The sequence below is a fragment of the Bradyrhizobium sp. CSA112 genome, from assembly GCF_029051645.1.
Taxonomy (GTDB): Bacteria; Pseudomonadota; Alphaproteobacteria; order Rhizobiales; family Xanthobacteraceae; genus Bradyrhizobium.
The window spans coordinates 113,864-171,534 of record NZ_JAACFS010000007.1; the positions used below are offsets into that span (position 1 = coordinate 113,864).

Annotated in this window: 50 protein-coding genes and 2 pseudogenes (2 of these 52 running past the window's edge); 36 read left to right on the top strand and 16 right to left on the bottom strand. The window is 62.9% G+C overall.

Annotated elements, in window-relative coordinates; genetic code table 11:
* On the top strand, nt 1-230 hold the 3' portion of the coding sequence (locus GWE18_RS16140; protein ID WP_275186681.1) for an acyl-CoA dehydrogenase family protein. The gene continues 916 nt to the left of window position 1, outside the view; only the last 230 of its 1,146 coding nucleotides appear in the window; its start codon lies beyond the left edge, outside the window; its stop codon occupies nt 228-230.
* A gap of 82 nt (nt 231-312) precedes the next feature.
* On the top strand, nt 313-1,158 hold the full coding sequence (locus GWE18_RS16145; protein ID WP_275186682.1) for a PhnD/SsuA/transferrin family substrate-binding protein: 846 nt from the start codon (nt 313-315) through the stop codon (nt 1,156-1,158).
* Between the two features lie 47 nt (nt 1,159-1,205).
* On the opposite strand, the gene GWE18_RS16150 is transcribed toward GWE18_RS16145, so the two are convergent.
* Nucleotides 1,206-2,132, bottom strand: coding sequence for a radical SAM protein (locus GWE18_RS16150; RefSeq protein WP_275186683.1), 927 nt, complete (start codon nt 2,130-2,132; stop codon nt 1,206-1,208).
* Nucleotides 2,133-2,921: 789 nt separating this feature from the next.
* Between GWE18_RS16150 and GWE18_RS16155 the strand changes: the two genes are divergently transcribed.
* The 4 genes and pseudogenes from GWE18_RS16155 to GWE18_RS16170 form a co-directional block, all read left to right on the top strand.
* The gene (locus GWE18_RS16155) at nt 2,922-3,182 is read left to right on the top strand and encodes a DUF1127 domain-containing protein (RefSeq protein WP_275186684.1); all 261 of its coding nucleotides are present in this window, start codon (nt 2,922-2,924) and stop codon (nt 3,180-3,182) included.
* Between the two features lie 146 nt (nt 3,183-3,328).
* The gene (locus tag GWE18_RS16160; protein WP_275186685.1) at nt 3,329-4,453 is read left to right on the top strand and encodes a methyltransferase; all 1,125 of its coding nucleotides are present in this window, start codon (nt 3,329-3,331) and stop codon (nt 4,451-4,453) included.
* Nucleotides 4,454-4,623: 170 nt separating this feature from the next.
* Entirely contained in the window at nt 4,624-5,802 is a 1,179-nt protein-coding gene (gene pobA / locus GWE18_RS16165; protein ID WP_275186686.1) for a 4-hydroxybenzoate 3-monooxygenase, read from the top strand.
* 91 nt (nt 5,803-5,893) lie between these two features.
* A pseudogene (locus GWE18_RS16170) lies at nt 5,894-6,019 on the top strand (cytochrome c); the annotation flags it as partial.
* Nucleotides 6,020-6,639: 620 nt separating this feature from the next.
* Here the strand turns inward: GWE18_RS16170 and GWE18_RS16175 are convergent.
* The 4 genes from GWE18_RS16175 to GWE18_RS16190 form a co-directional block, all read right to left on the bottom strand.
* On the bottom strand, nt 6,640-7,080 hold the full coding sequence (locus tag GWE18_RS16175; protein WP_342804270.1) for a DUF6647 family protein: 441 nt from the start codon (nt 7,078-7,080) through the stop codon (nt 6,640-6,642).
* A gap of 249 nt (nt 7,081-7,329) precedes the next feature.
* On the bottom strand, nt 7,330-7,656 hold the full coding sequence (locus tag GWE18_RS16180; protein WP_275186688.1) for a hypothetical protein: 327 nt from the start codon (nt 7,654-7,656) through the stop codon (nt 7,330-7,332).
* 167 nt (nt 7,657-7,823) lie between these two features.
* The gene (locus GWE18_RS16185; protein WP_275186689.1) at nt 7,824-7,979 is read right to left on the bottom strand and encodes a hypothetical protein; all 156 of its coding nucleotides are present in this window, start codon (nt 7,977-7,979) and stop codon (nt 7,824-7,826) included.
* Between the two features lie 232 nt (nt 7,980-8,211).
* Nucleotides 8,212-9,357: a helix-turn-helix transcriptional regulator gene (locus GWE18_RS16190; RefSeq protein WP_275186690.1), complete on the bottom strand. Its 1,146-nt coding sequence runs from the start codon at nt 9,355-9,357 to the stop codon at nt 8,212-8,214.
* Nucleotides 9,358-9,584: 227 nt separating this feature from the next.
* On the opposite strand from GWE18_RS16190, the gene GWE18_RS16195 reads away from it, so the two are divergent.
* From GWE18_RS16195 to GWE18_RS16215, 5 genes are all read left to right on the top strand, one after another.
* Nucleotides 9,585-13,637 (top strand): BTAD domain-containing putative transcriptional regulator, encoded by a 4,053-nt coding sequence (locus tag GWE18_RS16195; protein WP_275186691.1) that lies wholly within the window; start codon nt 9,585-9,587, stop codon nt 13,635-13,637.
* Nucleotides 13,638-13,742: 105 nt separating this feature from the next.
* Entirely contained in the window at nt 13,743-13,877 is a 135-nt protein-coding gene (locus tag GWE18_RS16200) for a hypothetical protein (protein WP_275186692.1), read from the top strand.
* A gap of 38 nt (nt 13,878-13,915) precedes the next feature.
* Nucleotides 13,916-14,251: a hypothetical protein gene (locus GWE18_RS16205; RefSeq protein WP_275186693.1), complete on the top strand. Its 336-nt coding sequence runs from the start codon at nt 13,916-13,918 to the stop codon at nt 14,249-14,251.
* 34 nt (nt 14,252-14,285) lie between these two features.
* On the top strand, nt 14,286-14,861 hold the full coding sequence (locus tag GWE18_RS16210; RefSeq protein WP_275186694.1) for a TRAP transporter small permease subunit: 576 nt from the start codon (nt 14,286-14,288) through the stop codon (nt 14,859-14,861).
* Nucleotides 14,862-14,863: 2 nt separating this feature from the next.
* Entirely contained in the window at nt 14,864-16,399 is a 1,536-nt protein-coding gene (locus GWE18_RS16215; protein ID WP_275186695.1) for a TRAP transporter large permease subunit, read from the top strand.
* A gap of 47 nt (nt 16,400-16,446) precedes the next feature.
* On the opposite strand, the gene GWE18_RS16220 is transcribed toward GWE18_RS16215, so the two are convergent.
* The 5 genes from GWE18_RS16220 to nagA all read right to left on the bottom strand — a co-directional run bounded on the left by GWE18_RS16220 (nt 16,447) and on the right by nagA (nt 25,113).
* Nucleotides 16,447-17,562: a TRAP transporter substrate-binding protein gene (locus GWE18_RS16220; RefSeq protein ID WP_275186696.1), complete on the bottom strand. Its 1,116-nt coding sequence runs from the start codon at nt 17,560-17,562 to the stop codon at nt 16,447-16,449.
* A 490-nt stretch (nt 17,563-18,052) separates the two neighbouring features.
* On the bottom strand, nt 18,053-21,196 hold the full coding sequence (locus GWE18_RS16225; protein WP_275186697.1) for a multidrug efflux RND transporter permease subunit: 3,144 nt from the start codon (nt 21,194-21,196) through the stop codon (nt 18,053-18,055).
* A 4-nt stretch (nt 21,197-21,200) separates the two neighbouring features.
* Entirely contained in the window at nt 21,201-22,286 is a 1,086-nt protein-coding gene (locus tag GWE18_RS16230) for an efflux RND transporter periplasmic adaptor subunit (protein ID WP_275186698.1), read from the bottom strand.
* A 442-nt stretch (nt 22,287-22,728) separates the two neighbouring features.
* The gene (locus GWE18_RS16235) at nt 22,729-23,931 is read right to left on the bottom strand and encodes an aspartate kinase (RefSeq protein ID WP_275186699.1); all 1,203 of its coding nucleotides are present in this window, start codon (nt 23,929-23,931) and stop codon (nt 22,729-22,731) included.
* Nucleotides 23,932-25,113: an N-acetylglucosamine-6-phosphate deacetylase gene (nagA, locus tag GWE18_RS16240; RefSeq protein ID WP_275186700.1), complete on the bottom strand. Its 1,182-nt coding sequence runs from the start codon at nt 25,111-25,113 to the stop codon at nt 23,932-23,934. It abuts the gene before it with no gap.
* A 117-nt stretch (nt 25,114-25,230) separates the two neighbouring features.
* On the opposite strand from nagA, the gene GWE18_RS16245 reads away from it, so the two are divergent.
* From GWE18_RS16245 to GWE18_RS16255, 3 genes are read left to right on the top strand one after another with little or no spacing between them, the layout of a single operon-like run.
* A complete protein-coding gene (locus GWE18_RS16245) occupies nt 25,231-26,154 on the top strand; it encodes a BadF/BadG/BcrA/BcrD ATPase family protein (RefSeq protein ID WP_275186701.1) in 924 nt (307 codons plus the stop codon).
* 19 nt (nt 26,155-26,173) lie between these two features.
* Complete coding sequence (locus GWE18_RS16250) at nt 26,174-27,118, top strand: N-acetylmuramic acid 6-phosphate etherase (protein ID WP_275186702.1); 945 nt, start codon at nt 26,174-26,176, stop codon at nt 27,116-27,118.
* 11 nt (nt 27,119-27,129) lie between these two features.
* Nucleotides 27,130-28,128, top strand: a complete 999-nt coding sequence (locus GWE18_RS16255; protein ID WP_275186703.1) for an SIS domain-containing protein — start codon at nt 27,130-27,132, stop codon at nt 28,126-28,128.
* Between the two features lie 59 nt (nt 28,129-28,187).
* Here GWE18_RS16255 and GWE18_RS16260 read toward each other — a convergent pair whose 3' ends face one another.
* The 4 genes and pseudogenes from GWE18_RS16260 to GWE18_RS16275 form a co-directional block, all read right to left on the bottom strand.
* Nucleotides 28,188-29,063, bottom strand: coding sequence for an alpha/beta hydrolase (locus GWE18_RS16260; RefSeq protein WP_275186799.1), 876 nt, complete (start codon nt 29,061-29,063; stop codon nt 28,188-28,190).
* A 69-nt stretch (nt 29,064-29,132) separates the two neighbouring features.
* Nucleotides 29,133-29,279: pseudogene (locus GWE18_RS16265) on the bottom strand (cupin domain-containing protein); the annotation flags it as partial.
* 41 nt (nt 29,280-29,320) lie between these two features.
* Nucleotides 29,321-29,872 carry a DUF417 family protein gene (locus tag GWE18_RS16270; protein WP_275186704.1) on the bottom strand — a complete coding sequence of 184 codons (552 nt, stop codon included), beginning with the start codon at nt 29,870-29,872 and terminating at the stop codon, nt 29,321-29,323.
* Between the two features lie 132 nt (nt 29,873-30,004).
* On the bottom strand, nt 30,005-30,820 hold the full coding sequence (locus GWE18_RS16275; protein WP_275186705.1) for an SDR family oxidoreductase: 816 nt from the start codon (nt 30,818-30,820) through the stop codon (nt 30,005-30,007).
* Between the two features lie 116 nt (nt 30,821-30,936).
* On the opposite strand from GWE18_RS16275, the gene GWE18_RS16280 reads away from it, so the two are divergent.
* From GWE18_RS16280 to GWE18_RS16295, 4 genes are all read left to right on the top strand, one after another.
* The gene (locus tag GWE18_RS16280) at nt 30,937-31,875 is read left to right on the top strand and encodes a LysR family transcriptional regulator (RefSeq protein WP_275186706.1); all 939 of its coding nucleotides are present in this window, start codon (nt 30,937-30,939) and stop codon (nt 31,873-31,875) included.
* A 385-nt stretch (nt 31,876-32,260) separates the two neighbouring features.
* A complete protein-coding gene (locus tag GWE18_RS16285; RefSeq protein WP_275186707.1) occupies nt 32,261-32,806 on the top strand; it encodes a TRAP transporter small permease in 546 nt (181 codons plus the stop codon).
* A 1-nt stretch (nt 32,807) separates the two neighbouring features.
* A complete protein-coding gene (locus GWE18_RS16290; protein ID WP_275186708.1) occupies nt 32,808-34,115 on the top strand; it encodes a TRAP transporter large permease subunit in 1,308 nt (435 codons plus the stop codon).
* A gap of 14 nt (nt 34,116-34,129) precedes the next feature.
* Nucleotides 34,130-35,104, top strand: a complete 975-nt coding sequence (locus GWE18_RS16295) for a TRAP transporter substrate-binding protein (protein ID WP_275186709.1) — start codon at nt 34,130-34,132, stop codon at nt 35,102-35,104.
* A gap of 108 nt (nt 35,105-35,212) precedes the next feature.
* Here GWE18_RS16295 and GWE18_RS16300 read toward each other — a convergent pair whose 3' ends face one another.
* Nucleotides 35,213-35,836 carry a TetR/AcrR family transcriptional regulator gene (locus GWE18_RS16300; RefSeq protein ID WP_275186710.1) on the bottom strand — a complete coding sequence of 208 codons (624 nt, stop codon included), beginning with the start codon at nt 35,834-35,836 and terminating at the stop codon, nt 35,213-35,215.
* 267 nt (nt 35,837-36,103) lie between these two features.
* Here GWE18_RS16300 and GWE18_RS16305 point away from each other — a divergent pair, with 267 nt between their 5' ends.
* The gene (locus tag GWE18_RS16305) at nt 36,104-37,105 is read left to right on the top strand and encodes an alpha/beta hydrolase (RefSeq protein ID WP_275186711.1); all 1,002 of its coding nucleotides are present in this window, start codon (nt 36,104-36,106) and stop codon (nt 37,103-37,105) included.
* Nucleotides 37,105-38,550 carry an MATE family efflux transporter gene (locus tag GWE18_RS16310; protein ID WP_275186712.1) on the top strand — a complete coding sequence of 482 codons (1,446 nt, stop codon included), beginning with the start codon at nt 37,105-37,107 and terminating at the stop codon, nt 38,548-38,550. The genes GWE18_RS16305 and GWE18_RS16310 overlap by 1 nt, the downstream gene beginning before the upstream one ends.
* 67 nt (nt 38,551-38,617) lie before the next feature.
* Here the strand turns inward: GWE18_RS16310 and GWE18_RS16315 are convergent, their stop codons facing one another.
* The gene (locus GWE18_RS16315; RefSeq protein WP_275186713.1) at nt 38,618-39,520 is read right to left on the bottom strand and encodes a DUF2066 domain-containing protein; all 903 of its coding nucleotides are present in this window, start codon (nt 39,518-39,520) and stop codon (nt 38,618-38,620) included.
* A gap of 248 nt (nt 39,521-39,768) precedes the next feature.
* Here GWE18_RS16315 and GWE18_RS16320 point away from each other — a divergent pair, with 248 nt between their 5' ends.
* The 16 genes from GWE18_RS16320 to GWE18_RS16395 all read left to right on the top strand — a co-directional run.
* Nucleotides 39,769-41,019 carry an ABC transporter substrate-binding protein gene (locus GWE18_RS16320; protein ID WP_275186714.1) on the top strand — a complete coding sequence of 417 codons (1,251 nt, stop codon included), beginning with the start codon at nt 39,769-39,771 and terminating at the stop codon, nt 41,017-41,019.
* Between the two features lie 127 nt (nt 41,020-41,146).
* The gene (locus GWE18_RS16325) at nt 41,147-41,971 is read left to right on the top strand and encodes an AraC family transcriptional regulator (RefSeq protein ID WP_275186715.1); all 825 of its coding nucleotides are present in this window, start codon (nt 41,147-41,149) and stop codon (nt 41,969-41,971) included.
* Between the two features lie 130 nt (nt 41,972-42,101).
* Entirely contained in the window at nt 42,102-43,112 is a 1,011-nt protein-coding gene (locus GWE18_RS16330) for a branched-chain amino acid ABC transporter permease (protein WP_275186716.1), read from the top strand.
* A gap of 1 nt (nt 43,113) precedes the next feature.
* Nucleotides 43,114-44,196 (top strand): branched-chain amino acid ABC transporter permease, encoded by a 1,083-nt coding sequence (locus tag GWE18_RS16335; RefSeq protein ID WP_275186717.1) that lies wholly within the window; start codon nt 43,114-43,116, stop codon nt 44,194-44,196.
* Nucleotides 44,189-44,971, top strand: coding sequence for an ABC transporter ATP-binding protein (locus GWE18_RS16340; protein WP_275186718.1), 783 nt, complete (start codon nt 44,189-44,191; stop codon nt 44,969-44,971). The genes GWE18_RS16335 and GWE18_RS16340 overlap by 8 nt, the downstream gene beginning before the upstream one ends.
* Nucleotides 44,964-47,201, top strand: coding sequence for an ABC transporter permease (locus GWE18_RS16345; protein ID WP_275186719.1), 2,238 nt, complete (start codon nt 44,964-44,966; stop codon nt 47,199-47,201). Before GWE18_RS16340 ends, GWE18_RS16345 begins: the two co-directional genes overlap by 8 nt.
* A gap of 2 nt (nt 47,202-47,203) precedes the next feature.
* Entirely contained in the window at nt 47,204-48,037 is an 834-nt protein-coding gene (locus tag GWE18_RS16350; RefSeq protein ID WP_275186720.1) for a phosphoenolpyruvate hydrolase family protein, read from the top strand.
* Nucleotides 48,038-48,061: 24 nt separating this feature from the next.
* Nucleotides 48,062-50,959, top strand: coding sequence for a flotillin family protein (locus tag GWE18_RS16355; protein ID WP_275186721.1), 2,898 nt, complete (start codon nt 48,062-48,064; stop codon nt 50,957-50,959).
* 9 nt (nt 50,960-50,968) lie between these two features.
* Nucleotides 50,969-51,406 (top strand): SRPBCC family protein, encoded by a 438-nt coding sequence (locus GWE18_RS16360; RefSeq protein WP_275186722.1) that lies wholly within the window; start codon nt 50,969-50,971, stop codon nt 51,404-51,406.
* A gap of 1 nt (nt 51,407) precedes the next feature.
* Complete coding sequence (locus GWE18_RS16365; RefSeq protein WP_275186723.1) at nt 51,408-51,851, top strand: SRPBCC family protein; 444 nt, start codon at nt 51,408-51,410, stop codon at nt 51,849-51,851.
* Nucleotides 51,852-51,867: 16 nt separating this feature from the next.
* The gene (locus GWE18_RS16370) at nt 51,868-52,686 is read left to right on the top strand and encodes an FAD binding domain-containing protein (RefSeq protein WP_275186724.1); all 819 of its coding nucleotides are present in this window, start codon (nt 51,868-51,870) and stop codon (nt 52,684-52,686) included.
* A gap of 7 nt (nt 52,687-52,693) precedes the next feature.
* Nucleotides 52,694-53,173 (top strand): (2Fe-2S)-binding protein, encoded by a 480-nt coding sequence (locus GWE18_RS16375; protein ID WP_275186725.1) that lies wholly within the window; start codon nt 52,694-52,696, stop codon nt 53,171-53,173.
* A gap of 11 nt (nt 53,174-53,184) precedes the next feature.
* Nucleotides 53,185-54,774 carry a xanthine dehydrogenase family protein molybdopterin-binding subunit gene (locus tag GWE18_RS16380; protein WP_275186726.1) on the top strand — a complete coding sequence of 530 codons (1,590 nt, stop codon included), beginning with the start codon at nt 53,185-53,187 and terminating at the stop codon, nt 54,772-54,774.
* Between the two features lie 2 nt (nt 54,775-54,776).
* A complete protein-coding gene (locus GWE18_RS16385) occupies nt 54,777-55,799 on the top strand; it encodes a molybdopterin cofactor-binding domain-containing protein (protein ID WP_275186727.1) in 1,023 nt (340 codons plus the stop codon).
* 9 nt (nt 55,800-55,808) lie between these two features.
* Complete coding sequence (locus GWE18_RS16390) at nt 55,809-56,690, top strand: MoxR family ATPase (protein ID WP_275186728.1); 882 nt, start codon at nt 55,809-55,811, stop codon at nt 56,688-56,690.
* A protein-coding gene (locus GWE18_RS16395) for a VWA domain-containing protein (RefSeq protein WP_275186729.1) crosses the window boundary here: on the top strand, nt 56,687-57,671 show its 5' portion. Its footprint extends 134 nt past the window's final position; 985 of the gene's 1,119 nt are visible here — the first part of the coding sequence; the start codon lies at nt 56,687-56,689; the stop codon falls past the right edge of the window. The genes GWE18_RS16390 and GWE18_RS16395 overlap by 4 nt, the downstream gene beginning before the upstream one ends.

The following is a 57,671-nucleotide window of genomic DNA, read 5'->3' on the forward strand; positions in this document are numbered from 1 at the left end:
CCCGAGACACCACTATGCTGCGCGTGCTGGAGAGCAAGGCGGCGGCGGGTGATGTTGCCATCGCCGTCACCTCGGCGGCGATGCGGGCGTGCGGAGGCGCTGCGTTTTCCAAGCATCTGGCCATCGAGCGATTGTTCCGCGATGCACATGCAGGCGCCGTGATGGCGCCGACGGGCGATGTGCTGCGCGATTTCATCGGCAAAGCCGTTTTGGGAATACCGCTGTTCTGAGCGCGAGAACTCTGCGCGGCTTGGCGGCGCTTGGATGGCGACAGACGCATTTCAATCTGGGCTTGAGAAGCGGGGTGCAATCATGAGCCAGACGATCTGGGTAGGTGCCGTTGCATATGATGCGAAGGTGGTCGGTATCTGGGAGGGCATGCGGCGCTACTTCCATGAAGAAGCGCATCTGCCCGTCGAGGTGGTGCTGTTTCAGAGCTACGAGGCGCAGGTCGCTGCCCTCCTGGCCTCGCCGGGCGAACGGCTGCCGCGCATCGACATCGGATGGAATACCAACCTCGCCTATATCCAGGCCGATGCCTGGAGCGACCATTGCTGCCGACCGATCGCGATGCGCGATACGGATGTGGGCTGGATGACCAAGATCGTCGCGGTAACCGGGGGGCCGGTCGCTACGCTTGCCGATCTCAAGAGCCGCACCCTCGCTCTCGGCAGCCGCGACAGCGGCCATGCGGCAATCCTCCCGGTTTATTTTCTGCACCGCGAGGGACTGGTTGAGGGGAAGGACTACCAAACGCTGCGCTTCAACACCGACCTTGGCAAGCACGGTGATACGGGTACAAGCGAGTCCGATGTCGTTCGCGCGGTTCTCGACGGCCGCGCCGATGCCGGCGCAATCGGCAGCCCATTCTGGAACGCGGTGCGTACCGAACGTCTGGTGCCGCAAGGTGCGCTGACCGAGATCTGGACCTCGCAGCCCTATAACCACTGCATGTTCACTGCTCGGTCCGATCTGGACCCCGCGTTGGAGCAGCAGTTTGCCAAAGCATTATTTGGGATGAGCTACGATAACCCGGCCCATCGTCCGGTGCTCGAAGCGGAAGGGTTGCGCCAATGGATAGCACCGCAGCTTGATGCGTATGCGCAGTTGCGGGAAGCGTCGACGCAGCAAGGTTTCCTGACGCGGCCTGTGGCCTAGCAGCCGAGCCAAAGCCCCGATCCGGCGTTGAGCGCGCAGCGCCTTTGTCAGGCGCAATTGAAAATCATCGCCAACCTGCGCTGATGCTCGGATTCACGATCGAAGGCGCGGCGCACGGCTGCGAACGATTCGGCGAGCGGAAAGATTTCACGGCTGACCAGCAGGTCGTTATCCTCGGCTCCAACGGGATGCCAAAACACGCCCTCCGCCGTAATCGTCATCTCGGGAACCAGATCCGCCCTTGCCAAAGCGATGCCCTGCGTGGCGGAGCCTCGCAGCGCAATCCGCCTGATCACCCGGTTCTCCTCGCTAATATGATGAGCGTCAAGGAAGCTGCGGAACTCATCGGCCTCTGCGTCAGTCGACACTGTAGCCGCCAAACGCACGCGGAATCCTTCAGCGCGGGCCCGTTCGATTCCCTTCCAGGCGCGTGCCCATGTCCCCTTTCCACGATGGCTGTCGTGGCGCTCCGGCGTGGGACTATCGAGGCTAATCTGGAAGGTTACGCGCTCGCGCGGCAACGAGCGCAGCGTTGCAAGCCGGCTCCCGGCAAACAGCATGCCGTTGGTAAGAACTGTCGTCGGCGCCGCCGCAGCGCACGCGGCAAGGATCTCGCCAATATTCGGCAGCATGAATGGCTCGCCGCCGGTCACAAAGATTTCACCTACGCCGAGTTCCGCTGCCTCGGTAGCGATCTGTCGCACCCGCTCGATACCGAGAGCCCGCCGCGGAGCCTTGGGTGACGAGCGTACGCAACAATAGTCGCAGCTCAGGTTGCAGTCGAAGTTGGTGTAAAGCCACAGCCGAGAGCCGACAAGCCGATCTTCTCCGACGTTCTCGGGAGCCTCTCCGTACCGGAGCACCCAACGGGTGCGACCATTTTCGACTGCTGTGTCGACCAAACTGTTGCGGGTGAAACGACACCATGCCTCGAGCTCGGGGCCGATGCTTGGATCGCCGCTGATCACGGCCACCAGATCGCCTTTACGGCTTCGGCGGAGCGCAGCTATCAAATCCGGCAAGAGGCCCGACGCAAACGTCTTGGTGCCGGCGTCGAGCTCAAGGTTCGCATTCGGTCTCATGAAGAAACCCATGGTCCTAGAGACGTTCCGCGCGGACCGCACCAGTTTCGCACCAGAAACGATCTGACCAGAACGCAACGAACAGGATCAATCTCCGCCGAAAATGCGGGAAAATCAACGATCGCGTGCGATATCCCGTCGCTCATAACGGTCTGGCTGCAGGTTCGGGTCCTGCCGGGCCACCAGTAAATCAACGGCTTAGTTGTGTTACTTCATTACTCCGTTGAGCCACCGCACGAGAAACGCCCTGCTTCGTCGCTCATTGCCGTAGTCCGGTGTCCCGCACTCTCTCTTTGATCGTAGACTTGGCGGCAATGTCGCACAAAGCGGCGTGACCAACGTCGCCAGAGGCGCCGACACGCACCCGAATTGGACTGATTGATTATCCGCAAATTGGACCTTCCGTCATACCGCTTCGCCTTCTAGTGTCGGACCGTTGAAAAGGTCGACGGGACGATGCAGGGCGGGTGCGTTCCATCTCGCATCCGCACGCACTTTCCAAATCGCAGATCAATCATCACCGCAATTCGCAAGCGGACTTCCGCCGGCCTGCAAAATCGCGAACTCACAACTTGGAGACACGAGCGCGTGAGTTGTGAAGCAATTCACGGCCGCGGGTCGCTGCTCGACCTAATCAAGCCGCCGCAAGCAGACCTATCGAAATCGAACAGGAGGTTTCACATGAAGCATCCGATGATTTTTGCAATCGCAGGCGTCAATTCGCTCACGAGTCGGAAAGCAGCCGCGGCGTCCAGCCATTACGACGGCGCCGAGACATGTCGACCTGGATGGGGAACACGGTTCTTTAGCTGGTGCGTCCAGTGTTCGGAGCGGTCACGGCAGCGGCAAGCCCTGGCGGAGCTCGATGACCACCATCTCAAGGACATCGGCAAGACGCGGCCAGAGGCCATGGCCGAAGCAACCAAGCCGTTCTGGAAATGACGCCATTCATCGCGGACTTGCTGCCGCCGATGTCCATCCCTCGAGCGGAAATTCGCGTCTATCACTCGTCGAGAGTGCGACTACGTGGATTTGTGCCGAAGACCACCGCGCGGCTTAAGAGCTGCGAATTAACCGAGGAGAGCACTATGCCCAACCATCAGCGCGCCGCTGCGCACAGGACAACGCTTGCCCGCCAGCCCGGTTCGATCTCGGGCGAGACAAGGCTGCGCGCGGCCGATCAACCGATCGTCACCACGCAGGAGCCTCCTTCCGCCGTCCCGCTAATGGCACTTTCGACCGGCTTCTGGGCTTTCAAGACCCTGGCCGCAGCACACGAGGAGGGCCTGTTCAGTCACCTTGCAGGCGGCGCCGGCACCACGGTTGCGGAGCTGGCGGAAGCGCTCGGTCTGCACCCACGCCCGGCCGAGATGCTGTTGACCGGCTGCGCTGCACTCGGGCTTCTGGAGAAAACGGACGGCCGTTATCGCAATACGCCCTTAAGCGAAGCCTATCTCGTGCGAGGGAAGCCGTATTACTTCGGTGGCTTCGTGCAGATGGCCGACAAGCGGCTCTACGCGGGCTGGGGCAAGCTTACCGAAGCGCTGCGCACGAACCGGCCAACCACGTGGGACCCGGCAGTGCAATCCTCGATTTTCGACGGCGAGGATCCGACGATGCTGGCACTCTTCTGGGAGGCGATGCATTCGGTCTCCACGATGACCGCGCGCAAGCTCGGCGAAGCCGTGGATCTCAGTCATTTCCGCCGCCTTCTGGACATTGGCGGCGGTTCGGGCGCGTACGACATCGAGCTTTGCAAACTGTATGGGGAGCTGCGCGCGACCGTATTTGATCTGCCGCATGTGGCCGCGATCGCCGCGGGAAAAATTACCGAGGCCGGCTTGACCGACCGCATCGAGACCGCCGGCGGCAACTTCTTCGAACAGCTTCCCGAGGATCACGACGTGCATCTCCTGTCGATGATCCTGCACGATTGGGATGAGGCGAAGAACCGCGCCCTGCTGCGCCGGTCCTTCGAGGCTTTGCCGAGCGGCGGCGCAGTCGTCATCAGCGAGCTTCTCGTCAATGACGAAAAGACCGGGCCGGCGCCGGCCGCGCTGATGAGCCTCAACATGCTGATCGAGACGGAAGGACGAAACTACACGCCGGCCGAATATTCGGCGTGGCTCGAGGAAGCCGGCTTCCGGCACATCGAGACGGTCTGGTTCGACGCACCCGCCGCGAACGGCGCCGTGATCGGCCGCAAGCCGTAGGGCGTAAAGATGTTCGTTTGCTCCCAAGTCCTCGTCGCTTCTGCCCAAGAGTTCCCACGCGGCCTCCACCTATCGTTCGAACCGCGGAGTTGGGCACGTGGCATCAGCCCTGTCTCCGCGCCCCTTTCGGCGTCAGCCGATTGTGAACTCAAGGGAGGCCTCATGCGGCGATGACGCGAACGCAGGTTGCCATCATCGGCGGCGGTCCCGCCGGTCTACTGCTCTCCCACATGCTCGCCCGCAACGGCGTCGACAGCATCGTGCTGGAGCGGCAGAGCCGCGGCCATGTGCTCGAGCGCATCCGCGCCGGAGTGCTGGAAGCGGGAACGATCGAACTCTTGCGCGAGGTCGGCCTCGGCGCGCGCATGGATCGGGAGGGACGTGTCCATGACGGCTCGGGCATCGCGTGGGAAGGCAAGCCGCACTTCTTCATCGACACCCGCAAGTTCACCGGCCGACCGATGATGTGCTATGGCCAGACCGCGATCACCGAGGATCTCTATGCCGCGCGCGACGCGGCTGGCGGGGTCGTGATCGATGACGCGGCAAACGTCGCGCTGCACGAGCTGACGTCGGACCGCCCGCACGTGACCTACGAAAAGGACGGGCAGACCCGCCGGATCGATTGCGACTATGTCGCTGGCTGCGACGGCCACCATGGCGTGAGCCGGCAATCGATCCCGGCGTCGGCGCTGCGCACGTTCGAGCGCGGCTATCCGTTTGGCTGGCTCGGCATCATGTCGGAGACGCCGCCCTATCCGGAGATCTGCTATTGCTATCATTCGCGCGGCTTCGCGCTCGCCTCGCAGCGCAGCCCGATGCTGAGCCGCTACTACATCCAGTGCGATCTCGACGCCCGCATCGAGGACTGGCCGGACGACCGCTTCTGGGAGGAATTGAAGGCGCGCTGCCCGAAGGACATGGCCGACAGCATCGTGACCGGTCCCTCGATCGAGAAATCGATCGCGCCGCTACGGAGCTTTGTCGCCGAGCCGATGCGCTATGGTCGCCTGTTTCTGGCGGGCGACGCAGCGCACATTGTCCCTCCCACAGGAGCGAAAGGTCTCAACCTCGCGGTCTCCGACGTGTTCTACCTCTCGCGCGCGTTGACCGAGGCCTTGAAGGCCGGCCGCACCCACTATCTCGACGGCTATTCCGATATGGCGCTGCGCCGGGTGTGGAGCGCCGAGCGCATGTCGTGGTGGCTGACCACGTTGATCCACCAGTTCCCTAATGAAGCGCCGTTCGACCGGCGCATGCGCGAGAACCAGTTCGATTACCTTCTTGTGTCGGAGCGTGCGCAGGCATCGCTCGCCGAGCAGTATGTCGGCCTGCCATTTGAGAGCTGATGCCGCGAGCGCTACGCTTCGCTGCCGCAATCGCTCGCAGCGCCTTATCGGCAGCGAGGCCCGCACGAACTCTGGAATCGAAGGACACGGCTTTCTCCAAAGTTTGAACCCGGTCAGCAACCAGATTCCCGGTCCGTTCAAACCCGGGGAGAAGGTTTCGACCTTCATGTTCCGGATTGTGCCACCGGGCGAAACCGCCGCGGCCGCGGCCAAGTAGTCTGGGTCTGATCCAAACAATACTCCGCATTTGTTTAGCGTAAGCGGACGTCGCGGGTTCGTGCGCCAATTTCTGAGAATGACGCCGCACCGGTTTCGCACCAGAAACAACCTCATCAGAACGCAACGAACGCGATCGAGATCGAACAAAAACGCGGCAAAATCAACGAAGCTGATCGATATTCTGCCGCTCATAACGGTCTGGTTGCAGGTTCGAGTCCTGCCGGGCCCACCAGCCTTCGCTCGCTGCGCCAGCTTCGGCTCGGCAAGCCCTTTCGTAGCGAAGGCTGCCACGCCAAAGCCCTTCGGGCGAAGGCGGGCCGCACTGCCACCGCCTCCAACTAAAATATCGAAAACAACCCCATGCAAAGTAACATGGTGGCCGCCGGCATGGATGCTTTGAGCGAACTCCGCGAAAACATTTTGACACGTCGGGCAAATCAGGGGCACTATTAGATCATTGCGCCATTTGTAAAACGCCCCTGGCTCTGCCCGACAAAGGGCCTGTTCGGCGCGATTGCAGGCAAAATCCGGACAATCGAAGTTGCACCGGCTCGCGCGCGGTCGATCACTCAATTCACCCTGCCGAAATCGTTGAGAACCAGCTCTTGTCGTAAGTAACTATGATCCGTCACGACAAGTGCTCACCAAGTAGATGGCGAGCTCGTTTGTCTTGATCAGATCATAAGGATCGTCCACCCCTTGTTCGCGCAGCCATTTGATTTGTAGGTCGTAGGCCTGGCGCTCAAGCGCGGCGAGACAAGGCAACTCTATCTTGTTGAACCGCTGCACATGATGCACCAATTCATGCAACAGGGCGCTCTTCTGCCTGAGATCATTGGGTCGCCACTCCTGCGGTAGGTAAATTGAGCCCTCGTTGCGATTGTAGAGCGCCTGCAACTCCAACCCGCTATTTTCGGGCGAGCCATGTCGCATTGCCACTTCCGCCGGTGTCACGAAGTGGATCGGCGGATGATCGGGAGCCGACAAACCGGTCTGGGCAACGATCCATGCGATGTAGATCGCGATCAGGCTATCCAAGGAAACGACCTCCTGCAGCAAGACCGCAGCGCGGCCTGCTGGTGACAGGCATTTCCCGAGTTTCGGAATCCTGGCTAGATTGGCGCGGAGCGGATTGCTCGGAAGGCGCGATCAAGTGTTCGTATTGACGCAGGATTCGACCCGCCTGAAGGCGCCGTGAGCTGTGCAGCGCCGACGTGATAAAAGCGAAGAAGCTTCGCCTTTCCTTTTCGACGTGAAACGAAGCGAGAGGCGGCAGTACGGCCGAAGGGTGCGAAGTGTTTTTCATTATTAGGACACCACGGTAGATTGATGATTTAATGCGTTGTCAGCACAATATCTGGAACCAACGGCCTCGACGGCTGACCGCGCGATGGCGGAAGTTGCAGGGGCATAATCCAGGATTGGCAGGCGCTTCAGCGTGATCGGTTGCCAGAAAAAGCGGCACGCTTCAGCATGCGCTTCAAGCACGTCGATGCCGACATCGCGTAGAAAATCAGATCTGTCCCTGATATCCTCGCGCAGCTTTGACCGGAAGCAGGCGCGCTCCCACCATGTCAAAGGCAGGCCCGCAATGGCATGATCGGCGTGACCAAGTTTATTTCTGTAAGTTTGCAAGAAAACCTCCTGAGGCAGCCGCGATGATTTTTTTTGAAAAGAAGGCGCTTAAAGATTCACTGCTCAATATCGATTGCCGTTCCGGGTGTAAGTATTAAGAAGAAAAGCAACGCCCGCGTCTCGGAGGCGCTAGATCGTGCGATCAATCGCCACTGGAAATACGAACGTCATATCGTCTCTCGATGTATCTCGGCGACGTCGATGCTCGCGCTTTTGGTTGAGCGTACGTCCGCCGCAGCCATCGGCGCGGAAAAGAAGGTGAGCTTCACCCCGACCCCGACCAGGATAAGTGTGGCGACCGCGACAACGGGATGTGCGCGCATGACGGTTCCTTCGGTTGCACGTGCCTAGGATTGGCGATGCTTGATGTTATGCAATCCACCGCAGCCGCCGCATCATCGGAACCAATGAGGCTGGTACTGCTGTTGTGTGCTGCCTTCCGATCGTCTGCCCGGGCCCGTCGGCCCCAGGCCAGATCGCAATTGCGCCGGTCCCGTCGCCCATAGGACGCGGTGCCGACCAAGAGACAGGCCGCCTCAGGAATTAATGAACCGGCTACTGTGGGGCCCGAACCTGAGGCGTCGAGTTCTGCAACAGGCGCAGGAGATCGGCCTGCCGGGTCGTGTCGGTCTTGGAGAAGATGTGCTGCAGGTGGGTGCGCGCGGTCGGCTCGCTGATGCCGAGCATGTCGGCTGCCTCCTTGGCGCCCAACCCCTGAGTAAGCGCCAGCAGCACGCGGAGTTCGCCGCCGGTCAGCCTGTAAAGCCTGGCAAAAGCCTCACCCGGCATCAGCGGCGCCTCAGCAGGATCCTTTGTGAACACAGCTACCGATGCTGCAAACGGCGCGATAATGCCGCTGCGCTGACCGCGATCGACCGGAAGGAGGGTTGCGACATAGCCGGCGCCATCGATATCAGGGATCGCAAGGGAATGCTCGCTTGTATCCAAGTCGATATCGTCGCGCGACGCCTTGTCAATGGCCTTCGACAGCGCAGCGCGCGTGGCGGGATCGGTGGGAGAAATCCGGTTGTTCACGATGCGAATGGAGTTGCCGGTTTTGACCTGCCTCTCGGCAGCGGCATTCATATAGACGACGCGGCCATCGCGTGACGTGAGGAAAACACCTGTGACAAGCGCATCAAGCGTCTTTTCCAACATCTCCGACCTCAGCGCCCTGATATCGAGCGCATCCGAGATGGCGAGGGCACGGCAGACGTGCGGGGAAAGAAGCTTGAGCAGGCCGATTTCGAGCTGTTGGTAATGCGGCGCCTTCTCGCTCCGTGAGGCATGCATGGAGGCCATGCGACCGCCAGTCCGCAACGCCGGGAACCAGATTATGTCCAGTAGTCCGAACGGCTCTAGCACTTCTCGAGCAAAACGGCTTCCCAACAATTCGAGGCGCATCATAGAGAGAGCACTAACGTCACCGATCTTCGAGACGATATCCGCTGCTGCCATTGGACTTTGTGCATAGTGGCTTCCCAGCTTTTCAAGGAATTCCGGCTGGTATCCGAACACGAATAACTGATCATTTTGCACGTGCCGCATATCGTGAACGCATATTCCGCCGGCTGTGCTTTCACACAGATCGGCAATTTCCCGGCAAGTGTCTGGCCACTGATGTGGATCGAGCGCGCAGTCGTAGATCGCGCCGATTGTGTCGGATAGCTGCTGGGCGGAGACACCGTCCAAACCGATCACGTAGAGCCATCCCTGGCAGCGCCACTCGATAGTGCGCCGAGGGATGCAATGATCCCGACGGAGCGCATGGTGGTCCTCCGATTCTTGCGAGCCGGGATGCCCGGTACCTCGCCAATTGAGCCCTGTCGCCGTCGTCGCCGGCGTCAGTTCGGCGTGACAGCGGCGTTAATCTTGCTCGGAGGGCCAAGAAAAGCGTAGAAAAACTGCGTCCTAGGAGGAGCTTCATCGTGCAAATTCCGCGTGCGCCAGTGGACGACGGGCTTTTTCCAAGATTTGGTCTTTCGCTGCTGGGAGGCTTTGAGCTGACCGGACCGGATGGCGTGGTCGACCTGCCGAGCAAGAAGCTCGCAGGCTTGTTGGCCTATCTGGCCTGCAACGCGCCCAGGCCGCAGTCGCGTGAGAAGCTGTCGGCCCTGTTGTGGGGCTCCCGCTTCGACGCGCAGGCCAGGCAGAACCTGCGCCAGGCTTTGTTCCGGCTGCGCAAAGTGCTCGGCGAGGACGCTCTGGAGAGCGATGGTGAGGTCGTATCGCTCAATGCGGCGGCCGTCCGATGCGACGTCAGCCAGTTCGAGGCCCTGGTCCGTGACGGTAGCCGGGATGCGTTGAGCGCGGCAGCCGATCTCTACCGGGGTCGGCTGATCGACGACGTTAGCGTAGGCGAGGAGGGCTGGAACGAATGGCTGACTGGTGAACGCGAGAGATTGCTGGATCTTGCCCTTGGCGTCATCATGGGGCTCGGCGAACAAGATCTGGCCGCCGGCCGTGCCGAACAGGCGCTGAAGGCCGGCCAGCGCGTCATCGCGCTCAACAACATGCGCGAGGACGCCCACCGGTTGATGGTACGGGCGCTGGCTGCTACGGGACGCAAGGCCGAGGCTCTCAAGCACTACCAGGACCTCGTTGCGCTGCTCAGGCGCGAACTGAACACGGAGCCCGATGCTGCGACAAGATCGCTCGCCGCCGAGCTTCGCGCCGCGGAGCCGCCGGGCAGGTCGTCCGCTGAAACGGAGATCGCCAAGCCCACGCTGCCGCAACCCGACCGGTCATCGATTGTGGCGTTGCCCTTTGGCAATATGAGGAGAGACCACGAGAACGCCGACAATCCCGCAGCGGACGGCGATGGAGCATCGTCTGCGGTGGCAGTCGGCTCCGGAAGCCCCGAGCGGCGACAGCTGACGATCATGGTTTGCAATATGGTCGGGTCGATGCCGCTTTCGGCGCGCCTCGACCCTGAAGACATGCACGATCTCATCGCCGCCTTCCACAAATCGGTCGCCGATGTTGTTTCGCGCTTCGATGGATTTGTCGCCCAGTACCTGGGCGATGGCGTGCTCGTCTATTTTGGCTACCCCGCTGCTGGCGAGCATGACGCCGAGCAAGCCATGCGTGCGGGCCTTGCCATCCTTGACGCGATCGGCACGTTAAAAGCGTCTCCATGCGTGACTGTTCAGGTGAGCGTTGGCATCGCCACCGGGCTCGTTGTCATCGGCGAGCGGTTAGCGACCGGCGACACACAGCAGTGCGCTGCGATCGGCGAGGCGCCGAACTTGGCAGCGCAGCTGCAGGCCGCGGCAGCGCCCGGCGAGGTCGTGATCGCCGCCAGCACGCATCGGCTGGCGGGGCGGATGTTCGACTGCCGCGCGCTTGCTGCCATCGACGTGAAGGGGCTGCCACAACCGGTGGAGGCGTGGCAGGTGCGCGGCGAGACGGCCGGCGTTAGCCGCTTCGAGGTGCGGCGCGCGGGCGCGCTGACCCCGCTCGTTGGCCGGCAGGAAGAGATTGAGCTGCTGCTGCGCCGTTGGGATCTAGCCAAGCTCGGCGAGGGTCGGGTCGTGCTGCTCACGGGCGAGCCCGGCATCGGCAAGTCGCGTATCGCTGAAAGCCTGCTGGCCGGGTGCGAGGGCGAGCCGCATGCTCGCATTCGATATTTCTGCTCGCCCTACCATGTGCAGAGCCCGCTCTACCCGTTCATCGCACAGCTCGAGCGGGCCGCGGGCTTCGAACCGGGGAGCAGCGCCAGTGTGAAACTCGACAAATTGGAGGCCTTGCTCAAGCCGACGACGAAAAATGTACTACGCGACGTGGTGCTCGTTGCCGAGCTGTTGGGGGTGCCGGCGGACTGGCGCTACCCGGCGTTGGCGATCAGCCCGCAGCAGAAGCGGGAGCTGACTCTCACCGCGCTTCTCGATCAGCTCGACGGCGCAGCGGCGCAGAGCGCCGTCCTCATCGTGGTCGAGGACGCCCACTGGATTGATCCGACATCCCAGGATTTGCTCGATCGAATGGTTGCCCGCGCCGCCAACCTGCCGGTGCTGCTGGTCGTCACGGTCCGGCCGGAGCTCCAGCCAACGTGGGTCGGCCAGTCGCATGTGACGATGCTGCCCTTGAGCCGCCTCGGCCGTCGCGACAGCGCCGGCATTGTTGGCGGTGTCACCAAGGGCAAGGCGCTGCCCGACGCGGTCCTCGATCAGGTCCTTGCGCACACGGATGGCGTGCCGCTGTTCATCGAGGAGCTGACCAGCGCGCTGCTCGAGAGCGGGCTGTTGCGTGAGACTGCGGACCGCTACGTGCTCGACGGACCGCTGCTGCGGCTCGCGATCCCGACGACGCTGCGGGCCGCGCTGGTGGCGCGCCTCGATCGCCTCGCCTCGGTCAAGGGTGTGGCGCAGATCGGCGCCGCGATCGGACGAGAGTTCTCCCATGAACTGATTAGCGCGGTGGCATCTTTGAGTCCGGAGGACCTCGACGCGGCGCTCGAGCGGCTGACGGTCTCCGGCCTCATCTCCCGGCGCGGAACGCCGCCGATCGCGACCTACGCCTTCAAGCACGCGCTGGTGCAGGACGCCGCCTACACCACGATGCTCAAGAGTCGGCGGCGGCAGTTGCATGCGAGCATCGCCAATGTGCTGGTCGAGCGGTTCCCGGCGCTGGCCGAAACCCTGCCTGAGATTGTCGCCCACCATTTCACCGAGGCCGGGCTTGCAACGGAGGCGATCGGCCATTGGTTCAAGGCGGGCCAACGCGCCACCGAGCGCTCGGCTGATCAGGAAGCAGTCCGCCATCTTGAGCGAGGATTGGCGCTTCTGAGGACGCTCCCGGAGTCGGAGGACCGCGATCGCCATGAGCTCGATTTCCAGATCACCTTAGGCACACCTTTGGTGGCAGTGAGTGGATACTCAAGTCCTGAGGTCGGGGCTGCGAGCGAGCGCGCAATTCTCCTCTCCGAGAAGCTGGATGATGTCGGACACCTGTTTGCGTCGCTCTATGCCCAGTTCTCTTACTGCAACACGACCGGCAACACTTACAAGGCACTGGAATTCGCAGAACGCTGCCGGACGCTAGCCATCCGCCAAGGCGACCGGGCGATGCAGCTGATGGCACACCGTGGAACCGGGATTGTGTTGTATCAGCTTGGAAAATTTGGACTGGCTCGGAGAGAACTCGAGCAATCTCTTGCGCTATATGATCCCAAGCGTGACCGATCCCTTGCGGCTCGGTACCTCACTGATCCATTCGCGTCTGCATCGGCATTGTTAGCTTCAATCGCATGGATTTCAGGCTTCCCGGATCGTGCAGCAAAAATGCAGGTACAAGCTCTCAGCTACGCTGCCGAACTCAATCACGTCAACACAATTGGTTTCGTTCACTTTTTAGCGGGAGCCGCGCTCGAGCAGCTTTTCGGAAATGTAGCCGCAGTGCTAACTCATACGCAAACCTTGAGTGCTCTTGCGACGGAGCACGGCGTGTTGGCATGGCGGAGCAGCGGGATCATTTTTGAGGGCTGGGCCCTCTCATTGACTAGTGGACCGGAGAGCGGCATTTCCCTGATGCAAAAGGGCATTGCCGATGTCGACGCCAAGAACCTGACATTTCTTGTTCCGCTTTTCACGAGCCTGTTGGCCCAGGTTCGTGGTCGCGCTGGCGACTTCCAGTCAGCCTTGGCTCTGTGCATCGATGCGCGAGAAAGATCACAGCGCTCCGAACAATACATTTGGGAGGCGGAGCTTCACCGGAATGAAGGCGAGGTGCGGCGCGCCGCCGGACATTCATTGACCGATGTGGAAGAATGTTTTGGTAAGGCGCTCGACGTGAGCCGCGCGCAGGGCGCCAGGATGTTTGAGCTCCGCGCCGCCACGAGCCTCGCGCGGCTATGGCACGACCACGGAAGGCATGTTGAAGCCCGTGATCTACTTGCGCCTATCTATGGCTGGTTCACCGAGGGCTTCGACACAGTCGACCTGGAAGATGCCAAAGCGCTGCTTGCTCAATTGAGAGCATAGGTCTGACTGGATCGCCCTGCTTGAGAGGCGTGTCAGGACGAAATGAGACCTTCACGCTACCTCTGCGTGAGGTGGTGTAGCAAGGGCTATGCCGCCAGCATCTGGATGCGCATCAAGCTGGTCAGCCTTGCCAAGGCGCCGCCAGCGATCAACAATGTCACCTTGCCGGCAATGGTGGGCGCGGCTTGGTACATGCTCGGCGCGCTGCTCCAAAAGAACCGGTCGGACGGCGCGCGCTGACGCTTCGTCACAGCGCGGGCGCCGCGGGAGGAGCAGCGATGGTACGATCACCGCAACGCAAGCGTGCGGCACGGCCCAAGCAAACAATCTCCAGGCCAGCACGCAAGGCGCGTGCGGCGAAATCCAATCAGCGGTCGCGCGACGGCGCTGGCAACGGCGTATTTTCCTGCCTCGGCCGCAGCGAAGCAAACTTCTCCCTGTTCACGCTCGTTTCGTTCCTGCCGCGCTCGGCCGAGATCCATCCGGATTGGATCGCGGTGATCCGCGGCGCGCACTTGACGGCGCCGAAGTCGGTGGCGTTCGGGCCGCTGCCGACGACTGCAACCGGCAAGGTGCAGAAGTTCACGTTGAGGGAGCGCACGCAAAGCCTATAAAAATTCACCCCGCAGACCGCCTCTGGATATTGCAATGACCAGTATCTCCACTTTGCCAAGGCGATTGCCGCCGCGGCCTTATCTGGCGGTCATCCGCGCCATCGACAGGTTCACGACATGGACCGGCTATCTGTTCGTGCTCTTCATCATTCCCCTGGTGTTCGCCAACGTCTACGAGGTTTTCGCCCGCTATTTCCTCAGAAGCCCCACCGTCTGGGCGCTCGATGTAACGACCATGTCGTATGCGGCGCTCTTCATGCTGGGATCGACGCTGGCGCTTCTCAAGGGCGCTCACGTGCGCACCGACATGCTGTGGGAAGGGTTTTCGGACCGAACCAAGGGCATGATCGACAGCCTCGCATTCATCCTGTTCTTCCTGCCGGCAATGGCCGTGCTGTTCTACATCTCGATCGATGACTTCCTTTACTCGATCTCGATCGACGAGCGCTCGAGCTCCGGGGCCTGGACGCCGATATTGTGGCCGCTGCGCGGGGTTATCCCGCTCACCGCCTTCATGCTGTCCCTGCAGGGTGTCTCGGAACTCATGAAGAGCCTGTGGGCGTGGCGCACCGGCGAATTCCTGACCAGGCACGAGAAGATCGAGGTCTGAACATGAGCTATTCGGAGCTTCTGGGCCTCATCATGCTCTTCTGCATGGTCGCCGTCATCTTCATCGGATTCCCGATCTCCTTCACGCTGCTGTTTCTCGCGATCATCTTCGGCGGCTTGGGCTTGGGCTGGGAGCAGACCTTCAATCTGAGCTACCTGCAGATCTGGGGCACGATGAAGGACGAGATCTTTCCGGCCGTGCCGCTGTTCATCTTCATGGGGTACATGACCGAACAGGCCGGGCTGATGGAGCGGCTGTTCGGCGCCATGCGCAGCCTGCTCGCGCCGGTACGCGGCTCGCTCTATCTGGCGGTGATCCTGACCGCGACCATCTTCGCCATGGCGACGGGCATCGTCGGCGCGGCTGTCACGGTGCTCGGCATCATGGCCGCGCCGATGATGATCAAGACCGGCTACGACGCCCGGCTGTCCGCGGGCGCCATCGCCGCCGGCGGCACACTCGGAATTCTCGTTCCGCCCAGCGTCATGCTGGTAGTGATGGGCCCGGTCATGGGCGTTCCCGTCAACCTGCTCTACTCGGCAGCGTTCGGCCCGGGCTTTCTGCTCGCCGGCTGCTACATCGCCTACACGCTGACCCGAAGCTTCCTGAACCCCGAGCTCGGCCCGGCCATGACGATGGAGGAGCGCGAGGCCGCCTACAGGGAGATGACCACCGAGAAAGTGGGGATACCGGTACTGGCGCTGGCGCTGCTCTGTCTGGTGGGGCTCGTCTATCTGCTCGCCGATCTGCTGCTCGGTGTTGCCCGCGTTCCCTCTCTCCCGGTGACGATCGGCCGGATCGACGTGTCGGTTGCTGCGCTGGTGCCGACGCTGCTGGCGGCGTGGGCCTATGTCCGCAACGCCTATCTCCGCGCCGTCGTGCTGGGCATCGCACCGCTGAGCGCACTGATCGGCTTTACGCTTGGCACCATAGTCGGCGGGCTGGCGACGCCGACCGAGGCCGCCTCCTGCGGGGCCTTCGGCGCCGCCATCCTGGCGCTGGTCTACCGCCGGCTCAACGTGCGCTCGCTCACGAACGCCGGCATCGGCACGATGGTGACCTCCGCCATGGTGCTGTTCCTGGCAGTGGCCTCAACCGTGTTCGGCGCCGTCTTCACCAAGCTCGGCTCGGCCAATCTGATCACCAATTTCCTGCTCGCGGTTCCGCTAAGCGACTGGTGGAAGCTCGCCCTCATCATGGCGATTTTCTTCGTGCTCGGATGGCCATTCGAATGGCCCGTGATCATCCTGGTGTTCTTGCCGATCGCTCTGCCGGTGGTCGAAAAGCTCCAGCTGGGTCTGGGCAAGCTCGACCTGCTGCTCTGGTTCGGCGCGCTCACCGCCGTCAACATGCAGACCGCTTATCTCAGTCCGCCCGTCGCCATGTCGGCCTACTATCTGCGCAACGTCGTGCCTAATTGGAGTCTCGGCACGATCTACAAGGGCATGGCCGACTACATGGTAATCCAGGTCTTCGCCCTCATCCTGCTGCTGGTGTGGCCGCAAATCGCGCTGTGGCTGCCGCATGTGGTGCGGTAGCTAGAAGGGCGGCGTTGCCGCCGCCCTTCGGTCGGTGTCCCCTGGTGCTATTTACCCTCCTTCGGCGGCCAGTAGTAGTCCGCCTGAAACGCGTAGGGCGGGAACATGAAGCGCTTGGCCGGCACCACTTTGGCGGCATAGGCTTTCTGAGAGTCGTAGACCTTCTTGAAGAAGGGATTCTTGGCCGACTCGGCAGCCGCGAATTCATCCCAGGTCTTGAGGAAGGCCTGGTTGATCTCGGGCGGCGTGGTCAGCAGCTTCACGCTATGCTTCTCCGCGAATTCGGCAATCGCATCCGCATTCTGCCGCTGATAGCTTGCCCACCAACGGAGAAACGTTTCCGAAAGGGCCGACCTGATGGCTTCCTGGTTCTGGGCCGGCAGGCTGTCCCACACCTCCTTGTTGAAGGCCATCTCGGCCACCGACGCGCTCTCGTGCATGCCAGGCGTGTAGTGGTACTTCCACACGGTGTGCAGCCCGAGCCGCTGATCCTCGACGCCGCCGACCCACTCGGCACAATCGATCGTGCCGCGCTCAGCCGCGGGCAGGATCTCGCCGCCCGGCATGTTGACCACCGCCATGCCCATCTTGGAATAGAGTTCGGCGACGATGCCCGTCTGGCGGCACTTCATGCCCCGGAAGTCGTTGAGGTCCTTGATCGGACGCTTGAACCAGCCGAGCGCCTGCGGGCTCGGCGGCATGCTGGGGAACGCGACCAGGTTGAGCTTGAGCTCCTTCTGGTAGAACTCGTTCCAGAGGTCGAGGCCTCCGCCCTCATAGACCCAGCCGATGAAGTCGACAGGATCCATGCCGGCAATGCCGGCAGGGGTATTGGCAAACAGGGTCGCAGCCTTGTTCTTGCCGAACCACCAGTAGGAGATGCCCCAAGCGCCATCGATCACCTTCTTGTGCGCTGCATCGAGAATCTCGAACGGTGGGACGATCGCGCCGCCCGGCAGGGCGTCGATCTTGAGCTGGCCCGCCGTCAACTTGTCCACCCGGTCAGCGAAGAACTTTAGGGCATCCTGCGCCGTGGACGACGGGGGTACTGCCGACTGGATCTTTAGCGTTCGAACCTGCTGCGCGTGCGCCGCACCCGCGAGCCCCAAAGTGACGGCGGCCGCGGCAACCAAGGCTGCTCTTGCAAGCGAAATGTATCTCATCAGTTGCTCCTCCCTTTTGGTTATTTCTCCCCTCATGAAAAGCAGGCGAGCTGGCAACCCACCTGCACGAAGCCTATGCGAGTTGAGCGCCTTCCGCCAGAGCGATGCAATCCGTGCTTACCTGTCGGCAAGGCGAATTCCCGGAGTTGTTCGAGATGATTCCGGAGAAGAGAGTGTAGGCCCGCGGTGCCTACGACCCTCATAACTCATGAGCCTTTTGCGTATTTGATTTTCAGTCGTGCAACGGGCATCCGAACGGCTGCGTGGAGATCATGAATCGCGAAAGGACATCATCGTCTGAGCGGCGAGAATATCTCCAGCATCGAGGTCGAGCTCGCGCTCTACAAGCACCCGGCGGTGCAGCTCGCCACGCGACCGCTGAAGGCAATGTGGTCCGGCAACCGAACTTTGTTGCGGTCGCCAAGCGGTGGTCGAAATCTTGCCCCGCCGGTAAAGCGGTGGCGGCGGGCCGCCGTCGGAGAGAGCAAAGCTATTGGGCGGGTGGCGACGCCGCGAGTTCCGGCGCCCGTTTGCGAGCAAAACGTTCGCGCAAAGCCTCGAACAGCACATAGAGAGGTGGAATGAAGATAATGCCGATGAACGTCGCTGCGAGCATGCCGCCCCAGACCGGTGTGCCGAGCGCTCGCCTGCTGCCGGCACCGGCGCCGGTGGCGACCACGAGGGGCAACACGCCGAAGATGAATGCAAGTGCGGTCATCAGCACCGGCCGAAAACGCTGCTTGGCGCCGGCAATCGCCGCGTCGTGCGGAGACAAGCCGGCTTCATGCTGCTCCTTGGCGAACTCGACGATCAGAATCGCATTCTTCGCGGCGAGGCCGACCAGCAGGACCAGCCCAATCTGTGCATAGATGTTGTTGTCAAGGCGAGCGATCCAGAGAGCGAGGACGGCACCGGCGACGGCAAACAACACCGAGAAAACCACCGACAACGGCAGCGACCAGCTCTCGTACTGGGCCACGAGGAAGAGATAGGCGAACAGCAGAGCCAGTGCGTAGACCAGCACTGCCTGACCGCTCACGAGCTTTTCCTGGAATGAAATTCCAGACCAGGCAACGCCGAAACCTTGCGGCAGCTCATTATCGGCGACGCGCTCCATCGCGGAAAGCGCCTGCCCCGAACTCGCGCTCGGTGCCGCCGAGCCATTGATAGTGACGGACGGGAATAGATTGAACCGAGTGACAAGCTGCGGACCGAACGTCGTTGTCAATGTCACGAGCGTGCGAAGCGGCACCATCTCTCCCGTCGTGCTTCGAACGTGGAGATCGTTGATCTGATCGCGCCGGTAGCGGAACCTGCCCTCGTCCTGCACTCTGACGCGATAGACCCGGCTGGATAGATTGAAGTCGTTTACATATTGCGAGCCCAAATGGGCCTGCAAGGTCGCGAAAACCTGCGATACCGGGACGTTGAGCAACTGGCTCTTGGTCCGATCAACATCCACGTGGATCTGCGGAACGCTGGCCGAGAAGGTGGTGTAGGCCCTCGCGATCTCGGGCGCCTGGTTGGCTGCATAGAGAAAACCATTGGCTGCTGCCACCATTGCCTGCGGCGACTGGCCTTCCAGGCCCTGCAGTCGCATATCGAATCCGCCGGCCGTACCAAGCCCGGGAATGGACGGCGGGTTAAACGCAATGATGTTTGCTGCGGCAACTGCCGCGAAGCGCGGCGTCAGGCTTGCAATCATGCCTTGGACGGTTTGGTCCGGGCGCGTGCGCTCGCTCCAGGGTTTGAGCACCACGATGGCCATGCCGGTGTTTGATGCCTGTGCCTGGCTCAACAGGCTGAAGCCGGCCACGGTGATGATGTTTTTAACGCTCTCCGATCCGTTCAACAGGTCACGCACCTGACCAAGCACACTCTCTGTGCGATTGAGCGATGCCGCATCAGGCAATTGAACGTTGACGAAGAAATAGCCTTGATCCTCTTCCGGGAGGAAACCGCCCGGCAGCCGAGTCAACCCGAAGAATACGCCCGCGCCAACACCGAGGAACAAGACGGACATGACGATCAGGCGCGCGCCGAGCCATCCCACCACGGATCCGTACCTGTCGCGGACGCCGCTCAGAAGCCGATTGAACAGTCCGAACGGGCCGCGACTGGCATGACGGGGGCGGCGCAGGATCAGCGCACAAAGCGCCGGACTCAAGGTCAGCGCGTTCACGCCAGACAGGGCTACGGAGAAAGCGATCGTGACGGAGAATTGCCGGTAGAGCTGCCCGGTAATGCCTCCCAGGAACGCGACGGGCACGAAGATCGCGGCCAGAACAAGAGTGGTGGCGATGATTGCACCGGTGATCTGCCCCATCGCGATGCGCGTGGCCTCGCGCGCGGAAAGCGAGGGGTCTTCTTCCATGACGCGCTGCACGTTTTCGACGACGACGATCGAGTCATCGACGACGAGGGTAATGGCCAGCACGATCGCAAAGAGCGAGATCGTGTTGGCCGAATAACCCAAGACGTACAAAATGGCCATTACGCCGACCAATGACACCGGAATGGTCAACGTCGGAATCAGCGTTGCCCGCCAGCCCTGAAGGAAGAGATAGACGACGGCGACGACGAGCGCGAACGTGATCGCAAGCGTGTGCAGGATTTCTTCGATCGTAGCTGACACGAATTCGGTCGTGTCAAAGATGATGCTGTGAACGACGTCAGGCGGAAACCGCTGCGACAGGCGATCGAGCTCTGCGCGCACCGCATTTGCGACTTGCAATGCGTTGGCGCCCGGCGCCTGGTATATGACCACAAATGCCGTGGGCTTCCCGCCGAGTTTCGACTGAACATCGTAGCTGTCGGCTCCCAGCTCGACGCGAGCGATGTCCTTTATGCGTACGACCGCCCCCTGAGGGTTCGTGCGCACAATGATATTCTCGAATTCAGCCGGTGTTTGCAGGCGGCCTTTGGCGACAATGGTCAACTGCTGCTGCTGGTCCGTACCCACGGGAGCGCTGCCGATCTGGCCGGCCGCCGCCTGCAGGTTCTGCTGGCTGATCGCGGTGGTGACGTCCGTGCTCGTGATACCAAGCGCGTTCATCCGGACCGGATCCATCCACATCCGCATGCTGTAGTCGAGGGCGCCGAGAACCGTGGCCTCGCCGACGCCGTTCACGCGCGCCAGAGCATCGCGGATATTGATCGTGGCATAGTTGCTAAGAAAGATGGCATCGTGTGTCCCGTTCGGGGAATAGATATTCACGCCGAGCAGGATGTTTGACGATCTCTTCTTGCTCGAGATGCCGAGCTGTGTGACCTCGCTGGGCACCCGGGGGAGCGCGAGAGAGACGCGGTTCTGAACATTCACTGCCGCAATATCGGGATTGGTGCCGACAGCAAAACTCACGGACAACGAATAGATGCCATTATTCGAGCTGGTCGATTCCATATAGAGCATGTTGTCGACGCCATTGACTTCAGCCTCGACCGGCGCCGCCACTGAATTGGCGACATCCTGTGCGTTGGCGCCGGAATAGGTGGCGGACACCTGAACCTGTGGAGGGGTAATATCCGGGTATTGAGCGACCGGAATCACGGTCATCGCCAGCAGTCCGGCCAGCACCATCACGATAGAAATGACGATGGCGAAGTTCGGTCTGTCGATGAAGAAGTGGGACATGGCGTCATTGAACGTTGGCGGAAGCGGCAGGCACGGTCTGAACCTGTGCCCCTGGGCGTACCTTTTGCAGGCCCTCCACGATCACGCTTTCTCCAGCTTTCAGGCCGTCATCGACGGCCCAGTTCTGGCCGACTTGCTGGGTAGCCTTGACCGGACGCTGCTCGACGCGGTTGTCAGCACCCACGACCAGAACAAACTTGCCCTGTCGATTTTCCTGAACCGCCTGCACGGGCACCAGCGGCATGCGTTTGGCTTCCGCTGGCCGAACCCGCACCGAGACCGTTCCCCCGGGCAATAACAAACCGGCCGGATTGGCAAATGCTGCGCGAACCGGCAACGTGCCGGTCGCCTGGTCGATCTCGTTGCCGACGAAATCAATCCTGCCCTGGTCAGCGTAAACCGTGCCGCTGGGCAGCCGGAGTGTAGGAACGAAACTCGCATTGATCTGCTCGAGCGCCGCTCCGCGGTCTTGCTGGACCACGCTGATGAAGTCTCGCTCGCTGATCGAAAACAGGACCCGTATCGGATCAAGCTGAACCACCCGTGCGAGCGTACCGGAATCGGGACCGACGACATTGCCTCTTGTGAGGCTCGGCTTTCCGATTCTGCCGGCGATCGGCGAGACGATGCGTGTGTAGCCCAGATTGAGTTCGGCCGTGCGTACTGCCGCCTTGGCAGACTCGACAGAGGCAGCCGCTGTGTCACGATTGGCAATAGCCAGATCGAGGTCAGCGCGGGTTCCCGACTCCCGGTCGTAGAGCTGCTGACGTCGTTCCAGAGTCACTTGCGCATTTCGCAGGTTCGCTTCCGCGCTGGCTTGCTGCGAGTTGGCCTGCAGGAGCGCGGCCTCGTATTGATCCCGCTCGATCGTGAAAAGGAGATCGTCCGCCTTGACGTCCTGCCCTTCCGTAAATGCTACTTTCTCCAGGAATCCTTGCACGCGCGCTCGCACGTCGACCTGCTGTATGGCTTCGACGCGGCCGATGAACTCGACGCTCTGTGCGACGTCTTCCATGCTGACCGCAACGACGGATACGGCCGGAGGGGGGCTCGCCGGAGTCTGAGCAAATGCGGCAATATCGAAGAGCAACAATGACGATCCAGTCAGAGCGACATGGATCAGGCGGCGCGCCCGTATCAGACCAACGGCCCGCATGCACAGCCCGCTGGTTCCGTTGCCGTCAGAGAGCTGCGATAACGTCATCATGATCGTCTCGGAGCCACTGCGAGACCGACCACCCGAGATTGCCGGATTTCGGCCCCTCAAGCATTAGCTTGGAAGTGTTGTGCTCGAGATTCCTCTCAAGAGAGCAGAAACATTCTCCATCGTTTCGTTTACCAGATCAACAGGAAAAGAACGCCTAAATTTTTCTGCACCTGCGCATCAACCACAGGTTAGCACCGTAGCCACCCCTGGCGATTGCATATCGAAAGTGCCGACCTGCGAGGCGGCCCTTTCGATTTGGCAGCCCATTTGTGGGTTGGAACACGCGAATAACGCAAGCGGAAGCGTTCCCCGCCGCTTCTCGCAGCTATGTTTGCTGGACAAGCGAATGCAACGCCTTGACCGCAGCCTCCCGGTTCTCCACGGGGACAAACAGACTGACCGAATGCGGCGACAACACGTACTTGTCGGGGACAATCCCGTGATGTCCGAGAACCTGCAACGCCCTGAACGGCAATTCCGACGAAATGCCGCCGAAGCAGGTGAGAGTAACCGAGCTTGAAGCCTCGCGCTGCCTGCGCAGATCCGAGCATTGCTCCAGCGTGCGCAACAGGGCGTCGAGCCACTCCGTGTCACAGGCCACGGTCATGCTGGTTTTTCCCACGGTGAACTGTGATGAAAGGAGCTGCGGCCAGGACAGGCTGTTTTGCTTGAGATGCTGCGCGAGTTTCTCGAAACCGTGATTGAGATCTTTGGAATCGATTTCCACATGCTCGATGCGAGCCATCGAGTTGACGGCCAGAACTTTTCCGTTTTCCATGCCTGCAACCTCTTTCATCACCTGCGTGCTGTGTTTAACGCCGCCCCACTGCTTGAGAACCAGGGGCACATCCTGACTTTGCGCCAGCTCTACGCTGCGAAAATGCAGGATCTTTGCACCCCAGAAGCACATTTCGGACAGGGATGCGAAGTCCACTCGCCGCAGGGGCTTTGCGTCCGGCACGATGCGCGGATCGGCCGAACAGATTCCGTCGACCTCTTTGATGATTTCACAGCGTTCGGCCTTCAGCGCCGCGGCCATCGCAACGGCCGTGGTGTCGCTGCCGCCCCGGCCAAGCGTCGTGATTTCCCTGGTCACCGGGTTCACGCCCTGAAATCCCGCCAGCACCACAACGCGCCCACGATCAAGTTCCTCACGCACGCGAATGGGCCGTACATCCAGAATGCGTGCGGAGGAATGGGAGTCGTCGGTCATCACGCCGGCCTGGCTGCCGGTGAAGCTGATCGCGGGCACGCCGAGATCGGAAAGCGCCATGCTCATCAGGGACATGCTGATGCGCTCACCGGTCGTCAGCAGCATGTCGAGTTCACGGCGATTGGGCGTCGGACTTACCTGATAAGCCATTTGGATCAATTGATCGGTGGTCTTGCCCATGGCGGAGACGATCGCCACGACACGATGACCACGGCCATGCAGGTCGGCGAGACTGCGCGCAACCGCGCGAATTTTCTCCGGTGTTTCGAGACAGACACCGCCGTATTTTTGCACGATGATGGGATGGTTGCGCATCTAACCTCGATGAGAAGCCTCGCTCGCCTCGCCGATCGAACCGGCACCGCCTATCCATGTGCCGACGACTTCAAAGTTCGGATTGAAGGCGACAAGGTCCGCGCGGTATCCGGGCGCGATCCCTCCAAGCTCGAACTCAAGGCCCAGAAATGCCGCGGGCGTCCGCGAGGCCATGATAAGGGCATCGACAAGGGAGATTCCAAGCAGCGCAACAGCGTTGCGCACCGCCTCGATCATGGTGAGGTGAGCGCCCGCGAGCGTGCCATCGGGGCCAGTCAGGCGATTTTCGTGCAACGTGATCTGCCTTCCTTGCAGCATGAATTGCCGGTCGTTCGTGCCCGCCAATGGCATGGCATCGGTGACCAGCATCAATCGATCGCGTCCCTTGCAGCGGAAGGCAACCCGCAAACCGGCGCGGTCAACGTGGATGCCGTCGCAGATAATCCCTGCAAACAGCCGGTCATCCCCCAACGCAGCTCCCACCAGGCCCGGCTCCCGTGCGTTCAACTGCGACATGGCATTGAACAGATGGGTCACCCCCAAGACACCGCGATCGACCGCCTGTCCGATTTCGGCTGCGGTGGCGTCGCTGTGGCCGGCCGCGATACGCAATCCGGCGCCGATCAGTTCATCGATCATGGACGCGGGCACGCATTCCGGGGCCAAGGTCACAATGGAGCGGCCGCGGCCTGCAAAACTTTTGATCGCGGCGAGATCGCGCCGATCGGGCACGCGGATCTCGGCTTCCGGATGGATGCCCTTGCGCGACCTGTTGAGGGCCGGTCCCTCCAGATGAAAGCCGAGAACGCCGGGAATCTTCAGACAATCCTGGGCGACTGCAGCCAATCGCTCGATGACCTCGCCGCGATCGGTGATGAGGGTCGGCAAGCAGCCCGTGGTTCCCGCCTTGCGGTGCGCCTCAACGATGCGCCGAACGCCAGTCTCCGTTGGCTGGTCGTTGAGAAGAACGCCCCCGCCTCCGTTCACCTGGACGTCGATGAATCCGGGTGCGAGGATCGCGTCTGCGGGAAGGTGAATTGAAGCGGGCGCCTCCGCCTCGCCGAAGGTGACGCTTTCAATCCGCCCCTGCGAGATGCTGACCGACCCCGGCCCGCGCATGTCGGCACCATCAAAGATGTGCTGCGCGGTAATCGTGAGAGAGGAAGAACCAGCGTGGCCCATCTGTATTGATCCGAGAATGGCGGTCACGGACTCGTGAGGCGAGTCACCTACAAGGCTTCATATGTATATGAAGGAGCTTTCGGAGGACCCGGAGCGAAACCTTTGCGTTAACTTTCCATGGCAACAAAGGGTACCACGTATCTCGGCATTGATGGCGGCGGAACCCGATGCCGCGCCCGGATCGAGGACGAAAACGGCAGGGTACTCGGTGCAGCGAGCTCGGGCCCTGCCACGACGCGGATTGGCCTCGAGAAGGCCTGGCGGTCCATGATGGAGGCCACTGAAGCGGCAGCCGCACAGGCCGGACTAACCAGCGAGGATTTCGCGCGGATGCACGCCGGAATTGGCCTTGCCGGGCTTGGTCGCCGGGGCGCGGAAGCGGCGCTCAACGAGATCGCGCATCCCTTTGCGTCCGTCATCTTCATCAGCGACGGCCTGGCGGCCTGTCTCGGCGCCCATAGCGGCGCGGACGGGGCCATCGTGGTAGCCGGCACAGGCTCGGTGGGTGTCGGCCTGATCGACGGCCGCGAAATCCGTCTCGCCGGTTACGGCTTTCCGGTGTCGGATGAAGGCAGCGGTGCCGACATCGGCCTGCAGGTGGTTAGACTGGCGCTGCGGGCCGCGGATCGCCGCAGCGAGCTGACCCCATTGCTTTCAGAGGTGCTGGGCGCATTCGATCATGATCCTTATCAGGCGGTGGCATGGTCCGAAGAAGCCAGGGCGGCAGACTACGCTGCGTTCGCGCCGATCGTGTTGCGGCACGCCAATCAGGGCGATCCAGTCGGCCGTCGCATTGTCGAACGTGCGGCCGATGCCATTGGTGATCTGCTCGATCTGTTCCTAGCGAGAGGAATTGACCGGCTCTCGCTGGTAGGCGGGCTCGCGGATGCCATTACGCCCTGGCTGACGCCTGACCTGCGCGCGCGCCTGAGATGTCCTGACGCCGATGCGGCGGCTGGCGCGTTACTGGTGGCGCGAGGGCGGCTTGACCTGCCCAAGAGAGAAACCGACCATGAACAGGTTTCAAAGTTCCGCGTTTGATAGCGTAGGGATCAACTATATGGCCACCGAAGAAGTCGATCCCCGCTTTGCCGATCTTGATGCATGGCCGCTGACGTCAGCGATGGAAGCGATGTGGGAGGGCCAGCTTGCGGCAGTCGCGGCGATCGGCCATGCCCTTCCCGCGATCACTGCCGCGACCGAAGCGGCCAAGGCGGCGCTGGGCGATCACGGACGCATTGTGTATGTCGGCGCCGGCACCTCGGGCCGCGTGGCGGTCCAGGACGGCGCCGAGCTGACGCCGACCTTCGCCTGGCCGCGCGAGCGCGTCCGCTTCATCGTCGCCGGCGGAGACAGGGCGTTCGTCACCAGCATCGAGGGTGCGGAGGATGACGTCGACGATGCAGTCAGGCAGATCAATGCCGCGCAGCTCACACCGCACGACGTGGTGATCGCCGTTGCCGCCAGCGGGACAACGCCATTCACGGTCGCCGCGCTGCAGCAGGCAGGCTCTTTCGGTGCCGTGACGATCGGTGTTGCCAACAATCCCGGCACCGCACTGCTGGCGTCGGCGAAGTTTCCGATCTTGATCAAGACCGGCCGCGAGCTGATCGCCGGCTCCACGCGGATGAAGGCGGGCACCGCGCAGAAGGTCGTGCTCAACCTGATCTCCTCAGGAATCATGCTGCGCCTTGGCCGGGTGTACCGCGGCATGATGGTGAACATGCAGCCGACCAATGCCAAGCTGAAGCGCCGCGCCGAGGCCATGGTGGCGCAAATCGCGCACTGTGATCCGTCGCACGCGGCACGTTGGCTTGAGCAGGCCGAGGGAGACATCAAGACGGCAGGCCTTCTGGCGTTGGGCGTCGACAGGGTTGATGCCGAGACCATTCTGAAAAGCTGTGACGGCAACCTTCGGCGCGTGTTTGCCGAGCTCGTCAAGGAACGCAACCGGCATCCCAAGGAAGCGGCGCCGCGCAAGCAAGGCGGAGCGGTCGAGCCGTGACGACATCCGCGATGGCGAACGAAATCGGGGAAAGCGCGGACGTTGTCGCCAGAATTGTTCGTAGCCGCCCCGCCACGCGCGACATCGCACAGCGAATCGGGATTGGCTCCGCCCCGCTGTGTGTCGTGTGCGGCCGGGGAAGCTCCGGGCATGCCGGGGTTTTCTTAAGATACCTTGTCGAGACGCGGCTTCGCCTTCCCGTTTCAGCCAGCGCTCCTTCGGTGATCACGGCATTTCGCACGCCGTTGATGCTGCGCCATGCGCTGTTCATCGTGATCTCGCAATCCGGGCGCAGCCCGGATCTTATCGCGGCGACCAGGTCGGCGCGCGCCGCGGGCGCCCGCACCATCGCCATCGTCAATGCGACGCCCTCGCCCGTGGCTGACGAAGCGGAGTTCGTCGTTCCGATCGAAGCCGGCAGAGAGCACTCCGTAGCGGCGACCAAGACCGTGATCGGCTCGATGGCCGCCAGCGCCGGACTTGTTGCCGAGCTGGCGGAAGATCGTGCGCTGCGGTCAGCCCTCGACAGGCTGCCCGCGCGCCTGCACCGCGCGATGGCGCTCGATTGGTCCGAGATTGCCGATGATCTTGCCAAGGCGTCGGCTGTGTTTGTGGCGGCGCGGGGCCTGGGCCTGGGCTCAGCGCGGGAGATCGCGCTCAAACTTTCGGAAATCCTGCGCCTGCCTTCCATTGGTGTGAGCGCCGCCGAGCTGCAGCATGGGCCGCGCGCCGCGTTGTCATCGCGCACGCCGGTTGTCATGATGCGCCTGATGGATGAAACGGCGGCCACGGTGGACGCGCTGGCAGAAGAATTGCGCGAGCAAAAAATCGCGCTGCATCTATGCGGAGGACCGCATGGCTCGCTGCCCTGGCTTTCCGAGGATGATCCCGCCACCGACCCGATCACCATGCTCGTTCCGGCCTATCGGATGATCGAGCAGACGGCACGCGCCCACGGATTTGATCCGGATCGCCCCCCTCGCCTGAGCAAGATTACCGAGACGTTTTGACGGCTCCTCCTTGGCTCCAAAGCCCATCGGAGCAAAGTGCATCGATGGACCTTGCGCACTCAATGAAATGAAGCACGAACCTCATCGATGGTCCGCTTCGGGTCCTGGAGGTGAGGATAGTGCCCGATGCCGGGAAGAAGCGCGGGTTCAACGTGGACCCTTTCGGCGAGCTCTACGCCCATCTCTTTCTTGATGTAGAGGTCTTTCTCGCCCCAAACCACCTGCACCGGGGTTTTAAGCCGGGGCAGTTGCGATTCGAAGTAATCTTGGTCCCGCGTAAAGTGCTGATAGTAGTGGGAGAAAGCGTCTGCTGTCGTCATCGCACCGTGGCTCCATCCGCGGGACATGTCGTCCTTGAATTCCCGCGAAACTTCGAATTGCGCTTCCTTGGGTAGACCCCTTGTGAAGGTGTTCTCGAGGATCTCGTCGCGATTCTTGTTCAGGTTGACGCGAACCTGATCCATAGCAGGCCCCGCCTTCAGGTTTTGAAGGCTCTCATACATGTACTGGGGCCTATTGAACGGGGCGAAGTCGCCAACGATGATTGTCCTTGCGATATCAGGTTCATCCAGCGCCAGCAGGAGCGCCGGCAGGGCTCCGATATCAGTTGCGTAGATCGTGAGCTTCGATGTGTCGATGCCTGCTTTCTCGATGTATTGATTCAAGACATGCGCGTAATCTTTGGGCGCGTAGGAGAACCGGTCGACCGTTGGCCTGGATGAAAGGCCATAGCCTGGCCAATCGAAGGCGTGGACTTCGAAATCATCGGCCAGAGCCAGCGAAATATCCTTCCAGGCGTACAGGGTCTCTGGAAACCCATGCAGGAAGAGAACGGTCCCTTTCGGTCTCGGGTTGTGCAGCACCATCCTTCTGAGCGTGATATCCTTATCGATCTCCAAGAAGCCGATCGCGTTATCGTTCATACGCTGTGACATGATACGTGTCCTTTCGTGCTGTTCTCGATCAGTGTGCCGACCGGAGTGATCTGAAGGCGGTGCGGAGCTCGCGACCAGTGACTTGCCGGGGATATTGGGTATTGTCTGCGAGAAGTGGGGCGTGACCGTTTCGCCGATGCCATGGGCGGCGGCAGGCGCCGCCGTGGCGATGGCAATGGCAGCAAAGGCCGCGCCGAAGATGGATCGTATTTTCATGCTTGCATGGGTGCTGATGCTCTAGTCCGGAAAAAGCCTGCTCACCTGCGAACCACGGTTTTCAGCGAGTCGACGAACACCCAGAACGAGGCGGCGAACAGCCCGACGTCCTTCAGGAGGAACTGACCCGGCGCGACCGTGATCGCGGGCGGCCCGAGCTCCGGCACGACGACGCCCGGCGTCGAGATCATGAAGCTGACGGTCGTGACGAAGGGTCCGGCCGAGAGAAAACCGCCGGCTGCGGAAAAGATCGGGTTCGCCAATCTGAGGGCGATCAGCAGCCCGATGCTGAGTTCGAGGAAGCCGAGGAAGGTGGAGAAGCCGCGGACCGAAAACAGAGCATAGAACCAGCTCACGAGCGGGCTGTTCTCCACCAGCGGCACCAGCCCGTTGGCCTCGTATTCGGTAAACTTCATCCCGCCGAACCAGGCGTAGATGATCGCGAGCGACACGTAGAGGCCTATTCGGCTAACCGGCTCGGCGTAGGCGAGCAGGCGTTCGGCATGATCGCGCCACTCGGAAACTATGCGAAGTGCCAGGATCTGTGTCGGGACCTGGGTGGCGATGCGTGATATGGCAACTTCCGTTTTCATGGTACCTCTCCTTGTCCACCGGACGTGTGAAGGATTGCCGTCGAGCATCAACTCGACGGTCTCGGCACGTCCGGCTGGATGCCGAGATGTACGTCAGCGGGCCTTAGCGGCTAGGCGATGCGTTGGCGTCGCCTAGACGCTCACGCTTTCATGCTTGTGCAAGTTGTAGCGAGGCGCCGGGATGGCGCTCGAGAGCTTGCTCGACATCGCAAGGCGCGCCGTCTCATGACGATCCCACTCGGACTTGTCCGCCAGCGACGGGATGGTCACGGTCTCGCCAAGGTCGAGACCGGCGAGCGCGGCATCGACCATGTCGTCGGCCGACATCACGATCTGCGCCGGAAGCTGATGAACCGGCTTGCCGGCGACGTCCCAGAATTCGGTAGCCGTGGCGCCCGGCAACACCGCCTGCACGCGGATGCCCTTGTCGGCGAGTTCGTGAAGAAGCGACTGGCTGAACGCGAGCACGAAGGCTTTCGAGCCGCCATAGACGCCGTTCAGCACCTCCGGCGCGATCGCGACGATCGAGGCGATGTTGATGATCGTACCGTTGCCGCGGGTGACAAATCCCGGAACCGCGGCATAGGTCAGCCGCGTCAGCGCGGTGACGTTGAGGCGGATCATGTCTTCCATCTTGTCGACGTCGGAGACGAGCAGCGGATCGGCAGCGCCGACGCCTGCATTGTTGACCAGCAGGGAGATTCCGGCATCGGTACGAAGAATGTCCTCGACGCGTTGCAGGTCTGCCGGGGATGTGAGATCGGCTTCGACCGACTCCACTTTCCGGCCAGTTTCGTTGGCGAGCCGCCGCGCCAGCGATGCGAGCCGCTGCCTGTTGCGCGCCACAAGAATGAGGTCGTGGCCGCGCTTCGCCAGACGATCGGCGTAGATCGCACCGATGCCGGTGGATCCGCCGGTGATAAGGGCGGTGCCTTTGGCTTGGGTCATGTTCATCTCCGTTGGTTGGCCGGGTTCGTTGCTATGCGGTGATGGATAAGCCCTTCCGGAATTGATGGGTATCTGGCAAAATCGAGATGCATCCTTCCAAAAAATGGAAGCATCCGATGGACCGTCTCGAAGGCATGTCGATTGTGTTGGCGGTTGCGGAGGCCGGAAGCCTGTCGGCTGCGGCTCGCCGGCAGAAAATGCCGCTGGCAACCGTGAGCCGAAAAGTGTCTGAGCTCGAAGCGCACCTGCGCACCAAGCTGTTCAATCGATCGAGCCGCGCGCTTGTCCCGACGGACGCAGGTCTCTCCTACATCGCGGCCGCAAAGCGAATCCTTGCCGATGTAGCCGAGGCCGAACGCGCCGCCTCCGGCGAATACTCGACGCCGCGCGGCGAACTGACCGTGTCGGCGCCGCTTGCGTTTGGCCGACTACACCTCATCCCGGTGCTGGCAGAATTCGTGGCAATGTTTCCGGAGGTGGACGTTCACCTCGACTTGCGCGACCGGGCGGTCAACCTGCTGGAGGAGCATATCGATGTCGCGCTTCGGATCGGGACCCTCGCCGACAGCAGCCTGATCGCCATCCGAATTGGCGAAATCTGGCGCGTGTTGTGCGCGAGCCCAACCTATCTGAAGTCTCGCGGGATGCCCAAATCCCCCGACGACCTCTCCAAACACGATTGCATCAGTTTCGTACCGCTCCTGTCGCCAACCACATGGACGTTCAGGAGAGACCAGGCCGAATATGTTGTGCCGGTGCGGTCGCGGCTCGTATTGAGCAATCTTGAATCGACCTTTGAAGCCGCGCGCGCGGGTATGGGGATTGCAGCGCTGTTCTCCTATCAGGTGGCAGGACCGGTCAAATCCGGCGAGCTTGCGCTGCTGCTGCAAGACTTTGAGTCGCCACCGACACCCGTCAGCCTTGTATATCCGCCCAACCGTTTTATGCCGGTCAAGTTGCGCGCCTTCCTGGACTTCGCGGTGCCACGGCTCAAGGCGCGCATTGGCGATCTGCCGAAACGTGCCACGCCGCGAGGGCGAACTGGTCGCGCGTGAAGGAGCGACCCATTTCCGCTTCGTTCCATTCTGCCATGGATCCGGCTGCCAAAATGTCGTCTCTGAAGCAGCGATAGAGGTCGCGGCTGCCCTTTCCCCGGCGCCTTACGACCCATGTCGCTAGAGAGATCTTCGCCATGCATGCTGGGGTAGCAATCCCGTCAGCCTTGGCGGAGGCAGGTGTGGCGTAGTCGCGCGATTTGACTCCCCCGCCTTGACTGTCCGGAGCAACTCCGAAAACCTGTTTCCCTCGGGACTGATTTCAGTAATCCTTTCGCTGGGCCAGGATCGATACGCCCATTTCAGAAGGGGAACGGTTACCGGAAGTGGGAAGTGGTACGTCTATTGCATCTGAGCAATATGCGTGCGAGGGGAAAGACACACCATGATCCGCGTATTTCTTGATTGGCTCTACCTTCTCTCCGGCTATCTCGCCGGACTTTTCCTCATTGCGATTTTTGTCCTGATGCTGCTGCTGTCGGGCGGCCGGCCGCTTGGGGTCAATATTCCGGCGGGCGATGATTTCATCTCGTGGTGCATGGCGGCGACGGCCTTCCTCGGGCTCGCGCATACGTTCAAACACGGCGAGATGATCCGCGTCGGCCTCTTGATCGACCGCCTCAACGACAACGTCCGCCATTATGTCGAGATCGCTGCGCTCCTGGTCGGCGTTGGCTTCATCGGCTTTTTCGCGTGGCATGCTTCGATCATGACCTGGCAATCGCTTAAATTTTCCGACATTTCGCAAGGCGTCATCGCGGTGCCGCTGTGGATTCCGCAACTCGGCTACAGTGGCGGCCTCGTGATTCTTTTCATCGCTTTCGTGGATGAGCTGGTCCATGTCCTGCGCGGCTTCGCACCGCGCTACGAATTGCCAAAGCCGAAGAGCGCCCAGGAAATCGTAGAGCGCGCCATGCAGAGCGGGGTCTGACGTGGAGCTTCTCTCTATCGCCGCTATCCTGCTCGGATTTCTTGCGCTGCTGCTCGGCGCCGGCGTCTGGATCGGCGTCGCATTGATGGCGACAGGATGGGCCGGCATGCAATTCGCCGGCGGCGCCATTCCGGCGGGCAGCGTGCTTGCCACAACGGTGTGGGGCAACAGCGCGTCGTGGTCGCTCGCGGCGTTGCCACTCTTCATCTGGATGGGCGAAATTCTCTTCCGCACGCGCCTATCGGAGGAGATGTTTCGCGGATTTGCGCCCTGGCTGAACTGGCTGCCGGGCCGGCTCATGCACGTCAATGTGCTCGCCTGCGGTGTGTTCGGTTCGGTGTCGGGATCATCAGCCGCGACCTGCGCCACAGTGGCCAAGATCGCCCTGCCGGAATTGAAGAAGCGCGGCTATGACGAAAGCTTGAGCCTCGGCTCGCTGGCCGGTGCGGGTACGCTCGGCATTCTCATCCCGCCGTCGATCACCATGGTGGTCTACGCCGTGCAGGCGAACGTTTCCATCATTCAGGTTTTTCTCGCCGGGTTTCTGCCGGGCATGTTGGTGATGGCGCTCTATTCCGGCTACATCGCAGTGTGGTCGCTCGCCAATCCGAACCGCACGCCGCCCGCCGAACCGTCCATGAGCCTTCGCAGGCGGATTGCCGAGTCGCTCAACCTCATTCCGTGCCTGCTGCTGATCATTTTCGTCTTTCTGTCGCTCTTGATGGGCTGGGCGACGGCGACGGAATGCGCTGCCTGGGGCGTGTTGGGGGCGCTCGCAATCGCATGGTGGCAAGGCGCGTTGACCTGGCAGTCGTTCTGGGCGAGCGTCATGGGCGCGACGCGGGTCAATTGCATGATCCTCTTGATCCTGGCGGGCGCCTCCTACATGGGCACGTCGATGGCCTATACCGGCATCCCGATGGCGCTCGCGAACTGGGTGAACGGCCTCCAGCTCAGCCCCTATGCGCTGATCGCGGCGCTCACCGTTATGTACATCGTGCTCGGCGCGGCACTCGACGGCATTTCCATGATCGTGCTGACCACCGCCATCGTCATTCCGATGGTGAAGCAGGCCGGCTTCGATCTCATCTGGTTCGGCATTTTCCTGGTGCTGGTAGTAGAAATGGCGGAAGTCTCTCCGCCCGTCGGCTTCAATCTGTTCGTCCTGCAGACCATGAGCGGCAAGGATTCCAATACGGTCGCCAAGGCGGCCCTGCCGTTCTTCTTTTTGCTCGTTGCCGCGGTTGCCATCATCACGGTATTTCCTGATATCGTGATGCTGCTGCCGCGGATCGCGTTTCCTGGCTAGAAAGAGGTGTAGTCATGTTAAAGCTTATTAGAACGTGCGCGATGGCCGCCTGCATCGCAGCGCTTGCCGGCCCTGCAATGGCGCAGACAAAATGGAATCTCCCGGCGGCCTATCCGGCGGACAATCCGCATTCGGTGAATCTGATCGCATTCGCCAAGGACGTTGCCGAGGCCACAGGCGGCAAGCTGCAGATCACCGTGCATCCAGCGGCATCCCTGTTCAAGGCGCCGGAAATCAAGCGCGCGGTCGCAACCGGACAGGCGCAGGCGGGTGAGGTTCTGATCTCGCTGCATGAGAACGAAGATCCGATGTTCGGAATCGACGTCATCCCGTTCCTGTCGACGAGCTACCCGGCGGCCAAGAAGCTGTGGCAGGCGTCGAAACCCGCAATCGAAAAGAAGCTCGCATCGCAAGGTCTTCTGCTGCTCTTCGCGGTGCCGTGGGGGCCGCAGGGCATTTATGCCAAGAAAGACCTCAACACCATTGAGGATATGAAAGGCCTGAAGTGGCGCGCCTATAATGTCGGCACCTCGCGCATCGCCGAACTCGTCGGCGCGCAGCCCGTCACCATCCAGGCGGCGGAACTGCCGCAGGCGCTGGCGACCGGTGTCGTGAACGCGTTCATGACCTCGGGCTCGACCGGCTACGACAGCAAGGCCTGGGAAACCATGACGCATTTCTATGATGCGCAAGCCTGGATTCCGAAGAACGTCACCTTCGTGAACAAGGCGGCTTTTGACGCGCTCGACAAGCCGACCCAGGAAGCGATCCTCAAGGCGGCAGCGGTCGCCGAAGAACGCGGCTGGAAGCTCGCGGAAGAAAAGGCGAAGTGGTATCTCGAACAGCTTGCCGCCAACAAGATGAAGGTGCTGCCGCCGCCGCCGGCGCTGAAGACCGGCCTTGAGAAGATCGGGGAGCAGTTGACGTCCGATTGGCTCAAGAAGGCCGGCGCCGATGGTGAAGCCGTGATCGCCGCCTACAAGAAGTAAGGCGCTGTCATGCTCTGGTGGAGTCCGGCGCTCGATCGCCGGACTCTGCTATTTCGCGGCAACCGGCAAAATAGTTTAATGAGTTTCGATCGGCGAAAATAGGCGTCTCTACCCGGCTTTCGGATAGATCTGCAGGAGCCCTGTCGTCGCCTCGTGGGCCCGTCGCGCGATTTCGCCGGCGCTCGGGCGATCGGCCACCTGAAGCAGCAGGCCGGTCATCAGATCACCCCAGAGCAGCCCCAAAAATTGTTCGGTCATCGCGGCAGGATCGCCATCGAACAGCCCGGCTGACTTGGCGTTTGCCATAATCTCCCGCAATGCTTCACGCGTGGGCTTGCGCGCAATCGATACCAGCGCCTGCGCAACCTTTGGCGCGTGCACCGTTTCGGATATCGCCAGCCGAAATACAGCGACAACGGCCGGATCGGTTGTCTCAGTCAGAAGCCTTGTTCCAAAAGCGGTTAGCACGTTGGCCAGGACTTCCCTGTCGCGCAGCTCGGGGAGATCGGCCGGCGCTTTCAGTCGCTGCGCGCGCTCGGTAATGCAGGCAACCAGCATCGCTTCCTTGTTGCCGAACAGGGAATAAAGCTCGCGTTTCGAAACACGGGCACGTGTCGCAATCTCCAGCGTGCTGGTCTGCGCATAACCGTTCTCCATGAACGCCGAAAAGGCGGCGCCCACAATTCGCTTCCGGACCGCCGCTCCATCGGTTTCCTGGTCGCGTGGCTTCATCCTTGGACTCATCGCCTCACTTTTCTACTTGACTCGGTACTAGTCGGTACCATATTTCGAGACGCTTGGTACCGGATCGTACCAAAACGAACTGCAAAGTAAAGGACGGGTCATGGCAGCGGCGAGTGCGTAGGCCTGGTCCGGGAGGGGAAGACGATGAACAGACGCCAGCTATTGGCGGCCGCCCTGGCGCCGCTCGCATTGCGAGTTGCGCCAGACGCGGTCTCATCAAACGCGTCAGCGGCAACTCCGCAGAGAGATGGAAAGATGAACGCACCAACGCAACGCATCGTCGAATGCAACGGGATCCACATCAACATTGCCGAGCAGGGCGAAGGGCCGCTGGTGCTGCTGGTGCACGGCTTCCCTGAATCCTGGTTCTCCTGGCGGCATCAGATCGACGCGCTCGCCGCCGCCGGCTTCCGCGTGGTCGCCCCCGACTTGCGCGGCTACGGCAGGAGCGATGCGCCGCAGGCGATCGACCAATACACAATCCTGCATCTCGTCGGCGACATGGTGGGCATTCTCGATGCTCTCGGGGCGCCGGCCGCGGTCATCGTCGGTCACGACTGGGGCGCCAGCATCGCCTGGCAAGCAGCTCTCATGCGACCCGACCGCTTCAGGGCGGTCGCAGCGCTCAGCGTGCCGTTCCGGCCGCGCGGTAAAGCGCCACCGACAAGTCTCATGCCACGCACGGAGAACGCGCAATTCTATCAGCTCTATTTCCAGGAGCCGGGGCCTGCGGAAGCGGAGCTGGGGCGCGATCCGCGTGCGACCATACGCAACATGCTGTTCGGGGCATCCGGCGACGGCGTAGCTGCGGCCCGCGCGGCCGTCGCTGCCGGCGGGCCCGCGCCAAACCTCAGTATGGTGCCGAAGGGCGGCGGATTTCTGCAAGGACCCGGCGCGCCCAAAACCCTGCCATCCTGGATCGAAGAAAGCGACATCGACTTTTACGGCGAGGAGTTCAAGCGCACCGGCTTCCGCGGAGCGCTCAACTACTACCGCAACCTCGATCGCAACTGGGAAATCACGGGTGCGATGGCCGGTCTGCAGGTGTCGGTACCGGCGCTCTACATGGCTGGCGATCGCGACTTCCTGCTCTCGTTTCCCGGAACGGACCAGTTGCTCGCAAACATGAAGACCTTCGTTCCCGGCTTGCGCAAGATCCAGATGCTTCCCGGTTGCGGCCACTGGACCCAGCAGGAGCGGCCGAACGAGGTCAACGCCGCCCTGGTGGAATTCATTCGAACGCTGCCGAGCCGCTGATGACAACATTGACACCTTCTGAACCGTCCTTGCCGCAACCGGTGGCCGGGACCGCCGGCGCGGCTGCCAGCCGGAAAGAAAGCGAAGCGGCGAAGGTCGGACAGAGGGCAATGCTCGACGGCCCGGTGCTGCCGACGCTCCTGAAGCTCGCTCTGCCGACCGTAGTCGTCCTGGTCGTGCAAACACTTGTCGGCGTGGCGGAGACCTATTTCGTCAGCTTCCTCGGTACGGAAGCCCTGGCGGGCGTCACGCTGGTGTTTCCCGTCTTCATGCTGATGCAGATGATGTCCAATGGCGGCATCGGCGGCGGCGTCGCATCGTCAATTGCGCGTGCGATGGGCGCCGGCAAAGTGGCCGAAGCCGAGGCACTCGTACTGAACGCACTCGTTCTCGCCATTGCTTTCGGAATCATCTTTGCAGGCGCAGAATGGCTGGCCGGCGAGGTCGTCTATCGGTCGCTTGGCGGTCAAGCGGGGACTCTCGATGCGGCGCTCGGATACGGCCACGTCATTTTCTCCGGGGCGGTTTTCGTCTGGATCGTCAGCCTTCTGGCGGCGGCCCTTCGCGGTGCCGGCAACACCGTTGTGCCGGCGGTCGTTATTCTGCTGGGCGTTTTCGTGCTTCTGCCACTTTCACCGGCGCTGATTTTCGGTTGGGGTCCTTTTCCCCGGCTCGGCGTGGCGGGAGCGGGCGTCGCCATCGTCGTCTACTATCTCGTCGCGTCGATCGTGCTGATCGTCTACCTGCGCTCCGCGCGCGCCACGTTGCGCCTGCCGTTCGACGCAAGGCTCATCAAGTGGCGGCTGCTCGCTGATATTCTTCATGTCGGCGGATTGTCAGCCATCGGCACCATCCAGGCCAACTTGACTGTCGTTTTGATCACTGGCGCGGTCGGGCTGTTCGGCGCCGACGCCATCGCAGGATACGGGATGGCGTCCCGACTCGATTACATCCAGATCCCGCTCCTGTTTGCGTTTGGCAGCGCGGCGCTTACGATGGTTGGCGTGAATATCGGGGCCGGTCAGGTCAAACGCGCAGAACGCATCGCGTGGATCGCTGCGTTCTTCGCTGCCGGCGTTACCGAATTGCTCGGACTTTTTGTAACGGCGTTTCCCCAGGCATGGTTGATGCTGTTCAGCACCGAGCCCGAGGTTCTTGCGGCCGGCTCGATCTATTTCCGGACGGTGGCGCCTTTCTACGGCGTAGCCGGTCTCGGGATGCTGCTGTATTTCGCCGGTCAGGGCGCCGGCCGCGTGATGTGGCCGGTTGCTGGCGGAACCATCCGGCTGTTGATTGCGGCCGGGATCGGTTGGTTCGTTGTTGCCGGTCTTGGCGGAGGATTGCAGCAGCTATTCATCGCGGTTGCCGCGGGCTCGATCGTATCAGGTGCAATTGTCGCAGGTGCACTTTGGCTCCGTGGCTGGGGCCGTCCGGTCAGATCTTGAAATAAATCCGGCGCGAGAAAGTGCCGGGCCGGCAACGAACGCGATGGGAAGCGACGCGCCGGGAAAATCAATGAAGCTTGTTTCTTCCCGCTTCCGATCTGGCTACTGGATCGCCGTTGCCTGACAAGACCTGGGCCGCGCCGCCGATGCCGCGTCGGAAGGCTTCATCAAATGTGACGCCGCGAATTTGCCAACGATGCGTCCGGCCGCCCCAATCCATCTGCCACTGCGTGGCCCAGCCGAGCTCCCGATCATCCCAGACCAATCGCCCGACCACAACGACTTCGCCACTCTGCTCGGCCGCAACCGGCGCCAGCGCCGGGAAAGGCGCCGTCCTGAGCTCCGCGCCGCTGATGTTCGATTTCGCCAGCGCCGCCGTGCTGGGCAGCACGATGCCCATGCCACGCTTCTCCGCCGCGGCGAGCAGTGCGTCGCGTTGCAGGTCGGACTGGGTGCCATCCGATGTCACGATATAGTTCCTCGGGCCTTGTTCCATCTCGACAAAGGCCGCAAGGCGCGGACGATGTGCAAGCCAGGGCTTGAGGCCGAACGCCCTAAGAATGTCGTCGATCTTGCTTTCCTCAAATTCCACCGTCAGATCATAGGGCCGGTCGCGGGTGCCCTGCTCGTCACGAACGGGCTTGCCTGCAAACTGATCGCGATAGCTGAATGACGTGACGAAACGCTTTGCCTGCGATTTATAGGCTGCCAATCGCCGGTCACCGGCGAGCTTCTGTGCGCCGGATACCTTGATGAGGACGTCCTCCAGACACGCGGCAAAGCCAACGATGCGATTCGCCTCGCCCTGCCCCGTTACGGTGACCTTGGTACGATAGAGATCGCTGCCTGCGGCGGCCATGGTATCGGCGCACAGGGTCAGCACGGCTGCCACAAATATCCTGACGATCGCGCTGCCTGCGGCAGGGCATCTCGAGACAAGCCGACATCTCGCCACATCCAGATCAACCACGATCAATCCTCCGCGACACTGCTTTAGGGTGCTCTTCTTCGAACATTCATTCGTTTTTTCCAAGACTGCCCCCTTCGCGGCGCAGCATTCAAAATGAGACTACCGGTCAAGTTGCGGCCAGTGAAGTTGCGCGCCCCGCCTCAGTGATCAGCTAGCTTTCGTCCGGCGGTCCCGGTCGCACAACCGGCTATCAACGGCGTGGCGATTTTGGAACGACCTAAAAACTGGCGATACAAGGGAGGGGTTCGATGTTGAGAAGCTGTGCGGTACTGGTCGCGCTAAGCAGCCTTTTGCTTTCTGGCGCCGCCATGGCTCAAGAGAAGATCAAGGTCGGCGTCACTGCGACACTCGAAGGCACCTATACGGTGCTCGGCGAGGACGGCATACGCGGCCATCAGACGGCGATCAATACGCTCGGCAAGAAGGTCGGCGACAAGGAACTCGAGTTCATCATCGCTTCGACGGATGCGACGCCCGACTCCGCCATTCGCGCCGTGCGCAAGCTGATCGAGCAGGACAAGGTGCAGATCCTGCTCTCGCCGCTGTCCGGCGACGAAGGCATCGCGGTCAAGAACTTTGCCAAGACGCGGCCCGAGTTGACCTTCGTGAACGCCGCCTCGGGTGCACAGGAAACCACTTACGTCGACCCGGCGCCGAACTTCTTCCGCTTCAACATGGACGGCGCCCAGTGGCAGGTCGGGCTCGGCAAATATGCCTATGAAACCAAGGGCTATCGAAAGATCGCAACCGTCGGCGAAGACTACTCATTCATCTACACGCAGGTGTTCGGGCTTGTGCTTGAGTTCTGCGGCGCCGGTGGACAGGTCACGAACCGGCAATGGGTGCCGCTTGGCACCAAGGACTTTGCGTCCGTCATTGCCGCCCTGCCCGACGATGTCGACGCGATCTATCTCGGCCTCGGCGGTGCGGACGCCGTCAATTTCCTGAACCAGTATCAGCAGGCCGGCGGCAAGGCGCATCTCATGGGCGGCTCGATCATGGTCGACCAGACCATCCTCTCCGCCAAGGGCAACGCCAAGAATGCGCTGCTCGGCACCATTGCCGCGAGCGGCCAGGCCGACACCTGGGAGGATCCGGGCTGGCAGAAGTTCGTGAAGGCCTATCAGGACGCCTTCCCCCCGAACAAGCGGTTCCCGAGCCCCTCGCTGCTCGCCACCAACTATTACGGCTCGACGATGGCGCTCATCCTCGCGCTGCGTCAGGTCAACGGCGATCTCAGCAACAACCAGGCAAAGCTCAAGGAAGCCCTCGCCAAGATTGAGCTCGACGCGCCCAACGGCAAGATCAAGCTCGACTCCAACCGCCAGGCCATCGGAACCAACTTCGTCACCGAGGTGGTGGATGACGGCAAGGGTGCATTGTTCAGCAAGGTCGTGAAGGTCATTCCCAACGTGAACCAGACGCTGGGCTACGACCCGGCGGTGTTCTCCAAGATCGGCCTGCCGAGCCGAACGGTTCCGGAGTGCAAGAAGTACTGAGTTCTTCGCATTTGCGAACGGGTCCCGGTCACGCCGGGGCCCGGGCAAACGCCATCCAAGCTTGCATTCTCTCCGCGGATGTTGAACGCTGGCGGAAAAGACAAGAACATCCCGCGGGAGGGAAGGCATGAGCAAGGCTCTCGCCGTCTTCCACGGCCGGTTCGGTCGCGCGACGGTCTATCAGTTGAACCGCCCCTTCAACATGCACGCGCATCGCGAGGGGCATCTGATTTTTCATGTCGGTGGAACGCCGGCCCGCATTGATGTGTGCGATGAGCGATGGCTCCTCGCAGAAGACTCGATTGTTGCCGTCAACCCCTGGGAACCACACAATTTTGTTCCGACGGACGTAGAGAACGGCGCGATCTTCTTCGTCCTCTACGTCAACGCCGAATGGTTCGCCCCAGATGCGGCGCGGGCCCACGGCCTGCGGTTCGGCCGCACCTGTTTCAAGCGCACCGTCCCCCTCGACCGGCACATCAGGCGAACCGCCGCGCTGGTCTGCGGCGCGCCCTCCTTAAGCAGCCTCGATTGCGAACTGAGGCAGTTGATCGACGGTTGCTATGAAGAGAGCTGGCAGCGGCCCGAACCAGTCCAGGAGACGCGCACCGCCGCCGTCACCGACTTTCGCGTCCGCAAATCCATCAAGCTGATGTCCGAAAGCCCTGGCGCCGAGATCGAACTGGATTCGATCGCACGGGCCTCCGGGCTGTCGCGGCCCCACTTCTACAGGCTGTTCCGCACCCAGACCGGCGTCACGCCGAACCTTTATCTGAATACACTGATCATGGAACAGGCCTTGGACGCGCTGGTCGCGACCGAAGTGCCGATCGCCGATATCGGCTTCGATCTCGGCTTCTCCTCCCAGAGCGGTTTCACGCGCTTCTTCGCAGCCAATGTCGGGATGGCGCCCACGGAATACCGCCGCGCCGCCAAAGTCTTGCGACCCTGAGCTTACCCGGCGCGAAAAGATACTGACAATCAAGTGCGCGGTTTGCGGCACCATTAGGATGGTCCGAAAACGCGAGCCGAAACGGCCGCGGCGTCTGGGAGGACGGTATGGCGACGGCCGGGCTACTACCGTGACAGGATTCATCGAACGCCATCCGGCATGGGCGCTGATCCTGCTGATCGCGATCGCGCTGCTGTTGTGGCTGATCCTTGCCGTCTGGCCGCCCGGACTCGAAGAGGCGATCGGCAGGAAGCGGGTCTTTCTCAATGCCGTTTTCAACGGCATCACGCTCGGCAGCCTCTACTTCCTGGTGGCAAGCGGCTTCACCCTGATCTTCGGCCTGATGCGCAACGTCAATCTGGCGCATGGCTCGCTCTATCTGTTCGGCGGCTATGTCGGTTACGCCATCAGTACCTGGACCGGCTCATGGGTGCTCGGCTTCATCATCGCGTTTATTGCGGTGGCGCTGGTCGGAATAGTCCTGCAAATCGTCGTCTTCCGCCGCATGGAGGGCGAGGATCTGCGCCAAACCATGGTGACGATCGGGCTGTCGATCGTGTTTGCGGATCTGATGCTGTGGGTATTCGGCGGCGATTTCTATCAGATCCAGACCCCGAACTGGCTGGTCGGCCCGATCGAATTGCCGCTGGTCACCGCGGTCAGATCGTCGGGCGAGGCGGTCTATCTGCGGTATCCGCTGGTGCGGCTCGTGATCTTCGTCGCCGCCGTCGTGATCGGCATCGTGATGTGGCTGGCGCTCAATCGAACCCGCGTCGGGATGATGGTGCGCGCCGGCGTCGATGACCGCGATATGCTCGCCGCCACCGGCGTGCCCATCCAGCTCGTCTTCGTTGCCGTGTTCGCGCTCGGCGCGGGGCTTGCCGGCATCGCGGGCGTGGTCGGCGGAACCTTTCAGTCGATCTCGCCCGGCGAAGATACCCGCTTCCTGCTGGCGTCCCTTGTCGTCGTCATTGTCGGCGGCATGGGGTCGATCCCGGGCGCGGCGCTGGGCGCCGTCATCATCGGCCTCGCCGAGCAGCTTGGCTCGGTCTACATCCCGACCTACGCGATCGTGGTGACCTTCCTGATCATGGTGCTGGTGCTGGCTCTGCGGCCGCAGGGCCTGTTGGCGAGGCGCTGACATGTCGTTGGTCCAGGGCGCGCATCAAGAGACCAGTCAGGCGGCAGGAGCGCGCGCTGTACTGCTGTCGTGGCCGGAATTCAACAAGCCGGCGGTCTGGCTGGTGGCAGTGATCCTTTTGATCATGCCGTTCATCGCCAGCGGCTTCTTCCTGATCGAGATCTTCGCCACGACGCTGATCCTCGGAACCATCGCGCTCAGCCTGATGTTCCTGGCGGGCTATGGCGGCATGGTCAGCCTGATGCAGCTCACTATCGCCGGCTTCGCCGCCTATATGGTTGCGGTGTTCGGCATGAGCGCCAACACCAATATCAGCCTCGGCTGGCCGTGGTGGCTCGCAACGCCGATGGCGCTGGTGCTCGCGACCATCTTCGGCACGCTCGGCGGCACGCTCGCGGTGCGCACCGAGGGCATCTACACCATCATGATCACGCTCGCGATCGGTGCGGCCTTCTACTATTTCACCAATCAGAACTGGCCGATCTTCGGCGGCCACACCGGCATCAACACCATCGCCACGCCGAAATTCTGGGGCGTCGACTGGCGCTCCGACATCCCCTACTATTACGTCACGCTGGGTGTCGCGGCGTTCTGCTATTTCGCCGTTCAATATGTCTCGCGCGCGCCGTTCGGCCTCGCGCTGCAGGGCGTGCGGGACAATCCCCGCCGCATGGCGGCGCTCGGTTTCAATGTCAACGCGCACCGCGTGGCAGCCTACGCCTTCGCGTCCTTTATCGCCGCGCTCGGCGGCGTGCTGCAGGTCTGGAACTACCGGCAGATATCGCCCGGCTCGGTCAGCGTCGGAGCCTGCATCGATATCCTGATTATCGCCGTGGTCGGCGGCATCACCCGACCCATTGGCCCCTTCATCGGCGCCTTCATCTTCGTCATCCTGCGCACCTTCGCGCTCGATTTGCTGGTCAAGTTCGGGCTCGACGGCAACCGCTTCCGGCTGCTGATCGGCCTCGGATTCCTCGCCATTGTGTTCTGGTCATCGGATGGCGTGATCGGGCTCTGGGAGCGCTGGCGACGTCGCACGGCCACTCCAGACAAACGCCCGGGCGGAGGCCACGGCCATGGATAGCGCCGCACCACGCTTCTCGGCCGTCGGTGCCGGCGCCGCGCTGGAGCTGCGCGGTGTGACGCGGCTGTTCGGCGCGCTTGCGGCGCTGACCGACGTCACCATCACGGTTCGTCCGGGGGAGCGCCGCGCCGTGCTCGGCTCCAACGGCGCCGGCAAGACCACGCTGTTCAATTGCGTGACCGGCGACTTTCCGCCGTCGTCCGGCACGATCCGCTTCTTCGGCGAGGACATTACCCACTTCCCGCCTTACGAGCGTATCCGCCGCGGCCTGCGCCGCACCTACCAGATCTCGGCGCTGTTTCCCGGCCTCACCGTGAGAGACAACGTCTACCTCGCCTGCCGCGGCGTTTCCCGCGGACGATTTTCTCCGCTGCGTCCGGGCGCGAACGACGCTCTCATACATGCGACTGAGGCGCTGATCCAGGCGGTGCATCTGACGCCGGTCGGTGAGCAGCGGGTCGCTGAGCTCGCGCATGGCCAGCAGCGGCAGCTCGAGATCGCGCTCGCGCTCGCCGGCGCGCCGCGCTTCGTCTTGTTCGACGAGCCGGCCGCAGGCCTCTCCCCCACCGAGCGGCGCGAGCTGATCGAGATCCTGACGTCGCTACCCGCCCACATCGGCTACATCATCATCGAGCACGACATGGATGTCGCGCTCCGCGTCGTCGAAAGCGTCACGATGATGCACAATGGACGCGTCTTCAAGGAAGGCCTGCCGCACGAGATCGAAGCCGACCCCGAGGTCCAGGAACTTTATCTGGGGGCCGGCCATGAGTGAGATCCGCCGCTCCGCGCCTGCCCTCGAAGTCCGGGGCCTCGACGTCTATTACGGCCATTCGCATGCCTTGCAGGGCGTCGACCTGACGCTGGATTCAGGCGTGTTCTCGGTGGTCGGCCGTAACGGCATGGGCAAGACCACCCTGTGCAAGACCATCATGGGCTTGCTGCGGGCAAGCGGCGGTTCGGTTCGCGTTCGCGGCGAGGATATTACCCGTCTAAGCCCGGCGCGGATCGCGCAGGCAGGCGTCGGCTATGTTCCGCAAGGCAGACGACTGTGGCGCTCGCTCAGCGTTTCCGAACATTTGAGCCTGGCCGCCGGGATGCGGCGAGGCGCCTGGACCATCGATCGCATCTACGAGACGTTTCCCCGCCTTGCCGAACGCAAGGACCATGGCGGCGCTCAGCTCTCCGGCGGCGAACAGCAGATGCTGGCGATCTCGCGCGCGCTTCTGACCAATCCGCATCTGCTCATCATGGACGAGCCGACCGAAGGGCTGGCGCCCGTCATCGTCGCCCAGGTCGAGGAAATGCTGGTGCGCCTCGGCGAGGACGGCGACATGTCGGTGCTCGTGATCGAGCAGAATATCGGCGTCGCCACTGCGATCTCCAAGAATGTCGCGATCATGGTCAACGGCCGTATCAATCGTATCATCGATTCCGCGCGCCTCGCGGCGGATCGGGAACTGCAACAACGTCTGCTGGGTGTTGGAGTAGTTGGAGTCCACGCCGAGCCGGAAGCAGATCTCGAAACTGCCGATGCAGGCGCCGAGGCTGAGGCGCGACCCGCGCCGCCGCGCGCGCCAAGTACGGCGCCGATCCGGATCTATATCTCCAATCCCACGCTGCCGACGCGCTGGTCGCAGCCGGCGCCCATTGCGCGCATCGAAGCCGCAGCGCGCACGCTTTCGACGGGCGTTGCGCGGATCGAAGACGCCGCCCGGCAAAAGCGCCAGGCCGGCGCTGTTCTACAAGGCGTGTCCGGACCGCCCGTCGTCCTCGTCGTCGGGACGCTCGATACCAAGGGCGAGGAGCTGCGTTTCATTCGCGACGTGATCGCCCGGCACGGTCTGAGGACGCGCCTGGTCGACGTTTCCACCAGCGGCAAGCTCTCGACCTGCGACGTCTCCGCCCAGGAAATCGCGCTCAACCACGGGCGCGGCGGATCCAGCGTGTTCGGATCCGACCGCGGTGCGTCGGTAACGGCGATGGCGGACGCCTTCGCCAACTGGCTGCGCCGTCAGGGCAATGTCGCAGGCATCATTTCGGCGGGCGGCTCCGGCGGCGCCTCGCTGGTCGCGCCAGCCATGCGCGCGCTTCCCGTCGGCGTGCCGAAACTCATCATCTCGTCGGTCGCATCAGGAGATGTCGGCCCCTATGTGGGGCCTGCCGATATCACGATGATGTATTCGGTCACCGACGTGCAGGGGCTCAACGCGATCTCGCGCGCCGTGCTCGCCAATGGCGCCAACGCCATTGCCGGCATGGTGAAGGCGCGTCTCGACGATCGCGCCGGGTCCGAACGCAACGTGTCGGCCGATTTGCCCGCGGTCGGCATCACCATGTTCGGCGTGACGACACCTGCCGTGCAGAAGATCACGACTGATCTGCGCAGTGATTTCGAATGTCTCGTCTTCCACGCCACCGGCGTCGGCGGCCGCTCGATGGAAAAGCTGGTCGATTCCGGAATGCTGGCCGCCGTCATCGATCTCACGACGACGGAGGTCTGCGACCTCCTGATGGGCGGCGTATTCCCCGCCACCGAGGACCGCTTCGGCGCGATTATCCGCAGCCGCCTGCCCTTCATCGGCTCTGTCGGCGCGCTCGACATGGTCAATTTCGGCGCCCCCGACACCATCCCCGAACGCTATCGTCAGCGCAAATTCCACGTTCACAATCCGCAGGTGACCTTGATGCGCACCACGCCGGAGGAGAACGAGCGCATCGGGCGCTGGATCGGCGAGAAACTCAACCGGATGGACGGGCCGGTGCGCTTCTTTCTGCCGGAAGGCGGCGTCTCCGCGCTCGACGCGCCGGGTCAGCCGTTCTGGCATCCGGAGGCCGACGCGGCGCTGTTCACCGCGCTCGAACGCAGCGTGCGCCAGACCGGAAATCGCCAGCTCATCCGCATCAAGCGCCACATCAACGAACCCGAATTTGCATCCGCCATCGTCACCGCGCTCCGCCCCCTGGTCGGACGCCCGGGGACCCGTCGGAAAGTCGCGAGGTGACCATGGCGAAGTTCGAACGTTCAGCCATCCTGAAGAAGTTTCGCAACATGGCCGCCAAGGGCGAGCCGATCGTCGGCGGCGGCGCCGGCACTGGATTGTCCGCCAAATGCGAGGAAGCCGGTGGCGTCGATTTAATCGTCATCTACAATTCCGGCCGCTACCGCATGGCGGGACGCGGCTCGCTAGCCGGACTGATGCCCTATGGCGATGCCAACGCGATCGTGGTCGAGATGGCCGGCGAAGTGCTTCCGGTCGTCACGCGGACGCCGGTGCTGGCCGGCGTCAACGGCACCGATCCGTTCCGCGACATGGACCTCTTCCTGGACCAGTTGAAGGCGCTGGGTTTTGCCGGCGTGCAGAACTTTCCGACCGTCGGGCTGATCGACGGAATCTTCCGCGCCAATCTCGAGGAAACCGGGATGTCCTACGCGCTGGAGATCGACATGATCGCCAAGGCGCACGACAAGGACATGCTGACGACGCCTTACGTGTTCAGCGAAAGCCAGGCTACCGCCATGGCAATTGCCGGCGCCGATATCATCGTCTGCCATCTCGGCCTGACCACCGGCGGCGCGATCGGGGCGCACACCGCGCAAAAGCTCGAAGACTGCCCGGAACAGATCGACACCTGGGCGGCGGCAGCGCTGTGCGTCAATCCGGACATATTGGTGCTGGCCCATGGCGGCCCGATCGCCGAGCCCGCCGATGCCGATTTCATCATGAAACATACGCGCAAGTGCCACGGCTTTTACGGCGCCTCCTCGATGGAGCGTCTGCCGGTGGAGCGGGCGCTGACAGAACAGGTTCGTAAATTCAAGGCGATCGGCGCGCGGTAACGCCGAGACCAAAGGGAGGAAGAGATGTCGGGGACTCTGGTTGGCGAATTGATTCTCTGGCTGATCGTCGCGGTCATCGTGATCGCCATCGTCGTCTATATCGTGAACTGGCTCTACCACCGCTCGTCGAAGGAAGTGTCCTTCGTCCGAACCGGTCTGCTCGGCGAACGCGTCGTGATCAACGGCGGCGCCTTCGTGCTGCCGTTCATTCACGACTACACGCCCGTCAACATGAACGTGCTGCCGATGGGGATCGTGCGGGCAAAGCACGACGCCGTGATCACCCGCGACCGCATGCGCATCGACATCGAAGCAGACTTTTACGTGCGCGTGCAGCCGACGCGCGAGGCGGTCGCGATCGCCGCCGCCACGCTCGGACGGCGCACGCTCGAACCCGAGCAATTGCACGCCCTGCTCTCCGGCAAGTTCGTCTCCGCCATACGCTCGGTCGCCGCCGAAATGACCATGGAGCAGATGCACGAGCAGCGCGGCGAATACGTCACGCGGCTCAAGGCCGCCGCAGCCGAAGCGCTCGCCCAGAACGGGCTTGAGCTGGAGTCGGTCGCCATCACCGATCTCGATCAGACCGACCTGGAATATTTCAACCCATCCAACCGGTTCGACGCCGAGGGCCTGACGCGCCTGATGGAGGACATCGAGGCCAAGCGCAAGCTCCGCAACGACATCGAACAGGATTCGATGATCAAGATCCGCACCCGCAACCTCGATGCAGAGCGCCAGGCGCTGGAGATCGAGCGCGAGAGCGAGACCGCCCGCCTCGAACAGGAACGCGACATCGAGATGCGCCGCGCCCTGCAGCGCACCGAAGTGGCGCGCGAGCGCGCGTTGCGCGAGACCGAGGCCGAACAGGCGCAGATCGCGGCCCGCGAGGCAATCGAAAAGGCCCGCATCGCCAACGAGCTTGCGATCGCCGAAGCCCGCATCTCCTCCGAGCGCGAGACCCGCCACCGTGAGATCGAACGCACCCGCGCGGTAGAGGAAAAGGAACTGCTGGCCCGCGAGGAAATCGAAAAGGCCAAGATCGCCAATCAGCGCGCGGTCGATACGGCGCGCATCGCCTCCGAGCGCGAAGTGCGGCAGCGCGACATCGAGCGCACGCGGTCGGTCGAGGAAGCCGAGATCACGGCGCGCGAAGCGGTCGAGAAGGCGCGTATCCAGCAGGATCGCGCCGTCACCGACGCGCGGATCGCCAACGAAGAAGAAACCCGCCGGCGCGAGATCGAACGGACCCGCGCGGTCGAGGAAGCCGAGATAGCGGCGCGCGAGGCGACCGAGAAGGCCCGCATTGCCCAGACCACGATCGTCAATGTCGAACGTATCGCGTCCGACGAGCGTACCCGCTCGCTGGAGATTGCGCAGGTTCGCACCATCCAGGAAGCGGAGATCGAGGCACAGAAGGCCGTGGAAGCTGCACGGATCGCCCGCGAACGGACGCTGGCGGCCGAGCGGATCGGCGCCGAGCACGCTACGCGCAAGCTGGAAATCGAGCGCAACCAGGCGCTCGAAGTCGCCGGGATCACCGCGCGCGAGGCAACGGAAGCCTCACGTATTGCCCAGGAAGAGCGCGTTCGCTCGCTCGAGATCGCGCGCAATCGCGCCGTCGAGGAGGCCGATATTGCCTCGCGCGAGGCCATCGAGGCCGCGCGCATTGCCCAGGAGAAGGTGATCGCCGCCCAGCGCATCCGGGCCGAGAAGGAAACCAGGGGTCTCGAGATCGATCGCACCGAATCCATCGAGGCCGCCGAGCTCAAGCGCCGCGACGCGATCGAGCGGCGGCGCGTCGAGGTCGAACTGGCGTTGGAGGCCGAGCGTATCGCCTCGTCGAAGACCCGCGAGGTGCTCAATATCGACCAGAAGAAGGCGGTCGAGATCGCCGACGAGGAGCGCGTGATCGCGCTCGCCGCCAAGCGCTCCGAACGGATCGACGCCGACCGGCAGGTCAAGCAGGCCGAGATCAACGCGCGCAAGGAAGTCGAGACATCAGATGTCTCGCGCGAACAGGCGCTCGAGGCCGCGCGGCTCGCCCGCCGGCGCGCGATCGAGCAGCTCGAAGTCGGCCGCGTCCAGGCGCTGCAGGAAGCCGAGATCGCCTCCCGCGAGGAAGTCGAACGGGCACGCATCGCCTCCGACCGCGGCCTCGACGAAGCCCGCATCGGCCGCGAGCGCGACCTGCGCAAGCTGGAGGTCAATCGCGAGAAGGAAGTCGAAACGGCGCTGATGGAGAAGGCGATCGCCCTCTATCAGAAATCGCTGGAAGAATCCGCCGCCAAGGTGGCAGCCGAGGATGCGCGCGCGGGGGCGACCGAGGCGGCCGAACGCGTCGTCACCGCCCGCGACAGCGAGGTCGCCAGGCGCCAGAAGACCATCGAGGTGCTGCTGGCGGAAAAGCGAGCCGAGGAGACAAGGATCGCCGCCGAAGCCGAGCGTGTGCGCGCCGCCGTCGAGGCCGAGGCGCAGCGGCTGCTCAACGAAGCCGAGAACGTGCTCACCGACCAGGCGCGCTACTCGCTGTTCCGCCGCAAGCTGCTCGATCGTATCGAGGGCATTGTGCGCGAGAGCGTCAAGCCGATGGAGAAGATCGAGGGTATCCGCATCCTTCAGGTGGACGGGCTCAACGGCGGTGGCGGCGGCAATGGCGGCCGCAGCGCCACCGACGAGGTGATCGACTCGGCACTGCGCTACCGGGTGCAGGCGCCTCTGATCGACTCCATCCTTTCCGACATCGGCGTCGAGGGCGGAAGTCTCGCCAGGATGCCCGGCCTCATTCGCGAAGCGCGCGACATGCAGGGCATCAAAGAATCAGCGTCACGCAGGAGCAGTCCGGGCAAACCCGACGCGCCTCCTGCCGTCCCGGCTCCAGGCGAGCCGCCTGCCGAGCGCGGGCCGCGCAAGAAAGGTTGATAGCACGCCATGGCACGGGTCTACGTCTCTACCGTCGTCAACGCCCGCAACGACCGCGTCTGGGCGCGCGTGCGCGACTTCAACGGCCTGCCCAACTGGCATCCTGCGATTGCGGAGAGCCGCATCGAGGGCGGCGAGCCGGCCGACAAGATCGGCTGCGTACGGGATTTTCGCCTGCGCAACGGCGACCGCATCCGCGAAAAGCTGCTCGGGCTCTCCGACTACGACATGTTCTGCACCTACTCCATCCTGGAGTCGCCGATGGGGGTGGAGAACTACGTAGCTACCCTGCGGCTCACGCCAGTGACGGATGGCGACCAGACCTTCCTGGAATGGACCGCCGAGTTCGATTGCGTGCCCGAGCGCGAGAACGAACTCGTCAGCAACATCGGGACCGGCGTGTTTCAGGGCGGCTTTGATGCGCTCAAGCGCGCCTTCGGAGGCTAGTGTGCCGCATATCGTCAAAAGCACGATCCTCGATGCGCCCACCGGCGAAGTCTGGAACGTGCTGCGCGATTTCAACGGCCATGACCGCTGGCACCCGGCGGTGGCGACCAGCACCATCGAGCGCGCGCAGGCGTCGGACAAGATCGGCTGTATCAGGCGCTTCAAGCTGCAGGACGGCTCGGAGCTGCGCGAGCAATTGCTGGCGCTGTCGGACCTCGAACAGACCTTCAGCTATTGCCTGCTCGATACGCCGATCCCGATGTTCAACTATGTCGCCCATGTCCGACTGCTGCCGGTCACCGACGGCGACCGCACCTTCTGGCACTGGGAATCCAGGTTCACCACACGGCCCGCGGATGCCGAGCGGCTTGCGCAGATGGTCGCGGAACAGATCTATCAAGCCGGCTTCGATGCCATTCGCCGGCACCTGAAGGAGGCCGCATGAAAGCGGAGGCGAAGCCATGCCCGTCACGGTGAAGACGTTCGCGAGTTTCGGCGAGGCGGCATCGGCATTGTCGTCCGACCGCAGCGCGCGCTATCTCGGCGGCGGCACGCTGGTGATGCGCGCGCTCAACGAGGGCGATATCTCGATCTCGACCGTCGTGCGTGCGACCGACCAGGCGCTGTCCCGTATCGATGTGGCAAGCTCGCGCGTTACGATCGGCGCCGGCGTCACTTTCGCCAGGGTCCTGGCCGAACGCGAGCTGGCGTTTCTGCACGCACCGGCACGGTCGATCGGCGGACCGGCCGTGCGCAACATGGGCACGGTGGGCGGCAATCTGTTTGCACCCAGCCCCTACGGCGATTTCACCGTCGCGCTATTGGCGCTCGACGCCACCGTCTCCGTCCAGGGCGGTCTCGGCGCCCGCGACATGCCAATCGAGGAGTTCCTGCAATCCCGCGAGCGCCAGAGCGGCGCGCTGGTGCTGGCCGTCTCCTGTCAGCGCCCCGCGAGCGCCGACGCCTTCCGTTATCGCAAGATCGCCCGCATCAAGCCAAAGGGCGGCTCGGTGATCACGCTCGCCGCGCACCTGCCGGTCAGTGGCGGTCGCGTTTCAGGCGCCCGCATCGCGCTCGGCTCGATGGCCGCGACGCAGATTCGCGCCAGGGCCGCCGAGCGCGCGCTGGAAGGACGTGCCCTCGACGACTCCGCGGTCAGCGCTGCTGCCGCGGCCGCAACGGAGGGCGTATCGCCCGCAGACAATGCCCTTGGCAGCGCCTGGTACCGCCGCGAGATCGTCGGCGTTCATCTGCGCCGCCTGCTGTCCGGCCTGGAGTAAGTCCGTCATGACCAAGACCCCGCTCCAGTTTCGTCACAATGGCCGCGACGTCGCTGTGTTCGTCGACGGCGGCGTCAATCTATTGGTCGCGCTCCGCGAACTGATCGGCGACATGACGCCGAAATTCGGCTGCGGCCAGGGCGGATGCGGCGCCTGCAGTGTGCTGATCGACGGCGAACTCCATCTCTCCTGCCTGACGTTGGCGGAGACTGCGAACGGACGCGCTGTCGAGACACTCGACGGGATGAAGGATGGCCCCAACCTGCATCCGCTGCAGCGCGCCTTCATGGAGCAATTCGCGGCGCAGTGCGGATACTGTACGCCGGGCATGCTGATGGCGGCGAAGGCGCTGCTCGATCGTAACCCTTCGCCGACCCGCGCCGAGGTCATCGAGGCGATCTCGGGCAATATCTGCCGCTGCACCGGCTACGAGCCGATCATCAACGCCGTCCTCGCCGCCGCCACGAGCGGACGCGCCCGCGCCTAAAGGGAACGACCATGCTGGAACTGCGCAAGGACATCTTCGCCGACGAGCGCGACGATAATCTGAAAGAGATTGGAAAGGGCACGCAGCGCCAGGACATGCTCGGGCACGTCACGGGCACCTCGACCTATTTCGACGACCACAAGCTGCAGGGCATGCAGCACCTCAAGGTGCTACGCAGCCCGTATGCCCACGCCCGTCTGCGCCGCATCGACACGATGGAAGCGGAGCGTTCCCCCGGCGTGCGGCGCATCATCCGCGGGGCCGACGTGCCGCGCAACCTCAACACGCTGCTCAGCCTCATCAACTTCGGCAAGGACGACGAGCCGTCGCTCGCCGTCGACAAGGTGCGCTACAAGGGCGAGCCGGTCGTCGCCGTCGTCGCCGAGAGCCCGCGGGAAGCCTATGAGGCAATGGCAAAGGTGCGCGTCGATTATGATCCGCTGCCCGCGGTGTTCGACGTCGAGGAGGCGCTGAAACCGGGCGCGCCCGTCGTCAACGAAACATACCCCAAGAACACCTTTACCTATCACGACGTCTACGATCACCAGAAGCTGCGCTTCGGCGATGTCGAGCGCGGTTTCGCCGAGGCCGATCATGTGCTCGAACAGCGCTATCAGATGTCGCCGATCGAGCACGCGCCGACCGAAACCAACGGTTCGATCGCGGCCCCCGACACCAACGGCCGCTATGTTGTCTACACCTCGACGCAGGCTTTGTTCTTCTCGCTCGATACCTGCGCCAAAATCCTCGACGTGCCCTCCAACACCTTCCACTTCATCGGCGGAACCGTCGGCGGCGGTTTTGGCGGCAAGGTGGATACGCTCACCGAACCGCTCGCCATTCTCGGCGCGATGCTGACCGGGCGTCCGGTGCGCTATCAGCTCGGTCGCGAAGAGGAGATGCAGTTCGGCTCGCCGCGCGGCGCCGAGCGCATTTACATCAAGGACGGCGTGATGCGCGACGGGCGCATCGTCGCGCGCAAGATCCACGCCTATTTCGACAGCGGCGCCTACACGCGGCTGTCCAGCTACGCCGTGGTCAAATGCGTGGCTCATCTGCCCGGCCCCTACACGATCCCGAACGTCCATGGCGACGTCTACTGCGTGTTCACCAACCGCACGCCGGCTACCGCAATGCGCGGCTTCGGCGTCACGGCGATGGACTTTGCGCTCGAATGCCAGATGGACAAGCTCGCCCATCTCGTCGGCACCGACCCGATGGAATTTCGCATCCTCAACGCCTATCGCGACGGCGACATGAAGGCGCATCAGCGCGAGGCCAAGAATACCGCGCTGATAGAATGCGTGCAGGTCGCCGCCGAAAAGGCCAAATGGCCACTTCGCGAAGAGGTCAAGCGCATGTCGTCGCGCAAGGACGGCGGCGGCAGCCGGGCGACGATATCGCCGACGCCGATCGAGCCTGTGCCGCAACGCGCGGCCGTCTCGCAGCAGCGAACCACCTACGATCGCGCGGCGCCTGCAACGACCCAGCAACCGCCGCCCCCCACGCCGGCGCCGCCTCCTCCAACGCGGCCGCCTGCTCCGTCGCCCTCGCATGGCGCCACCCGTTTCTCTTCCGTCTTCGGCACCAGGAGGCGTTGACCATGGCAAAGCATCGCGGGCGCGGCATCGCCTCGATCAATTATCCCATCGGCATGAACCTCGGCGGCGACCCCAGCCAGGCGCTGGTTCATTCCAACCCCAGCGGCAAATTCACGGTGTCGCTGTCATCGATCGACCTCGGCCAGGGCATGAAGTCGGTGACGCGGCAGATCTGCGCCGAGACGCTCGGCGTTCCCGTTGAGGACGTCTATGTCGACACCGCTGACTCCGACACCGGCCCGCACTGCATGGGCTCGTTCGCCTCCCGCGGCACGCATCGCGTCGGCAATGCGGTGATGGCGGCGGCCAAGGAGGCGCGCGGCGTCATGATGGAAGCCGCCGCCGAGGAGCTGGAGGTCAACGCCGCCGATCTCGATACTGACGGGCGCGGCAACATCCACGTCAAGGGCGCGCCGCACCGCTCGATCTCCACCAAGGACGTCGCCATCGCCGCGCAGTTCAAGCAGGGCAAGACGATATCCGGGCGTGGCATCTTTCTGGTGCCGCTGTCCGAGGTCAATCCCGAAACCGGCGAGATGTCGCCCGCGACCTGCTACGCGCACGCCTGCCTGGTTGCCGAGGTCGAAGTCGATGACGAGACCGGCGAAGTCGCGATGGTGCGCATGGACAGCGCGTATGAGCTGGGCCGCGCGCTCAATCCGCGGCTGGTGGAGCAGCAGCTCGTCGGCGGCGCATGGATGGGGATCAGCCACGCGCTGTTTGAAACGCCCGAGCCTTACTATCCCGACCCCGCTCACGGCCCGCGCGACTTCGTCGAATATCTGATGCCCGGCCCCGGCGATATCTGCCCGCATGATATCGCGGTGCTGGAGCGTCCCGCCGCCGACGGGCCGTTCGGCGCCAAGGGTCCCGGCGAGATGTGCGCCAATCCGGTGATGCCCGCGGTCGCTAATGCCATCTTCAATGCGGTCGGCGTGCGGATGGATGAACTGCCGATTACGCCGGAAAAAGTCTTGCGGGCGCTCAAGGCGCAGGGCGGCGCGCGGCCGCAGGCGCGGCGCTGAGGTCGGGGCATGACGGTCCGCGGCAACATCGTCGGCATCGACAGCCCGGAGGCGCTCGAACGTGCCCTGCGGACGGCGTATTACCTTGCCGACGAAGGTCTCGCGACGGCAGCCTATCTCGCGCTCGCGCTCGGCAAGCCGCTGCTCTTGGAGGGCGCGCCGGGCGTCGGCAAGACCGAAGCTGCAAAAGCCATCGCCGCCGTGCTCGGCCGCCGCCTGATCCGCCTGCAATGCTATGAGGGCATCGACGCATCAGCCGCGCTCTATGAGTGGAACTACCCGCGCCAGATGCTCGCGATCCGCCAGGCCGGCGAGGAGACGATCGACATCTATGGCGAGACTTTCCTGATCGAGCGGCCGATGCTCGCTTCCTTGCGCGCGCCTGACTCGACCGTCCTGCTGATCGACGAAATCGACCGCGCCGACCAGGAGTTCGAGGCGTTCCTGCTCGAATTCCTCTCCGACTTCCAGATTTCGATTCCGGAGCGCGGCACGGTGCGCGCGGCGGAACGTCCCGTCGTCGTACTGACCTCGAACCGCACCCGCGACCTGCACGAGGCTCTGCGCCGCCGCTGCGTCTATCACTGGATCGAATATCCCACCGCCGAGCGCGAGGCGCGCATTGTGATGATGCGGGCTTCGAGCGTCGCCGAGAACACCGCACGCGCCGTCGTCGCCGCCGTCGGCAAGCTGCGGCGCGAGCCGCTCAGCAAGGCGCCTGGAATCGCCGAGGCGGTCGACTGGGCCGAAGCGGCCACCCTGTTGCACGCGCGCGGCGCCCGCTGGCCGGACGCCTTCAAGCGCTCGATCGGTGTCGCGCTGAAGGACGAGGAGGATCTCACCTTCATCTCCGGCCGGCTCGACGCCCTCATTGCGGAGGCTGCCGCATGAGCGATGGACTTCAGCTACCACGCGCTATCAGCGTGTTCGTGTCCTTTGTCGCACTGCTGCGCGCCAACGGATTTGCCGTAGCGCCGGAACAGACGACGGCATTCCTGGCCGCGATCGAGTTGCTCGGGCCGCGCAGCCTCGAATCTATCAGGCAGGCCGGACTGGCGACACTCGCCCCACCACCGGAGCGGCGCGCGACCTACGACCGGCTGTTCGACATCCATTTCCTCGGCAGCGAAGCGGTGGATCGGACGGGCGCGGAAGATGAGGAAGTGGTTCGCCTGCAGGAGGAAGGCCGCGGCGAGGAAGAAACGCTGCTGGCTGATGAGGCCAACGAGTCCGGACTTGCCGCGGCCCGTGCCGAGGCGCTGGTCGAGCGTCGCTTCGCGCCAGGCCAAACCAGCGATGCCTTGCGAAAACTGTCGCGCGAGGCTCCTACCCGACTGCCGCGACGCCGCGGCCATCGCCGCATGCGCGCCCGCCGCGGCCCGTGGGCGGATCTGCGCCGCACGTTGCGCGAGAGCGTGCGCAATGACGGCGAGGTGCTGCGGCTCGGACGGCTGAAGCGGCGCACTAGGCCGCGCAAGGTGCTGCTGTTGATCGACGTCTCCGGTTCGATGAAGGGACGCACCGACGACAATATGAAGCTCGCCCACGCCGTGGTGCATGCGGCTCCCAACGTCGAGGTGTTCACCTTCGGCACCCGCCTCACCCGCGTCACCCGCGCGCTCCGTCTCAAGCGCCGCGAGCAGGCTCTATCTGCCGCCGCCCATCTGGTCAGCGACTGGGATGGCGGCACCCGGATCGGCGACGCGCTGCAGGCGTTCCTGGCCGTGCCCCGGTTCGGCGGCTATGCGCGCGGCGCTGCGGTCGTCATCGTCTCGGATGGACTGGAACGCGGCGATCCTTCTGCGTTGCGTGACGCCGTCGCGCAATTGTCGCGGCGCGCCTGGCGCCTGAGCTGGCTGACGCCGCTCGCCG

Excerpts from the sequence above, each read along its gene's own strand:
- GWE18_RS16145 (WP_275186682.1), top strand. The coding sequence starts at position 313 with ATGAGCCAGACGATCTGGGTAGGTGCCGTTGCATATGATGCGAAGGTG.
- GWE18_RS16155 (WP_275186684.1), top strand. The coding sequence starts at position 2,922 with ATGAAGCATCCGATGATTTTTGCAATCGCAGGCGTCAATTCGCTCACG.
- GWE18_RS16160 (WP_275186685.1), top strand. The coding sequence starts at position 3,329 with ATGCCCAACCATCAGCGCGCCGCTGCGCACAGGACAACGCTTGCCCGC.
- pobA (WP_275186686.1), top strand. The coding sequence starts at position 4,624 with ATGACGCGAACGCAGGTTGCCATCATCGGCGGCGGTCCCGCCGGTCTA.
- GWE18_RS16185 (WP_275186689.1), bottom strand. The coding sequence starts at position 7,979 with ATGCGCGCACATCCCGTTGTCGCGGTCGCCACACTTATCCTGGTCGGG.
- GWE18_RS16200 (WP_275186692.1), top strand. The coding sequence starts at position 13,743 with ATGCGCATCAAGCTGGTCAGCCTTGCCAAGGCGCCGCCAGCGATCAAC.
- GWE18_RS16205 (WP_275186693.1), top strand. The coding sequence starts at position 13,916 with ATGGTACGATCACCGCAACGCAAGCGTGCGGCACGGCCCAAGCAAACA.
- GWE18_RS16210 (WP_275186694.1), top strand. The coding sequence starts at position 14,286 with ATGACCAGTATCTCCACTTTGCCAAGGCGATTGCCGCCGCGGCCTTAT.
- GWE18_RS16215 (WP_275186695.1), top strand. The coding sequence starts at position 14,864 with ATGAGCTATTCGGAGCTTCTGGGCCTCATCATGCTCTTCTGCATGGTC.
- GWE18_RS16220 (WP_275186696.1), bottom strand. The coding sequence starts at position 17,562 with ATGAGATACATTTCGCTTGCAAGAGCAGCCTTGGTTGCCGCGGCCGCC.
- GWE18_RS16225 (WP_275186697.1), bottom strand. The coding sequence starts at position 21,196 with ATGTCCCACTTCTTCATCGACAGACCGAACTTCGCCATCGTCATTTCT.
- GWE18_RS16235 (WP_275186699.1), bottom strand. The coding sequence starts at position 23,931 with ATGCGCAACCATCCCATCATCGTGCAAAAATACGGCGGTGTCTGTCTC.
- nagA (WP_275186700.1), bottom strand. The coding sequence starts at position 25,113 with ATGGGCCACGCTGGTTCTTCCTCTCTCACGATTACCGCGCAGCACATC.
- GWE18_RS16245 (WP_275186701.1), top strand. The coding sequence starts at position 25,231 with ATGGCAACAAAGGGTACCACGTATCTCGGCATTGATGGCGGCGGAACC.
- GWE18_RS16250 (WP_275186702.1), top strand. The coding sequence starts at position 26,174 with ATGGCCACCGAAGAAGTCGATCCCCGCTTTGCCGATCTTGATGCATGG.
- GWE18_RS16255 (WP_275186703.1), top strand. The coding sequence starts at position 27,130 with ATGGCGAACGAAATCGGGGAAAGCGCGGACGTTGTCGCCAGAATTGTT.
- GWE18_RS16260 (WP_275186799.1), bottom strand. The coding sequence starts at position 29,063 with ATGTCACAGCGTATGAACGATAACGCGATCGGCTTCTTGGAGATCGAT.
- GWE18_RS16270 (WP_275186704.1), bottom strand. The coding sequence starts at position 29,872 with ATGAAAACGGAAGTTGCCATATCACGCATCGCCACCCAGGTCCCGACA.
- GWE18_RS16275 (WP_275186705.1), bottom strand. The coding sequence starts at position 30,820 with ATGACCCAAGCCAAAGGCACCGCCCTTATCACCGGCGGATCCACCGGC.
- GWE18_RS16280 (WP_275186706.1), top strand. The coding sequence starts at position 30,937 with ATGGACCGTCTCGAAGGCATGTCGATTGTGTTGGCGGTTGCGGAGGCC.
- GWE18_RS16285 (WP_275186707.1), top strand. The coding sequence starts at position 32,261 with ATGATCCGCGTATTTCTTGATTGGCTCTACCTTCTCTCCGGCTATCTC.
- GWE18_RS16295 (WP_275186709.1), top strand. The coding sequence starts at position 34,130 with ATGTTAAAGCTTATTAGAACGTGCGCGATGGCCGCCTGCATCGCAGCG.
- GWE18_RS16300 (WP_275186710.1), bottom strand. The coding sequence starts at position 35,836 with ATGAAGCCACGCGACCAGGAAACCGATGGAGCGGCGGTCCGGAAGCGA.
- GWE18_RS16305 (WP_275186711.1), top strand. The coding sequence starts at position 36,104 with ATGAACGCACCAACGCAACGCATCGTCGAATGCAACGGGATCCACATC.
- GWE18_RS16310 (WP_275186712.1), top strand. The coding sequence starts at position 37,105 with ATGACAACATTGACACCTTCTGAACCGTCCTTGCCGCAACCGGTGGCC.
- GWE18_RS16320 (WP_275186714.1), top strand. The coding sequence starts at position 39,769 with ATGTTGAGAAGCTGTGCGGTACTGGTCGCGCTAAGCAGCCTTTTGCTT.
- GWE18_RS16325 (WP_275186715.1), top strand. The coding sequence starts at position 41,147 with ATGAGCAAGGCTCTCGCCGTCTTCCACGGCCGGTTCGGTCGCGCGACG.
- GWE18_RS16335 (WP_275186717.1), top strand. The coding sequence starts at position 43,114 with ATGTCGTTGGTCCAGGGCGCGCATCAAGAGACCAGTCAGGCGGCAGGA.
- GWE18_RS16340 (WP_275186718.1), top strand. The coding sequence starts at position 44,189 with ATGGATAGCGCCGCACCACGCTTCTCGGCCGTCGGTGCCGGCGCCGCG.
- GWE18_RS16345 (WP_275186719.1), top strand. The coding sequence starts at position 44,964 with ATGAGTGAGATCCGCCGCTCCGCGCCTGCCCTCGAAGTCCGGGGCCTC.
- GWE18_RS16350 (WP_275186720.1), top strand. The coding sequence starts at position 47,204 with ATGGCGAAGTTCGAACGTTCAGCCATCCTGAAGAAGTTTCGCAACATG.
- GWE18_RS16355 (WP_275186721.1), top strand. The coding sequence starts at position 48,062 with ATGTCGGGGACTCTGGTTGGCGAATTGATTCTCTGGCTGATCGTCGCG.
- GWE18_RS16360 (WP_275186722.1), top strand. The coding sequence starts at position 50,969 with ATGGCACGGGTCTACGTCTCTACCGTCGTCAACGCCCGCAACGACCGC.
- GWE18_RS16370 (WP_275186724.1), top strand. The coding sequence starts at position 51,868 with ATGCCCGTCACGGTGAAGACGTTCGCGAGTTTCGGCGAGGCGGCATCG.
- GWE18_RS16375 (WP_275186725.1), top strand. The coding sequence starts at position 52,694 with ATGACCAAGACCCCGCTCCAGTTTCGTCACAATGGCCGCGACGTCGCT.
- GWE18_RS16380 (WP_275186726.1), top strand. The coding sequence starts at position 53,185 with ATGCTGGAACTGCGCAAGGACATCTTCGCCGACGAGCGCGACGATAAT.
- GWE18_RS16385 (WP_275186727.1), top strand. The coding sequence starts at position 54,777 with ATGGCAAAGCATCGCGGGCGCGGCATCGCCTCGATCAATTATCCCATC.
- GWE18_RS16390 (WP_275186728.1), top strand. The coding sequence starts at position 55,809 with ATGACGGTCCGCGGCAACATCGTCGGCATCGACAGCCCGGAGGCGCTC.